We start from the raw sequence: 56,196 nt of genomic DNA on the forward strand, positions 1-56,196 counted from the left end.
AACCCCTTTGAGCATAAAGAGCAGCCAGTCTTCCCATTGGCCGGTTCGGGTCACCTGATTGAGAAGGTCGTAATAATCCTGCTTGTTCTGCACGATATAGCGGCTGAGATAGAGGATCGGCAGTGTCAGGAGTTGTTGTTCTATCAGATAGAGAACGTTCAGGATGCGACCCGTTCGCCCATTACCGTCGTGAAACGGATGAATGGCTTCAAACTGGTAATGACTGATTGCCATTTTGATCAGGGGATCAATATCATCTTTGTCGTGCAGAAACCGTTCCCAGTTGGCCAGAAGGTCGCGGATGACATTGTCACCAACGGGTGGGGTGTAAACGACGTCGCCTGTTGTCTGGTTGCCGATGATGGTTCCCGGAATTTTGCGGATTTCCATCTGGGTGTTTTTCAGGGTGCTGCAGATTCTGACGGTCGTTGCTGAGCATAGTGGCTTGTCGGCCAATTCTGTGAAACCCTGATAGAGTGCGGTGCGATAACGAAGAGCTTCTTTTGTCGCGAGGTCGGCACCGGAATCTTCCCGGGCAAACTGAAATAGCTTGTCTGTCGTTGTGACAATGTTTTCAATTTCCGAGCTGTCCTTTGCTTCGAGTATGGGCAGCAGATTGATCAGAAGGTTCTGGTTGGGAAGCAATCTTCCGGCCTGTTTGAGTTCTGCCAAAGCCGCGCGGGCAGGAGAGCAGGCCTTCAAAACGGATCGTGTTTCGATTTGCCCTGTTGCCGGAGGCAGCGGAGGCAAAGCGTTATAGGGTCTGTCAGCCTGCCAGTTCATGTTTGGCTTCCCCGATAAGAACATCATGATTTGATGCAAACAGTTTATGTCGAGGGGATCGACATAAGCAAGAAATGTGTCGAAATTTTCCAAAAAATCGACACATAACAGTTTGAGTGGAGCTTTATGTCGATGGTATCGACACATCACGCCGACGTGTCGAAATTTTCCGGTTTTATCGACATGACGTGACGTGCGGCTTGAGGTTGCGCGGTGAGATTGGCGTGTGTGGAACGGTTGTCTGGATTCCCGCCTGCGCGGGAATGACGGTTTTTGGGGGTGGGGTTTCCACGCGGTAGGGGGCGGTTTTGGGGGAAGGGCTTTTCCATTGCTTCGTCACTCCCGCGTAGGCGGGAGTCCATGGGGCGGCGGGCATGGTGGCGGGTTTTCTGCTTTGCTGTTCGGGTATTTGCCATTTGGCATAAAAATGCTATATTAATGCCAAATGGAGGTATGTGATGGAATTCGCGATTGTGGCGCCGGTTGGGGCGCGGCCCGAGGTGGGGGCGATTACCGAGGATGAGGCGGCGGCATTGGCGCGCGCCACGGTTAATCTGTTTGGCGTGTGGGATTTAAGCGATCAGGAAGCGCGCGTGTTGCTGGGCGATATGCCGGCGCGTACTTGGGCGCGGTGGAAGAAAAAGGATATCGGGCGGATTGATCGTGATTTGCGCACGCGCATGGCGATGCTGATCGGGATTCACAAAGGGTTGCGATACCTGTTTCGCGATCCGGCGCGTGGTTATGCCTGGGTCCGAAAGCCCAATGCGGCGTTTGGCGGTGCAAGCGCGCTTGAGGTCATGCTGCGCGGCGAGATTATGGATATTGTTGATATTCGTAGTTATCTGGATGCGGAGCGGGGCGGCTGGTGATGGGCGGGGATGAAATTGCGACCCGGCATGTCGCGTGGCCGCAGTGTGTTCGAATGATCCGGTCGATCTATCCGCCGATTGATCTGTTTGAAGACATTGCCGATCCCGCCGACTGGGAAGCGTTGGCATCGGCGGAAGCCAAGATGAACCCGCGCCTGCGTGACAGTATTGGTACTTTGGCCAAGGTGCCGGTTGACCGCCGGGTTTCGGGGCCGGGGGCCAGTTATGTGATGGCGCCGTTTGTCCATTGTTCGCCTTATCGGCCCGGTCGGTTTTCCGATGGCACATACGGGCTGTATTACGCGGGCGACAGCCGGTCGGTGGCGATTGCCGAAACTGTGCATCATCACGCGGCAACCATGCGCGCAACCGATGAAGCACCGGGCTGGACATCGCAGTTTCGCGAGCTGGTCGGCAAGATTGATCATGTGTTTGACGATGTGAGCGGGATGGCGGCATTGCTTGACCCGGATGATTACGCGGCCTCGCAAAAGTTTGGTGCAGCACGGCGCAAAGCCGGATCAGACGGGCTTTACTGGCCCAGTGTGCGCTTTGACGGTGGTGCCTGCATTGCGGTGTTTTGGCCCGATGTGGTGCCGGTTCCTGTGCAGGGCGATCATTTTTCCTATCACTGGAACGGGGAGGCGGTCGATTACGTCCGCAACCTTGCCAGCGGGGAGACGTGGCGGGTGATTTGAGGTCGGGTGCGTGTCTTGAGGGTTGGGAGCGTGCGGCTCGAGGTCCCCGTACCGCGCCTTCGCGGGCACAGGCTCTTCGCGGGGATGACGGAGCACTGAATGACCATAAGGTACAACCGGCCTGCTTGCGCGGGTGGTTATCTTGAGGGTTGGGCACGTGCGGCGCAAGATTCCCGCCTGCGCGGGAATGACGGAATACTAAATTGCTGCAAGGAACACCGTCATCCCCGCGAAGGCGGGGATCCATGGTGCCGTTGGTGCGGTGTGGCAAGATGGGTTCCCGTCCTCGCCTGCGCGGGGACAGGCTCTGCGCGGGAACGACGGAGGGGCGAGGTATATGCCCCTCAGGCGTTGATATGGTCAAACAGATCATGCCAATCGGAATTAAGTTCTTCGATCAGGCGGATTTTCCAGGCGCGGCGCCACTTTTTGAGGCGTTTTTCGCGCAAAATGGCGTCCGCCATCGTGTCATGCATTTCATAGTAAACGAGTTGGGTAACGTTGTATGTGTGGCTGAAACCCGGAACCGCGCCGGTTCGGTGTTGCCAAATGCGTTGCCGTAAATCGCTGGTGACACCGATATAAAGCGTGCCGTTTTTCCGACTGGCAAGGATGTAGACAAAGGGCTGCTGCATGGGGTGAGGGTGGGTAGCACATTCGCGCAGATGGAGACTATGAGCGTGCTGTGCGAGATCCCCGCCTTCGCGGGGATGACGGTGATCCAATGATACATAAGAACCTGTCCGTCATGCCCGCGAAGGCGGGCATCCATGGTGCCTGAGACAACAAATACCGAAAATCCAGAAAAGGAGCGACAGATGCCAATATCGGGCTTTGCCGAATTCGTCTGGATCTGGGACCGGATGCTGGGGCTTGGGGTGCCTGCCCATCATCGCAACATGGCCGACTGGCTGGAGGAATGTTGGACCACCGGGCGGCATGAGCTGTTGTTGATGGCGTTTCGCAGTTCGGGGAAATCAACACTGGTTGGGCTGTTTTGTGCGTGGCTTTTGTACCGTGATGCCAATGTGCGCATTCTGGTTCTGGCGGCTGATCTTGAGCTGGCGAAAAAGATGGTGCGCAACGTTAAACGCATTGTTGAACGCCATCCGCTTTTGGCACGCTTGGTGCCGGGCGGGGTTGCCGATTGGGGGACGGAGCGGTTTACGGTTAAGCGCGATGCGGTGTTGCGGGACCCGTCGATGCAGGCGGTCGGCATTGGCGGCAATATCACCGGATCGCGGGCCGATGTGGTGATTTGCGATGATGTCGAGGTGCCCAAAAACAGCGACACCGCCCATAAACGCGCCGAACTGCGTGAAAAATTGAGTGAGATTGCCTATGTGCTGTCGCCCGGTGGCACGCAGCTTTATGCCGGCACACCGCACAGTTTTTATTCGATCTATGCCGATGAGGTGCGCCCGGAAACCGGGGAAGCCGCACCGTTTTTGAATGGTTTTTCACGGCTTGTGCTGCCCATCGTCAATAAGCACGGGGCGTCAAACTGGCCGGAACGGTTTGATGCAGGTGCCATTGCCGCGATTAAAGCCCGCACGACGGCACGGAAGTTTCAAAGCCAGATGATGCTTGAAATGGTCGCACCTGTGGCCGGGATGCTCGACCCCGCGAAACTGCACTTCTATGATGCGGCGCGTGAGATTGAGCATGCCAACGGGCGGCTTCGGCTGCGCATCGGGGACCGCAATATGGTGGCGTCGGCCTGCCATTTTGATCCCAGTTTTGGATCGGCACATGGCGACGGGGCGGTGGTGGCCTGCGTTTATATCTGTGATCAGGGTGAATACTGGTTGCATGATCTGGCGTGGCTGCGGGCGTCCGTTCTGCCAGAGGATGCTGATAACGCGCGCATGGATGAAGCCAGTCAGCTCTGTGCGCAGGTCGCGGCCTTTATGGCCGGGCATCATTTGCCCTCAGTGCGCGTGGAGACCAATGGCATTGGCCGGTTTTTGCCCAATATCCTGCGCCGCGAACTTAAATCAATCGGATGGGCGGCGAGCGTCGTAGAACATCATGAAAGTACCAATAAGGCGACCCGGATCGAGGATGCCTTTGGCGCGGTGTTGGGGGCGGGGTTGCTGCATGTCCATGAGCCGGTCCGCAAAACGCCGTTTGTCCGCCAGATGCGCGAATGGCATCCCGACGGCAAGGATCATGATGATGGGCTGGATGCGGTGGCGGGCTGTATTTTAAGCGAGCCGGTGCGCCTGCCGCGGGTGGATATGCCGCTTAAACGCGCCGATTGGCGGGCATATGGGGGTATTTTCAATGCCGAAAACGCGTTCAATCCGTGAGCGAAGAAAAAACTTTCTCACAATGCCAAGTGGTTAGCGCCGGTGCGTATCACAAATGTGAGATATTCATGGAATTTTCAGATTTGATGCTTACGTTTATTATATCAAAGAATAGTATTGAGCAAAATTTACTATACTAAAGGTGAATTCAGTTAAGGCAGACAGCGGTCTGTCGCCGTAAGGCGGCCCCAATTCATTTTTTGATCAATTTGTTGATCAATTTAGCAGTGCAGGACACCAAGACGCCCCTTTTGGGCGCACCTGACTGCAAGGAGGCCTGACCATGTGGAAAACACTGAGCTTGATTGCCGTGGTGGCAGGTGCCGTTACGGTTGCATCCCCGGCCAATGCCGGGTCCCCGGTTTGCGGTGACCGTGCCAAAGTCATCGACAGCCTGAGTGCGAAATATTCCGAAGAACCGATTGCCGTGGGCGTCACGTCCAATGGCGGGGTGATCGAGGTGCTTAAAGCGCCCGATGGCCAAACCTGGACCATTTTGTTCACCTATCCGTCCGGCCCGAGTTGCCTTGTCGCATCTGGCGAGGCCTGGCAGGAACTGGAAGAAAAGATTAAAGGCCCGGCTGCCTGAGTGCGCTGTCCTGCTTAGAGTTTACCTCGGACCTCCCTTAAGGATGTTTTCTTGTCAGATGACCTCCTGAACTGACCCGCAAGCCGATTGGTTTGCGGGTCTTTTTTTGTTCTGCGGGTGGTGTGTGGGGTGGAGTATGTGGGGCGAGATCCCCGTACCGCGCCTTCGCGGGCACAGGCTCTGCGCGGGGATGACGGTGCCATCTTCAATATCCATACCTTTGTGCGTCATGCCCGCGAAGGCGGGCATCTCGAGAGTTGGGCGTGTGCGAGGCGAGATTCCCGCCTTCGCGGGAATGACGGAACATTTAATTTTCGCACGCCCCCCTTGCCCCCCTTTGAAAAGGAGAGACCCCCATGACCCAACCGGTTGACGTGATCTGGTGGATCACGGCGGTCGAAATTCCGGCGGTGGCCAGCCTGTTTTGGCTGCACTGGCGCATGCGTTCGGAACTTCTGACCCGGATTGAACGCATGCGCAGCCGCCATGAAGGCGACGTTGGTGACCTGCGCGACGGGTTGGCGGAATTCAAACTCGACGTTGCGCGCAATTACGTTTCGATCCCGTACCTCAAAGACATTGAAAAACGCCTGACTGGCCATCTGTTGCGGATTGAGGCCAAGCTTGAACACAAAGGATATTCCCAATGACGATGGATGTTTTTGCCCCCCGAAATGATGTTGAAACCCTGACGGATGCCGAAATTCTGGCGCGCACATTATACGGCGAAGCACGCGGCGAGGAGCTGGCCGGGATTGAGGCGGTGGCGTGTGTCATCCTGAACCGGGTGGCGTTCGCCAAATCGCGGGGGCGCTATTGGTGGGGCAATGATATTAAGTCGGTGTGCCTTAAACCGGGGCAGTTTTCCTGCTGGAACAAAGCCGATCCCAACCGCAAAAAGTTGCTCGCGGTCAACCCGCGTGATCGTGCGTACCGGCTGTGTAAACGCATTGCCAGCCGCGCAGTGACGGGCAATCTGCCCGACCCGACCGAGGGGGCGACGCATTACCACACCCATGCGGTCGATCCTTATTGGGCGCGCGGCCATGTGCCGGTGGCCGAAATTGGCAACCATTTGTTTTATCGCGGTATTTCGTAAAAAGGAGCCCGCCCATGATCCCCGCATTGCTCGCCCAAATCGGCCTGCCGCTTTTGATCAAAGCGGTGGGGGCCGGACTTGACCATATCGACAATCCGATTGCCAAAACGGCGGCCGATACATTGAAACAGGTCGAAGACGCCGTGACCAAGGGGGATGTTACCCCCACCCAAATCCTTGAGGCCAACCGCCATACCGAACGCATGGCCGAAATTGAACTGGCACGCGATACCAAAACGCTCATATCCATCAACCGCACCATCCGCGCCGAAGTCGCCAGCGAAGATGCCTTTGTGCGGCGCTGGCGGCCGAGCTTTGGCTATGCGGTGGCCCTGACATGGATCATGACCATGGGGGCGATTGCCTACGCCATTATTCTGACGCCATTGCAGGCGCCAGCGATCATTGCGGCCTTGGTTAATACCAGCCCGATTTGGGGGATTGCGCTTGGGGTGCTTGGCGTGAGTGTTGTTAAGCGGAGTGCGGATAAGAGGTTGGGGTAGGGAGTACGTGGCGGCATGGACCCCCGCCTTCGCGGGGGTGACGGATGGGAACGAGACGTGACACTACAATGCCCGTCATGCCCGCGTAGGCGGGCATCCATCACTCAGACAACCCGTTCGCGCCGTACCCAAGTTTTTAGAGGCAGTTTGCTTCGTAGGGATAAGAGAGGAAATATATATTGGAAAAACCTCTTTTATTGATTTGAGAGACATCGTCATTGTTATCTGCAATGCGAATCTTGCCACTGTTATTCAGGCGGTTTGCAATAATTAGAAGGCGTATATCTTTGCCCGCACGTTCAATGTATTTTTCAAGTTTTGTACTTTTTTCGTTGATAGAGGCCTGAATCTTATCTGTCGGCGATTGTAAGACAAATCCGACTTCGTCATTTATGATTATCCAATTCGAGTAGCGATAAATGGTTATTTGGATCTTCCCTCCGCTTGGAAGCCCCAGCATTTTTCCAAATCCCCATTCTTTTTCCTGAAAGTTTTCAATTTGAAGGGCTTCCTCAATTTGGTTTAGTTCGATGTCGGAAATATTGCCTTGTATGTTATTCGTGGGTGATCTGAGAAATCGAAGATATAGCTTTACGCCTGTTTTGTTTTCATAGCTTTGCCTTAACGATTGTAGCTGTGAAAAGCGATGGGCTTCTTGCTGCTTTTGTTTCGCACTTCCTTTGGGGGTTTTCTGGCCATTAAATATCTCTGTGACTTCCAAGCCAAACTTGTTGCCGTTTTGATCTATGATGAAATCAGGTCTTTCCTTCTGATCAATAATTTCCCAATTCAGTCCGAGCAGATTTGCAGTCGTTTCGACAAAGTGACGCTCTGATTGTTTCTGTTTGTCATTGGCCATTTTGCCATTCCGGTCGAGTGGTTGTGTTCGGGGGTAAGACAGGAAAATGGGGGCTGACTTATTCCTCGGTTGTGTCTGTTGCTTCTGCCTGCCAATAATCCCGCCGTCCGTGTCGGACGTGCAGGATTGAGACCTGATCTTTCTCAACGCAATAAAACACCCGCCACGGTATACCGCGCCCATAGAGCATGTGACGGATTTCCATGTCGAATTCCGCACTTTCCGGTGCAATGGCATGGGCAAAGGGCAGGGTTTGCAGACGGATCACAGCTTGACGCAGGCCATCACGCCATTGAGCGGCATAGGACGGGTTTTCATCATAAAGCCAGTCATAGGCAGCGATGATATCGCGGCCTGCCTTCGGCGATATGACAACCCGGTAATGTTTCATCCGTGGCGGTTGGTGAGGTTGTCAAAAAAACTGTCGGCATCTTCGCCTTTTTGATCGGTAATCTGGTGCAGGCCAGTACGAATGCCATCAACCGCATCGGTGTATTCCAGCCGATTTTGCATGTCCTGCCACGCCTTGGCATCCATCACAACTAAGGACGCCTTGCCATTGACGGTGAGGACGGTCGGTTGCTGCGTTTCTTGCAGGCGTTTGGTGAAAGCTGCCGTGTCGCGTTTGAACTCGGTCAGTGGGCGAATATCCTTGGTGATGTCCATTTCGCACCTTTAAAGCATTTAATTAAATGCCAATTTAGCATGATTTTGATGCGTGTGAAAGCGTAGGCATCTGATTTGGAGCCCGTTCGATTCAAAAGGGCAGGAAACACAATATGAAGGCAACATCGCGCTTTATGGCGCTGATGTTGCAATTGGCCTTTTGGGGCAAAGCGCATATTGCGCAAACATGCGGCGCGTCCTACATTCTCCCTCATGACAAATACAACACATACCACGATTTACCGTGTCCTTGGATCGGACGAATGGGCGCAGGCCTTATCGGACGGGCAGTATGACGGTGCGCCGCACGATATTGCCGATGGCTTTATCCATTTTTCGACGGGCGATACGTTGGCGGCAACGCTGGCGCTGCATTATGCCGGGCGCGATCATTTAAAACTGCTGCGCGTGCCGGTCGCCCCGATTGCCGATAAGCTGAAATGGGAACCGGCCCGCGGTGGCACGTTGTTCCCGCATCTTTATGATGTGCTGTCGGTGGAATATGTCACGCGCGTTGATGACGTGCGGCTGGGCGATGACGGGGTGCATGTGCTGCCCGAAGAATTGCGTTAAGCCACCTTATTGCTGATACCGTCAGGGGTGGAACCAAACCGCCCCGCCCGACGTTATCAGGATATGCGTATTTACCCTTTTTATAAATGTGTCGGGCGTTCGCGGCTTGGTGCTGGAGTTGTGGCTGCCGGGTTTTGGCGGGGCTACCCGCATGGATAAGCCCGATATCACATCGGTGCGCGAGATTGTCGCGCGCCTTGGCCAACGCGGCGGTGAGGCCAGCATGGTATCGGTTGGCGATATGGTGTCGGAGTTCGGGCGGCGCAGTCATGGGCCGTCCTTGTTTCTGCCGGCCCTGATCGGGGTGTCGCCATTGTCGGGGATTCCGATGGTGCCAGCGTTTCTGGCGATTATTATCGCGCTTTTTTCCCTGCAAATCCTGTTGGGGCGTGATCACCTTTGGCTGCCTGACGTTATCACCCGACGGCGCATCGCGGGGGAGCGTGTTCAGCACGCCATGGACCGGGTGACGCCAACGGCACAGCGCATGGACCGCTGGTTTGGCGGGCGGTTGGCCCATTTGACCGGGCCGATTGGCATCCGGGTGGCGGCCCTTGTCTGTCTGATGTTGTCTTTTACCGTGCCGTTTTTTGAAATGGTGCCCTTTGCCGGGATTATCCCGATGATGGCGATTGCGGTGTTTGGTTTGGCGATTACGGTGCGTGACGGGGCGTTGATGGTTGGCGGACTTGTCCTGACCACCGGGGCGGCTGTGTTTCTGGGGCCCATGGTGTTGGGGTAGGCCTTGATCCATGCCATCATCCGGCCCAGTGATAGAGGCGTCCGCCATCCTTTTTAGTGCCGGTATCGGTGACGCCGGGCAGTTCGCCCGCCCGCACGGCATCCATGAAGGCATGGCCGAGCTTGACCTTATCGCCGATGTAAAGCTGGTCCCAGTTCGGACCATAAATTTCGGGGAAGTGAAACGGGCCGGGGGTGCGGGTTTGTAGGGCGGATATGAGGGCATTGATATCAAGTTTTGGCATGGGGCCAGCGTACCATATTTTCCTGTATGGTGCAGCCGGGGTCGCGAAACTAAACAGTGTTAACGTTGCCCCATAAAAACAGCCCGCCGGTGAGTGGCGGGCTGTTTTTCTGTGGATGTGGTACGCGCGGTGGTTTTAAACCAGTTCGGCCAATGCGGCGGCGTCGAAATCTTCGAGTTGGTCAAACGCGCCTTTTTGCACCTTGTTGGTCCACTGCGCATCAGAGATCAGCGCACGGCCGACCGCGATCAGGTCAAATTCACCCTTCTCCATACGCTCGGTCAGGGCATCAAGACCGGCCTTTTCCGAGGCTTCGCCGGAAAACGCGCCGATGAAGTCCGATGACAGGCCGACAGAACCCACCGAAATCGTTGCCGCCCCGGTCAGTTTTTTGGCCCAACCGGCAAAGTTCAGACCCTTTTCGCCGTCCAGTTCGGGGAATTCCGGTTCCCAGAAACGGCGCTGCGATGCGTGGATGATATCCACCCCGGCATCGACCAATGGGCCGAGCCAATCGGTCATTTCATCTGGTGTGGTGGCAAGGCGGGCGGCAAAGTCCTGCTGTTTCCATTGGCTCACACGCAGGATGATCGGGAAGTCTTCACCAACGGCCGCACGCATGGCGCTGACCACTTCGCGGGCAAAGGTCGATCGTTCCTTGATGGTTTTGCCACCAAACCGGTCGGTGCGTAAATTTGTCCCCGACCAGAAGAACTGATCAATCAGATAGCCGTGTGCGCCGTGGATTTCAAAGGTATCGAAGCCAGCGTTTTTGGCATCAAGGGCGGCCTTGGCAAAGGCGGCAATGGTGTCGGCAATATCAGACTCAGACATGGTGTTGCCGCGCGGCTCATCCGGGCCAACAAGGCCGGACGGGCTTTCGACCGGGGCATCTGGTTCCCATTCGGTATAGCGGGTGGAGCCAGTATGCCAGATTTGCGGGCCCATCTTTCCGCCAGCGTCATGCACGGCCTTGGCAACATTGGCCCAGCCCGCCATGGCGTCAGCGCCGTGAAAAAACGGAATGGCCGGATCGTTGCGTGATGCCGGACGGTCCACAACCGTGCCTTCCGACAGGATCAGGCCAACGCCGCCTTCGGCGCGTTTGCGGTAATATTCGGCATTAATTGCACCGGGAATACCGTTTTCGGCCTTGGTCCGGGTCATCGGCGCCATGACGATACGGTTGGGCAGGGTCAGGGATTTCAGCGCAAAGGGCTGAAACAGAATGTCTGTGTTGCTCATCGGGAGTCTCCGAAACTATGAAAGTCTATGATGGAGACTAGATATATGATATATACTTGGTGTCAATGAGGCACCTGTACGAAACCAGGTATACTCAAGGAAACCACCGACCCGCTAACGGGTGGGGCATGTGGGACGCAAAGTACGGGGAAGAGGACCGGGAACAGGAAATGTGATGATGAAAGAATGTTCGATTGAGAAATTTAGCGCCGACTGCCCGTCGCGCCTGTTGTTTGATCAGATTGCCGATAAATGGTCGATGATGATTTTGGCGGTGCTGGCCAAGGAGCCGCTTCGGTTTAACGCGATCAAACGCGGGCTTGAGGGCATCACGCAAAAGGCCCTGACGCAAACGCTGCGCAAGCTTGAGCGCAACGGCATCATTGCGCGCCACGTGATCGCGACATCCCCGGTCGCCGTCGAATATGAAATCACCCCGCTTGGCCGCACCCTTATTGAGCCGTTCAAGGCACTTTATGCCTGGACCAATGATAACATGCCCGAGGTCGAAGCCGCGCGTGCGGCGTTTGATGCGCGGATGGGGGAGAAGGTTTAGGAGCCAGTTTCAAGCCCGTTGCCCTCGTGCCAACCCCGATTGATCCTTGCCCAACGCCTCCCACCCGCGTAAGAAAAGGGCAGGTATTGCAAGCAAAGGGAGCTGTCGCGTGGGGTGGTATAAGTCACTGGTTTTGCCGATTGTCCGCTGGATCGATGCGGAGACCGCACATGGTCTTGCCATCTGGGCATTGAAAAACAATCTGGTGCCGCGCGCTGATGACGCAACCGATGCGACGCCCAGTCTTGAGACCGACGTGTTCGGGCGCAAGTTTGCCAATCCGGTTGGGTTGGCGGCGGGCTTTGATAAAAACGGCGAAGTTCCCAATGCCGCGCTTTCACATGGGTTCGGTTTTGTTGAAATCGGATCGGTAACCCCCGAGCCGCAGCCGGGCAATCCCAAGCCACGCCTTTTCCGGCTTTATTCCGACCGCGCGGTGATCAACCGCATGGGGTTTAATAATGACGGGGCCGATGTTGTTGCCGCCCGACTTCGCAAGCGTGCACGGCGTGGTGTGCTGGGGGCGAACCTTGGCAAAAACAAATATTCCGAAGATGCGGCGTCTGATTACGCCAAGGGGGTTGAAGCCCTTGGCCCTTATGCCGATTATCTGGTGATCAATGTTTCATCGCCCAATACGCCGGGCCTGCGCGCGCTTCAGGGCCGTGCGCCACTTGAAAAGCTGCTGCGTGCGGTGCTTAAGGCGCGTGATAGCTTTGCCAAGGGGGTTCCGGTCCTGCTTAAAGTCGCGCCAGATCTGACCGATGAGGATAAATCCGACATCGCGGCGGTGGTGATGAAGCTCAAGCTTGATGGCATGATTGTTTCAAACACGACGATTGATCGTCCTGTCGGGCTGAACAGCTATGATCAGGATGAAAAAGGTGGTTTGTCCGGCCCGCCGTTGATGACAGCCTCGACCAAGGTTCTGGCCGATTTTTACCGTTTGACCGAGGGTAAAATTCCCCTGATCGGGGTCGGCGGGATTGCATCGGGCAAGGATGCCTATGAGAAGATCCTTAATGGTGCGTCGCTGGTACAGCTTTATTCCTCGCTGGTCTATCACGGGATGGATCTTGTGGCCGAGATCAAGGAAGACCTTGTGCGTCGGTTGCGCAAAGACGGCTTTGCCAATGTGAGTGACGCGGTCGGTGCGGCCTTCCCGGAAATTTCGGGCAAGGGTATTCCGGTTGATGAGGCGCTGGCGGCGAAGGAAGCCCACGCAGCCAAGAAAGTACAGGCGGAGACCGGGAGCAAGCCTGCGCAAGCGGCAAAATCAGCACAAACGGCCAGCGAAACAAAGCCGAAGCCAGCTCCTAAAACACGCAAGCCTGCGCAAGAGGCGAAGCCTCGCAAACCGGCGGCCACGACCAAGGCGCGTAAACCGGCAGCTTCCAAGACGGATATGGCGAAAGAATAAGCCTTGCTGTGAGGGGGCCGTCCTCGCCCTTGCTGGGATGCACCACGTCACCATGCCCTTTGACCCTATCGTTGTCATGCCCGCGCAGGCGGGTATCCACCGGAACACCCTACTGTTTTTACTGAACTGGAAAATATGAATGCCGACCACGCCTTATAAAATGATCAATGGCCTTTCGGAAGTGATCGGCAATTATGATGCGGTGATCCTTGATCTTTGGGGCGTGGTGCACGACGGGGTAACACCGTATCCAAGCTCCATCCCGGCGATGGAAGCGCTTAAAAAGGCTGGTGTGCCGGTCGCGTTGTTGTCGAACGCACCGCGCCGGTCCTCGGTCGTGACCGCACGCATGGAAGACATGGGCATTGCGCGGGATTTATATGGTCCTGCGGTGGCCTCGGGCGAGATTGCCTATGCCCAGCTCGTTGCGCGGTCTGATCCCTGGTATGCCGAGCTTGGGCGTAAGGTGCTTATGGTTGGCCCGGTGCGCGATATGTCGATGTTTGAGCAGCAGGATGTCGAGATCGTCAAAACGATTGAGGATGCCGACTGGGTGCTGGTCACCGGCCCGAATGATGATCATGATCCGGTCTCGAAATACGAAGACCTTTTACATGCGCTTAAATCCCGCGATTTGCCCGTACTGTGCCCGAACCCGGACCGCGAAGTGATCCGGGGCGGGGAACGCATCATTTGTGCAGGCGCAATTGCCGGGCGGTACGAGGAACTCGGCGGCAATGTCCGTTGGGAAGGCAAGCCATTTGCCAGTGCCTATGATTTTTGCCTGCAAGCGTTTGATAAGGGCCCGGATGCCAAATTGCTGGTGGTTGGGGACAGCATTTCGACCGACATTGCCGGATCGAACAATGCGGGGTTGGATGTGGTGCTGGTGACCGGCGGCATTCACGCCGAGGAACTCGATGCGCCGCGTGGAACGTTGCCCGATAAAGGCAAGCTGGATGCGCTTCTGGAGGCCACGGGGCGGCATATTACCTATGCGATGGGGGATTTTTGCTGGTAGAGGCGTTTTACAGACCTGAACTAGTGGAAGCCTTGAGATTGCTCTCTGAGGCGTCGGATGTCGTGCAGCAATGCGGTCATAAAAGACCCGTTCTCGTCGGTGGAGCTGCTGTTGAGCTGGCCACTCTTGGAGAACTTGTTTCCGGTGATCTTGATATTGTCACGCCATGGCAGCAGATATTTGAAGAGGCACTTGAGGATGTCGGTTTCGAACGCAGTGTTGGGCCCGGATCTTTTTCACGCGGTTTTCAGCACACGACGTTGAAGGTCGGGGTTGAGGTTGTTGACAGCAAACTGATGGATGGGCGTGGGAGTTATGATCGCGTTTATCTCCTGCGTTTGGATGCGGGGCATAGTGTTTCGGTAATCTGTATTGAAGACCTTATCGCTGATCGCCTGGGCCAATATAATAGTCCTCCTCACTATGATGAGGAAATGCTCCATCAGGCTGTACGCCTGTACCAGCTTGCGTTTGAGCTAGATAAACCTTATCTTGATAAGCGTATCGCTGAGGAAACCTCTGGCGATTTTGGTCTGGTCCTATTGGAAAAACATGCGAATGCGTGAGATCACGATTGAAGAATTAGCTGCACGTATCAGCCGGAAACGAGCCGAGTTAGGTTTGCCCGGCACTGGTGACGTGCAACCAAATTCCGGTCGGCGACGCACCGAAAGCAAGCGTAATTTATTGCGCAATATCGCGCGGACTGCTGCTGAATGTGGCGAAGAACCAACGTTCAAGGCCAATTACTGAGGCTGATTTTCAAGTGATGTCTGTTGTGCCCGCTTTTCGGATGGAAAGCGGGTTTTGTTTTGGGGTGGTGCTTGTGGGGCGAGGTTCCCGCCTTCGCGGGAATGACATTCGTATCCATGCTATCATCACGCGGTATTCGTCACTCCCGCGAAGGCGGGAGTCCATGTGCTGGTTGGGGGCATAGAAGCGCGTTAGCTTTGCGCCTCAACCTTGCTTTCACGGAAGATGATGAAGATGCCGCTTGCGGTGATGATGGCAGCGCCGACAAAGGTCAGGGCATCGGGTGTTTCGCCCCAGAAAAACCAGCCAAGCCCGGTGGCCCAGACGAGGGCGGTGTAATCAAACGGGGCGACCGTCGGTGCCTCGGCAACGCGGAAGGCCTGGGTGATCATGGTCATGCCGCCAGTGCCAAAAAATGCGATGGCGGCAAACAGCCAGAGGTCTTCGGCCCGGATCGGGGTCCAGAAGAATGTGACGATGGAGCCGGTCAGAATGGCGCTGGTGGCACTTAAGTACAAAAGCAGCGTCCACATGCTTTCGCGGGTATCGACAAAGCGGGCACTGAGCATCAAAAGCGCGTAGGTAAAGGCGGTCGCCACCGGCAGGAGCGAGACCGCCTCGAAACTTGCCGCACCGGGACGGACAATCACCAACACCCCGACAAAACCAATGACAACCGCGATCCAGCGTCGCCAGCCAACCGGTGCGATAAACAGGGCGGCAATTGCGGTGATGAACAGCGGGGCGACAAAGGCAATCGCGGTGGCCTCGGCCAATCCCATAAGGTGGATGCTGGTAAAGAAGAGAACCGTTGCGGTAATCCAGATCAAGCCGCGCAGGAAATGCACACCAATACGATGGGATCGAAGGGCACGCCGCCCGCCCATTTTAAGCGCCAGCATCACGGCAAAGGGAAGGGCGATGACATTGCGCAGGAAAATGATCTGGATCGGGGAATAGTGATCCATCAGGCTTTTGGCCAACCCATCATTGATGCACAGGGCGGCCACCCCGGCACACATGAAAAGAATGCCCGTCAGGTTATGCTGGCGCTGATGTGCGTGTGTTTCCAAGGCCCGTTTCCCTGTGGTGCGACCAGTTTTACTGGATTTATTTAGGGTCAGGACCCAATTGAATGTTTAAAATGGCATCAGAACAAGCAAGACATGCAAGGAAATCTCCGCCGCGCGGGGTATTGCCCCGGGCAAGGGGATTGACGCAGCAGGTCGCAGAGTGTCCTGATGTCCTTCGGATCGGAGGAATTTGCACGGGCTATTACGTCGCATCACCTTGCAAGGCAGCGAGCATCGCTACGGTAATGCTCCTGATATCCGCACAAATTCCTCGCGACCATTTCAAGCATTCAATTGGGTTCAGACCCTAAATTAGGGTCAGGACCCTAAACTTGTCTTTCCAGATAGCCTGTTTGCAACTCATGGTCGAGGGATTTCATCACGTCGATAAAGGCGCGCAAGGGCGGCGGTACGCGCCGGTGATCGGGGTAATACAGGAAAAGTCCCGGAATTTCGGGTAGCCAGTCATCCAGTACGGTGACGAGCTCCCCGTCGGCAATGGCGCGTGCGGCATAGATTTCGGAGACATAGGCAATACCAAGTCCCTGCCGGGCCGCATCGACCATCAGGTCATGACGATCCAGGGTAAGGGCGCCTGGCACATCGATCGAGATTTCCTGACCATGCTTTTCAAAATCCCAGTGATAGATCTTGCCACTGGGGAAGCGATGGCGGATGCAGTCATGCGCGCGGAGGTCATCGGGGGTGTTGGGCGGGGTTCTTGATTTGAAATATTCCGGCGCGGCAACCGCGAGAAAGCGAAAGGGTGGACCAAACCGCACAGCAACCATATCAAGCGGTACAGTTTCGCCCAACCGCGCGCCAGCATCAAAGCCCGCTTCGACAATGTCGACCAACCGTCCTTCGGTCACCAGATCAATCGATACATCGGGGTAAAGGTTGCGCATTTCCGGGATAACGTGACGGGTCAATAACCGGGCCGCACCATCCGATGCGTTGATGCGCACTGTGCCCGATGGCCCACCAGTGCGAAAACTTTCAACCGCCGTCATGGCCTCTTCAATGTTCAGAACAGCCGGGCGTAACCGATCCAGAAGGCTTTCGCCCGCCTCGGTCAAAGAGACACTGCGTGTCGTGCGATGAAGCAAGCGAACATTCAGGTTCTTTTCCATGTTGCGCAGGGCGTGGCTGAGGGTCGAGGGCGCAACACCCAATTCATCGGCAGCACGGCGGAAACTGCGATGCTCGGCAACGGCAATGAAAAACCGCATGTCGTTTAAGGACGGCTGGTTCATTGATGGCATATTTTCACTAACCCATCCAAATTAAGCTAGGTTATCACATCAGTCATTGGCTTCTATCTTTCGATCATGTTCAGAGCAAGAAAGAAAGGGTGCTGACATGACAAAGACTTGGCTTATTACCGGCGCGTCATCGGGCTTTGGCCGCGGGATGGCCGAACGGTTGCTTGCCCGGGGCGATCAGGTGATTGCAACTGTGCGCCGTCAGGGATCGCTTGATGATCTGGCTGCGCAGTATCATGACCGGTTGCGGGTTGTGTATCTGGATGTCACCGATACGGACGGGGTGCAGGCAGCGGTCAATCAGGCCTTTGCCGATTTCAAACGTATTGACGTGATTGTCAGCAATGCGGGATATGGCATTTTGGGCACGGTTGAAGAAACCAGCATTGATCAGATGCGCGATATCATCGAGACAAACCTGATGGGATCAATGGTTCTGATCAAGGCGGCCTTGCCGCATCTGCGTGCCCAAGGATCAGGGCGGATTGTTCAGGTGTCGTCCGAAGGCGGGCAGATTGCTTATCCCGGGTTTAGCCTTTATCACGCAAGCAAATGGGGCATTGAGGGCTTTATTGAATCGCTTGCCAAAGAAGTTCAGCCCTTTGACATCGATTTCATGATTGTTGAACCGGGCCCGTCGCGAACGGCCTTTGTCGGGTCCATCGTTCTGCCCGATCCGATCAGCGATTATGACGGAACCCCCGCGCATGACCTTAAAGACGCGGCTTTTGGTGGCGGGTGGGTGATCAAGGGTGATCCGGACCGGATGGTGGATGCGATGATTACGGCTGCTGATGCACCGGTTATGCCGTTTCGACTGTTGCTGGGCAAGGATGCCTATGCCGGTGTACATGCGGCTTTGAACGAACGGTTGGCGGTGCTCGAAGCCGGTCGGGACATTACAGAGGCGGTTGATTTCACTGAGGAAGAGCTTGCAGCGATGTAGCTTTATCATCGCTGTATAGGTTCTGACCCTAAATGCAAACCGCCGCCCGACATGACATCGGGCGGCGGTTTGGCGGTGCGTCGGAAACTTTGGGCGATCAGATCGCGGTGGCGCGGTTGGCGTCGATGTAAATCTCGCGCAGGCGTTTGGCAATCGGGCCGGGGACACCGTCGCCGATTTTCTTGCCATCAATTTCAGCAACCGGGCAGACAAAGGCCGAGGCCGAGGTTGAGAAGGCTTCTTTCGCGTTCTGCGCTTCTTCAAGGGTGAAGTGGCGTTCTTCGACTTTAAGCTGCAGTTCCTCGGCACATTTAAGGACCGATGCGCGCGTGATGCCGTGCAGGATGTCGGTCGAGAGTTCGCGGGTGACGATGGTGTTATCCTTGGTCACGATATAGGCGTTGTTCGACGATCCTTCGGTGATGAAACCATCGAGCAGCATCCATGCATCATCGGCACCCTTGCTTGCGGCTTCGGTTTTGAGAAGCGACGCATAAAGAAGCTGGGTCGTTTTGATGTCGGACCGGCGCCAGCGGATGTCGGGGAAGGTGACGATTTTCTGACCGCGTTCGGCCAAGGCCGATTTGATCAGCGATTTGGACTGGGTGAACATCACAATGGTTGCCGGGGTTTTCGGGTCAATCGCGAAATCACGATCGCCAGCCGAGCCACGCGACACCTGAAGGTAAATCAGGCCTTCGGTGATGTTGTTGAGCTTGACCAACTCGCGGTGGGCTTCAAGAAGCTGATCCATGTCAGGCTTGAATTCGAATTTCAGTTCCGAGAGCGAGCGTTGCAGGCGGGTCATATGGCCCTTGAAATCAATCAACTTGCCATCAAGCACCGAGGTCACTTCATACACGCCATCGGCAAACAGGAAGGATCGGTCAAAGATCGAAATCTTGGCTTCGGTTTCTGGCACGAACTGGCCGTCAACATAAACAGTACGCATGGCAACTTCCCCGATACGATGGCGGACGATTGAAATTCCGCAGGTGATGGATGTAAGCGTCGTTTCCATGGTCAAACCCCGCGTGGTGTTCGCACCACAGGGCGTGACCGTTTGGTCCGACACTATTTAGGGAAACAATTATCACAGTGCGAGGCCGTCTGTCGTGCGAAAGCTTTATATCTTGCGTGTAAAAGGTGGAAAGTTGCTTTGACACGGCGCAGATGACAGGCCGGTGCAATAATATGCGTGGCAATCGGGCTTTATCGTCGCAGATTGTTCAAAATGTAGAATGTTAAATAAATTCCTTTTGACCCTAACATAAGTTGAGGTTCTATCGTCCTGTTCATGAGATGAAAAACATCGTTGGGAAATGGAGCCCTGTAATGAACAATCCCCTGCCAATCGCGAACCAAATGTCGGTGTCCCATGACCGCGACAGCCTGCAAAGCCGGATCAATGCCAGCTGGGCCATGCCGACCCGTCGCCCCAAACAGGATGTTGATCTGGACGCCTATTTCGCGCGGATTGGCTATGACGGGCCACGGGCGGCAACGCTTGAGGTTTTGCAGAGCCTGCATGCCCTGCATCCGGCCAATATTCCGTTTGAGGCGATTGATGTGTTTAACGACAAACCGATCAGTATTGCGCCCGAAAAGATCGACCAAAAACTGATCCATGACGGGCGCGGCGGATATTGTTTTGAGCATAATTCGCTGTTTGGCCGGGTGCTGCGCAGCCTTGGATTTGAGGTCGAAGGTCTGGCCGGGCGAGTTTTGTGGGGCTATGGCGAAGCCGATATGCCGCGTCCACGTTGCCATATGGCCAACCGGGTGATGATCGATGGCGATGCGTGGCTTGCCGATGTCGGGTTGGGGGGATGTGTGCCAACGGCCCCGCTGTTGCTTGATATTGCCACCCCGCAAGTCACCCCGCATGACACATACCGGGTCCTCAAGGGCGCGCATGGTTACCGTGTGGAGATGGAACGGGGCGGGGTCTGGAAAGCGGTGCATGAGATCGACTACGCCCCGGTGGCCGATATCGATTATGAGGTCATGAACTGGTATGCGTCCGATCACCCCGAAAGCGGGTTTTGCAAGACATTGATGGTCGCACGATCCGCGCCGTTTGCGCGGTTTACCTTGCTCAATAACCGCCTGACCATCCGGCTTGTTTCGGGCGAGGAAGAGCAACATACCTTAAGCGTGGGGGATATTTCGCAAACGCTGAGAGACATCTTTGGGATCGAGCCGGACCCGCGGTGGCAGGGCACCTTTGCAAGAATGATCAAACACAGTCACGGATGAACGACTGTGCGGTGTTTATCGCGATTGTGAATGATCAAGGGCGGGGCGTTTATAGCTCCCCGCCCTATTTTTGCGTGGTTTAATCGCGGTGGCTCGGATGGGGTTCGGTGATCGGGGGCAGGCGCAATTCGGATTTGGTGTCAAAGACATGCACTTTTTCCATGTCAAAGCTGACGTGAATGGTGCTGTCGACGGCATAGTCCGGGCGGTCCATGGTGAAAATCTTGATCGGTTTATCTGCCAGTGTGGCATGGACAAGGGTTGAAAGACCCATCGGTTCGATCAGATCGACACGGGCGGCGAGGCCGGAATTGGCATCAGATACGATGGTGATGTGTTCGGGGCGTGCGCCAAGGGTGGCGGCCTGATGGGTTGTTGCTCCTTGGGCGTGCAGAACCGGAACCAATGATCCGTCCGACAGACAAATACCTGCGCCATCAGAACCATTATCGTCCTTGGTTTCATAAGTGCCTTCGAGGAAGTTCATGGCAGGCGAGCCGATGAAGCTGGCGACGAAGATGTTGGCGGGGTGGTCATAGATTTCGACCGGGCTTCCGACCTGCTGGATGATGCCGTCATGCATGGCGACAATCCGGTCGGCCATGGTCATGGCTTCGATCTGATCATGGGTGACATAAACCGACGTCGCACCAAGCCGACGGTGCAGTTTGCGGATTTCGGTGCGCATCTGTTCACGCAGCCGCGCATCAAGGTTTGATAACGGTTCATCAAACAAAAACGCCTGCGGTTTGCGGACAATCGCGCGCCCCATGGCCACACGTTGGCGCTGCCCGCCCGAAAGTGCCTTGGGGCGGCGTTCAAGCAATGCGCTGAGCCCCAGGATGTCGGCGACATTGGTGATGGCATCGGCAATTTTTTCCTTGGCGGTTTTGCGCAATGTCAGCGCGTAGCTCATATTTTCGGCCACCGACATGTGCGGATAAAGGGCATAGGACTGAAACACCATGGCGATGTCGCGGTCTTTCGGTTGCAGGTCATTGACGACATTGCCAGCGATTGAGATATCGCCCGATGTGATGTCTTCCAGCCCGGCGATCATGCGCAAAAGCGTTGATTTGCCACAGCCCGACGGGCCGACAAGGACGATGAATTCGCCGTCGCTGATGTTAAGATCAATGCCGTGCAGCACATCAACTGCACCGTAACTTTTGCGGGCATTTGCAATTTCAATAGAAGCCATAAAAGTTGTCCTCTTATCCTTTGACCGCACCTGCTGTCAGGCCCTGCACCAGATAACGCTGGATCAGCAGGAAGAACAGACAGGCGGGAATAAGTGCCAGCACACCAGCAGCCATCATCTGGCCGAAATCGACGCTGAATTTCGAAACGAATGACAAAAGCCCAACCGGGAAGGTCGATGCAGACTCACTGCTGACCAACATCAGGGCGAATAAAAGTTCGCTCCAGGCGGCAGTGAAGACAAAGCCAAGTGTTGCCGCCACACCGGGAAGGGTCAGTGGCAAAATGATCGCGCGGAAGGCCTCAAACCGGGTGTTGCCATCAATCATCGCGGCTTCTTCTAAGTCCTTGGGGATGCCGTCAAAGAATGACTGCATCAGGAAGGTGGCAAACGGCACGTTAAACGCCGTATAGACAATGATCAGGCCGGTCAGGCTGTCGGTCAGGCCAAGCGGGGCCAGAATTTTAAAGATCGGCGCGATCAGCATGACCAGCGGGAACATCTGCGTGATCAGCATCAGGGCGACAATGATCACCTTGCCGCGAAAGGCAAAGCGCGAAAACGCATAGCCGGTCAGGGCGGCGATTACGGTTGTGACCGCGGCGGTTGTGCCCGCGACAATCACCGAATTCATGAAGTAATGGGGGAAGTTGCTTTGGGTCAGAACGAATGTGTAGTTGTCCCACGTGGTGCGTGACGGCCACATACGCACACCTTCGGTATAGAGGATGTCGTTTGGCGTCACGGACACCTTAAGCAACCAGTAAAGCGGAAACAGCGCAAAGATCACAAAGGCGGCAATCATCAGATAATGGCTGCCCCAATAGAGCATTTTGCGCGTTGATGTGTGTCCGGTCAGGGTCATTTGGGGATTTCCCTAGTTATCTGAGTGCGTCATGGCACGACGCAGCGCAATCACGCTGAGCGCATAGGCCAGCAACAAGACCAGAAGGACTGCGGCAATCGCCGAGGCATAGCCAAAATCAAGGCGGCGGAAGGCCTGTGTGAAGATGTAGGAGGCAACAATCTGGGTGGAATCAGCCGGGCCGCCCTTGGTCATGACGACAATCAGGTCGGCGAAATTGGCAATCCAGATGGTGCGCAGCATCAAGGTGATCGCGATGGTGGGTGCTAAGAAGGGTAAAGTGATGCTGACAAACTGCTGGCGCGTGGTTGCGCCATCAATCGATGCGGCCTCGTACAATTCTTTGGGGATGGATTGCAGGGCGGCCAGCATGGTGATGGCAAAGAACGGAATGCCAAACCAGATGTTGGCAATGATCGGTCCCCACATCGCAAGATCAGGGTCCGACAGGATGTTGTAAGGCTCGGCCATCAGGCCAAGCGAGGTCATCCAGTGGGGCAAGGGACCGACCACCGGGTTAAACATCCATGCCCAGTTTAAGCCAGACAGGAAGGTCGGCACCGCCCACGGCAGAAACACAAGTGCCTGAATGAGACCACGGCCCAAAAAGGCGCGGTTGAGCAGAAGGGCCAGAATAAGGCCAAGGCCGAACTGAAACACCAGCGATCCGAACGTCCACCATGCGGTGTTGGCCAAGGCACCCAAAAACGCCTGATCAGATATCAGGGTTTGGAAATGGGCCATGCCGACAAAGCCGCCGCTAAACGGATTGAGGATACGGATGTCGCGGAAGGCATAGCTTAGGCCCAGGATCAGCGGCATCAACATGACCGCAATAATCAGAACCAGTGCCGGCGAGACATAAAGATAGGGTTCGAGAATACCGGAAAGTTTTTTGGAGAAGCCCCCCCGTCTTTCGACGGGGAGTTTTCCGGTTTGCGTTGCCAAAGTCACTGCTTTGCCTGCATCCATTTTTGCTGTGCAGCGGTCAGGTATTCCGCCCACTGATTGGCGAGTTCTTCAGGTGTAATCCGGCCCAGCATGGCTTCCTGACTGGTGCGGATGACCAGGCTGTCCTTAAAGAAGGCGAATTCTTCAAGGTGGGTCGGCATGACGGTCGGATGGACATCCGGGTCAGACAGTTCGGCAAACCAGCCTTCGAATTGCGGGCTGGCAAAGAACGGGTCGCTTTCGGCACCATCATGGATCGGAAGCGCACCAATGCGTTTGTTCCACGCAAGGTTGCTTTCCTTGGACTCAAGATGGGCAATCAGATCCCATGCTTCGTCCTTGTTTTCGCTGTTGGCAAACATCGACCAACCGGCATAACCAATGGTCGGGAATGCCTTGCCTGATGGGCCTTTGGGCATGGTGGTGACACCAAAGTCCTCTTCCTTCATGCGGCTGGAAATCGCAATCAGGGCGTCGGGGTCCTGATCAAGCATCGCACAGGTGCCTGAATAGAAACCGGCAACGATTTCGTTAAAGCCCCAGTTCAGGCTGTCTTTTGGGGCCAGACCGTCCTTGTAAATATCCACCAGATATTCAAGGCCGTCCTGCCAGCCATCAGAATTAAAGGTGCTTTGTCCGTCTTCGGTAAAGAATTCGTTCGAGCCCGCAGCCGTGGCGCCAAACATCACCCAGCCATTTAAGCCACCGGGACCACCACGCATGCAGTAGCCGGACTTACCGGGCAGGGCGGAAACCTTTTGGGCGGCGTCGCGGAAATCTTCAAGGGTGACCGGAACGTCGGTGACACCGGCTTCCTTGAACAGTTTTTTGTTATAGAACATCGCACGCAGATAGAAGCCATAGGGCAGCATATAAGCGGTGTCGTCGGCCGAGCGGGCAAATTCAAGCGCGCGGTCATTGAGCGTTTTGCCGCCTTCCCAGTCCTTGATATAGGGCTCAAGACTTTCAAGCGCGCCATTGTTGGCATAAAGGGTTAGCCATGTGTCGGGCATTTCAACGATGTCGGGTGTTTGCCCGGCCGAGACCATTGTGGCGAATTTTTCAAACGCCTGTCCCCATGGAAGGGATGTGATTTCAACCGTCACGCCCGGATGGGCTTCTTCGTATTGTGCCACAAGGGTTTTAAGCGTTTCGGTGCGTTCCGGGCTGGTGATGACTTCGACCAGCTTCAATGTTGTGTCGGCATATGCCTGACCTGTCAGTACAATAGAGGTCACACCTGCCAGTAGCGTTGTTTTCCAGTTCATTGTGAAGTTCCCTGTTTTTTTAAACGTTTGGTGTTCTTCTGCCTTGGTATTACTTCAGGCTCGCCTCGATTGCGGTGGCCAGATCAGACCAGAGGTCTTCGGCACTTTCGAGGCCGATGTGAAGGCGGACCAGATTTTCCGGCACGCCAAAGCGCATCGCCGAATTGGGTCCGCCCACTTGCGCCCGCGTTACCAACGCGGGGACAATCAGGCTTTCGTGTCCGCCCCATGACACGCCGATTTTGAAAAAGCGCAGCGCATCAACAAAGGTCGGGATATCGACCTTTGGCGAAAACTCGAATGAGAAAAGTCCGGACGACCCACTTAACCCCGGTGCGGGTGGGGTCATCAGTCCGGGGTAGTGAACTGCGGTGACCTGTGCATGGTCGGCAAGGTTTTGCGCAATGATCAGGGCGGAGCGTTGATGTTCGCGCATACGGGCCGGAAGGGTGCGCAAGCCGCGCAACAACAGCCAGCTGTCAAACGCCGATAATTTCGCGCCGAGATAAGGCAGGATGTTGGACCGGACCCGTCCGATGAATTCGTTTGTGCCGGCAATGACGCCTGCCACCACATCACTGTGCCCACCCAGATATTTTGAGGCCGAATGAATGACCACGTCACAGCCAAGGGTTGCTGGCTGACAAAAGATGGGGGATGCCCAGCTGTTGTCGATCATGGAAACCGCGCCGTGGTCGCGGGCCGCATCACACAGGGCGGCAATGTCATGGGTGTGGAAGGTCCAGCTTGTCGGGCTTTCAAGATACAGGATCTTGGCACCGGGCAGGGCGGCGCGCACCGCATCAATATCGCGACCATCGACATACTCGACGGTGACATTCATGTCGCGCAGGAACATTTCAAAAAACCGATAGGCATCGGGATAGCAATGTTCGACCGATACAATCCGGTCGCCCGGTTTGACGACCGACAGGACGGCGGATGAGATGGCGGCCATGCCGCTGGCAAGGCCAAGGGCGTCTTCGGTTTTTTCCAGGGCGGCGATTTTGTCTTCGAAGGCGCGCACGGTCGGGTTTAGGCCCCGCGAATAGACCGGGCGGATTTTGCGCCCGGCATAGGTTTCGATCATTTCGGCGCAATTTTCGAAGGTAAACAGCGAGTTTTGGAAAATCGGTGGCACGACCGCATTGGCAAAGTGGCTTTCGTCATAGGCGACGACACTTTCCGGGGCGGTGACGGGTGCCATGACGGGGGCTTTGGGCGTGGTGGAATTATTGTTGTTCTTCATCAGACATTCTCACGATATCGCGTTCGACGATTTCAAGGATGGCAAGGGTTTGCTGGCGGGCGTCTTCGGCGTTGCCTGCAACAATCGCGTCAAACAGCATGCGGTGAAATTCAAACGATTCACCGGCGAAATCAGGACGGTTGAACGGCTGGGCAAAGAAGCTTTCGAATGCTTCGCGCATCTGGCCCAGAAGTTGTTCAAACAATGGGTTTCCCGACGCCTTATAGATCGACAGGTGAAAAACCAGGTCGGCCTGACCGGCGGTGCCGAACTCAAGATGTTCGGCCTCCATCGCATCAAGGGCGGTGCGCATTTCGGCGATGTCGTCGGGAGTGGCGCGTTTGGCGGCCAGCATGCTGGCTTCGACCTCCAACCCGCGTCGGACTTCAAGGGTTTGTAAAAGGCCGTCACGCTGGGTGGCGATGGACAGCGGCATATACAGGGTTTTTTCCGAAACCGGGCGTTTGAGATAGGTGCCCGAGCCGCGCTTGATTTCGACAATGCCGAGCGCCTGCATATGGCCGATGGCCTCGCGGATGCTGGACCGGCCGACTTTCAGCCCGGCCATTAATTCACGTTCCGGGGGCAGTTGATCGCCGGGTTTCAAATCTGACTGCACGATGAAGTGCGTCAGGGATTCAAGGATCGCATCGCGACGCCCTGAGGTTTGTATGGGTCGAATAGTGGCACCTGCCGATTGCGACACATCACACCTTTATCTGATTTCCAAATCGTCTGATTGTCCATTTATCTGGTCAGTTATCAGACGTCAGACCAATTTTGGGATTGAATCGGTTCAAGTCAAGAAAGAATTCAATTTCGGGATATATTTTGCAACCGCGAATGGCGAAGGCCCGGCTTTATCCGGGCGTTTGCGGTTTCGGTGACCGGGCATGACTTTGCACTGCATCGTGCGCGGTATGCACCGACAGTTTGGTCAAATGTCAGCGGATGTGGTTGAGAATCGGTTTAGGGATGGGGACAGTTGACTAAGACCGACAGCATTGATTGAGGCTGCCTGCCTTTAAAAGCTTAGCACCAAGCCGTGCCTGTTAATCAGTTCTGCAAAGGTCCCATTGTTCTTGATTTCCGCGAGTGCGGCGTTGAAGCGCACCAGAAGGTTTGCATTGTTGGGATAGTTCTTTGACGCCATGACGTGTAACGATGCCTCGGAAAGCAACGGTTTTTCAAGTGTATAGAAATTCTTGGCGACATCGGGTGGGAACAGTTTGTTGATCAGATACCACCCAATTGGACTGGGCAGCGGGGTGAGATCAATCCGGCCGAGTTGCAGGCGTTTGATGTTCTGTTCTTCTGAATGGACGTAATCAACATCCAACCCCGCCTTGGTAAACATCGGAACGTAATAATATCCCTGAATGCCGCCGATGGTCCAACCGTCAAGGTCGCTTAGATTTCGATAGGAGATCTGTGGTGCTTCGCCCTTGGGGTCATAGGCGAAAAACTTGGCATCGCTAAAATAGATCGGGTCGGAAAAGTCATAGATTTTGTCGCGCTCTTCATTTCGGGTATAGGGTATTGCGCCCCACGCTTCATGGTTCTGAACAGCTTGCGCGCAGCGTTGCCATGGAAGATAGCGAAACTCAAACGTTACACCCATCTGATCACCGATCTCATCAAACAGATCGGGCAGAAAGCTGTGTTTCTGATTCTTCAGGATAAAAGGCGGATAGTCGTCATTGGTTGCGATCACCAGTATTTCTTTGGCGCTCAGTGTGCTGATGGCACAAAAAGTCACCAGTAAAATCGCCAGCAATCGGCAAGCATATGTAAATCTTGGGTGCGATGTCATCTATGACATATGGGCAAGTTTAACGCATTTATTAGGGGGATGCGCCGGGGATGTCCGAAACGTGGTGGTATCAGCAATTGCACCGTCAGCTTCGTGCAAAAAAAACGCGCCGCATCAGGAATGCAGCGCGCAGTGGGGCATCGTTGAGGGAGGCGGGAGGTATTCAAGTAAAGTGTTGCTGATCAGTTGGCGGTTGCGGCCTTAACGATCAGGTCGGCGACGGCTTTGGGGTTTGAGACCATGACGACATGGGACGCGCCGTCAATGACAACGGTTTTTTTCGAATTGGCGCGTTCAGCCATGAATTCCATGGCGGCAGGCGGGATGTTTTTGTCAGCCGTGCCAAAGATGTGAAATGACGGGATGTCTTTCCATGCGGCATCGCCAGACGGTTCGTTGAGCGCAAAGTCAGTAACTGGGCGTTGGGCGACGGCCATCAGGCGGGCCTTGTCGGCCGGGACGTCGGCGGCGAACTGGGCATGAAACTTGGTCGGTTCGATGTACAGATCATTCACACCATTTCCCAGTGGAACCGGGGCTGCCAGGGCTTCGCCCAATGTGCCGCCGGGGAATTTTGCCGCCAGTTCACCAATCGTTTCACCCTTTTCCGGGGCGAAAGAGGCAACATAAACCAGTGATTTGACATTGGTGGCACCCTTTGCGGCATTGGTGATGACCGGGCCGCCATAAGAATGACCAACCAGAACAACATCACCGGCAATGCTATCGACCAAGGAGCGGGTATAGGCGGCATCGCCAGATACACTGCGCAGCGGGTTGGCAAGGCTGATGACCTGATAGCCTTCGTCTTGAAGGATCGGGGTAACGCCGTCCCAGCTGTCGGAGGCGGCAAATGCACCATGGACCAGAACAATGGTTGGTTTGGCGTCTTTGTCGGCGGCGAACGCCGGGGCCTGTGCGACCATCAGGCCCGCACCGATGGCTGCTGCTTTGGCCAGATTTTTCAGATTGAACATTTTATCTCTCCTTATGCCGGGGCGCCGGGGGCCGGCTGCGCTGGCGGTCTGTTGTTGCGATGAATGGTTTGTAGCGATGAAATAATGATCGGGCAATAGTAAATCGTGTACGATTTAATTATGCGCGATCACATCAGCGTGAAGACGCGGAAAAGACGCGTCAACGCCCCGGTTGGCTTGCCCGGGGCGTCATCACCGGTGGGCGTCATCAAGGATAAAAGCCGATTGGGGAGGATTTGGCCGATGACCGATATCGCGACGTCGGTGCCGCTGGACGACCCGGCAGGCTGGTTTACTTGGCGTTGGCCGCGTCGGTCAGGCTTTCGAAGTAAACCAGAAGATCGGCGATGCTTTCAGGGGTGAGGGTAAATTCCGGCATGGTCAGATCGTCATGCGATACGGAAATGCCTTCGGCCAATGCTTCTTCAAGGTTTTCAAGCGGCCAGCGTTGCCCGAAACTGGCAAGGGCCGGGGCGTCGGTGATGGCCGGATCGGGAAGCGGGTCGCCTTCGAACTTGGTGTGGCAGCGCAGACAGGTCTGTTCGGCAATGGATTGACCGCGCACCACATCGCCATGTGCTTCGCCCTTGCGCGACATATAATCGCCAACACCCCAAAGTCCTGCGGCGACAACGCCGGTGGCCAGAATGACAAGGCTGATTTTTTGCAAAGGTGGTGCCCCCGGATGGTTGTTTCTTGTTTGATCAGTCCTTCTATAGCAGAGCATTGTAACCAATTCCCTAAGCTGAGCGTCTCTTTGGTGATGGGGAATTAATAGATATTGATAATCAGTCTCATTTTCGGTAAATCTCGTGTCGCTGCCGGTTCAGGCAGTGATTGCGTCGTCCAAAGGAAGATGCGGCTTGGCCGGAAATTCACCATCCTTAACCCTGTTTATGCGTCAGCGCTCGGCGCTTGTGAGCTATGCCAGTACGATTATCGGCAACCGTGTGCAGGCCGAAGATCTGGTGCAGGAAGCATGGCTGCGCTTTGATGAGGCGTCGAAAGGAAGATTCCTTGAGGATGCAACCGGATATCTGTACCGGATCGTGCGGAACTTGGCACTGGATAGCAAACGCAGTGCGGCGCGCGAACGCAGTGTAACCGGTGGCGCGGACTATGACATCGCGGTGCAGACGTCTGCGGCCGACAGTCCCGATCCGGAAACCATTGCGCTTTACAAGGACGACTATGCCAAGGTGATGCAGGCCATGGCAGAATTGCCCGACCGAACCCGCATTGCCTGCGAAATGCATCGTTTTGGCGGGGCCAAACTGCGTGAAATTGCACTGTTTTTAGATGTCTCGGTTCCCTTGGCCCATAAACTTGTGGCAGAAGGCATTGATCATTGTCGCGAACGACTGGGGGGATGGCCATGACGCGCAACCATGACCATCGCCGGGGTTTCGGCGTAAAAGGCAATTGGCCTTCATCCATTTGGGGATATGGCGTGACAAAGGTGTCGGGGAAAAATGCCGTAATGGGACCGGTTGTGCAGAGCCTAGCAAAGGTAACGTGATGGCAGGAACGCGCGAGCCAGCCAGCAAACGGGTGGCACAAGACGCAACCAATTGGTTGATCCTGTTGCAGGATGCACCCGATGATGCGGACCTGCGCGCGCGGTTTGATGATTGGTATGCGCAAAGTCCAGCCCATCAGAATGCGTGGAACACAACCCAAAAGACGGCCCGATTGATGGGGCAGGTGACCGCGCAGCAGATGACATCTTCGCGCCACGGCACGGCGGATGATCCCGCCGATTGGCAGCGTTTTTTGCATGACACGCGGGCACATGACGTTTTGACCGGACAGGATAGCCACCCAGTTCGTGCGGCCAGTTCGGACGGTCGTTCCGATACAGAAAATACAGTTGCCGGGGCTGAAATACAGGATGCGCCCGTCGAAAATACCGTGCAGGGGACTGCGGCAAAGGTTGTTCAGGCACAGGGACGCTTTGCCCGTCGTGGCAATGGGTCTTGGCGCGGTATTGGTCTTGGCGGGCTGGCGGTGGCGGCATCGTTGTTTGCCGCCCTGTTTGGTCCGAAAATCGCCACCCAGTTACAGGCCGATTACAGTACGGGCACCGGGCAGATCAACACAATCACCCTTGCCGATAACAGCCGGGTGACGCTTGCGCCGGAAAGTGCCCTTCGTGTGATGTTCGAAGATGGCGTGCGGGTGGTTGAATTGCTGGATGGCGAGGCCTTTTTTGAGGTGACGCCAGACCCATCGCGCCCGTTTAAGGTTGCGGCACGTCTTGCCGATGTTACGGTTCTTGGCACTGGATTTGATGTGTCCGAGGGGGCCGGGGTGACGCAGGTTTCCGTCGAACATGGCCGGGTGCGGGTGGATAACGCCGCCCATCTTGTCGCACATTCGGAATTTCTGGAGCCGGGGCAAAGTTTACAGGTGCGCGGCGATGGAAATGTTCTGCGCGGCGATACGCCAACAGGTCAGGTGGCGGCATGGCGCAATCATCAACTGATTGCGCAGGATCAGCCGCTTGGCGATGTGGTTGATCGTCTTCGGGGGTACTTCAAGGGCGCAATCATCATCAGCGATGAAGCCCTTGCCGGGCAGGCCGTCACCGGGGTGTATCGCCTGACCGATCCGGTGTTGGCCTTGCGCGCAATTGCGCGTGCGCAAAACGCGGTGGTGCGTGAAGTAACGCCGTGGGTTTTGGTTGTATCCCCGTCATAAGCAAAAATCATCTGAGCCGTGCTGTCTGTCTCGTGACGGAAAAGGCAATAAAACCGCCTTTCTTACCGGTGGCCCGTGACTGTTTTCCCAAGCTTAAACCGCAGGATTTTGTCGGTTTTCTCAGAAAAGAGTGATTTCCCAAAAGTTTTTTTGAAAAAGCCATATCCCCGGTCGTTTTGTTTTGTATGCGAAATTGAGAAGCGTTTGCATTCTCAATTCAGCTAAGGCATATGATGTGAAACCGGAGACAAAAGAATGACGAATGGGGGAGCAACCGCGATGCGAAATCGTGGTCGCGTGGCGCTTGTCGCGAGTGCATTGATGATGACGACGGCATTGGTGCCTTTCGTGCTGGTAACACCGGCACAGGCACAGCAAGCCGGACATAATCGCATTGACGGACAGTATGAATTTGACATTCCGGCGCAGTCGCTGACCAGCGCGCTGGCGCAGTTTGGCGTGCAGTCGGGGTTGCAGGTGACGGTGGATGGCGCGTTGGTGCGAGGTCTTGAGGGCCGCGCGGTTACCGGGACCATGCGGGCGGATACAGCGCTTGAAGTGCTGCTCGGCGGGACGGGGCTGAATTATGATGTGACCGGCGATGGTACGGTGGTGATCGAAGCGCTTCAGACCGGGGCTGCGGCCGATGGCGAGGTGCTTGACCCGGTGCGGGTTGAGGCAACCGGGGTTGAGCTTTCAGGTCCGAATGATGCAATCACCGACAGTTTCGTTGCCAATCGCAGCCGTACGGCATCCAAAACCGATACGCCGGTTTTAGATGATTCTGCGGCGGTGTCGGTTGTCACGCAGAAGGAACTGGAAACCCGCAATGTTCAGGATGTGCAGCAGGCTGTTGCCTATACAGCAGGCGTGCAGGCGGGTGAATATGGCTCGGACGTGCGGTATGATTATGTCCGCCTGAGAGGGTTCTATTCATCGCTTTCGACGTACCGTGATGGATTGTCATCACGCACCTATAACTTCACGACAGCACGTCAGGAACCTTATGGCCTGCAGCAGGTTGATATCCTGAAAGGGTCAACCTCCAGCCTGTTTGGCATGAATGGGCCCGGTGGTTTGGTCAATCTGGTGACCAAACGTCCAGAAGATGAAGCCAGTGGCGAGGTCTTTACCACGTTTGGCGAAAATCATCTGCGCGGCGGTGGGGATGTTACTGGCCCGGTGGCCGAAGACAGCAACTGGACCTATCGCCTGACCGGGCTTTGGCAGGATGCCGAACGCAGTCAGGATTATTCGCAGGATGATCGTATTTATATAGCACCCGCCTTTACCTATGCGCCCAAGGCCGGGACCGAGCTGACGTTGCTGACCAGCTATAGCAACCGCGAAAGTAACCTTGGGTACGGTTTCCCTACCGGGATTGAAACCAGCCGGGATGCCTTTTTTGGGGAGCCGGATTTCAACAATTTCGATACCGAAGAAACCAACCTTGGCTATGCGCTGTCCCATCAGATTACGGACAAACTCGAATTTCGTCAGAATGCGCGCTACACCCATGTCGATCTGGATTATGAAACGGTTTATCTGAACGATACGACACCGCTTGGCAATCGGTCTGCGTTCGCGATTTATGGCGAGCTTGACCGGTTTGCCGTCGACAACCAGATGGAATATGACACCGCAGTTAACGATAACCTTGATAGCAAGACCTTGGTCGGGATCGACTTTAACCGCGATCAGAACCGCGAAAAGCGCTTTGACGGCACGGCATCGCCAATTGATCCCTACAACCCGGTGTATTGCGGAACGTCATGCATCAATTTCACCAGCAGTTCAGATACGGAAATTACGCAGTCATCCTATGGTCTTTATGCACAGGAACAATTGACCATTGCCGATGACTGGATCGCGACGGTTGGCGGACGGTTTGATTATGTCCAAAGTGATGTTGATACTATTAGCAGCGGCACCGTCGAAGAGCGTGATGACCACAAATTCACATCGCGCCTTGGCTTGACGTACAAGGCAACCGACGAGGTTTCGGTTTACGGGAACTATTCGGAATCTTTCCAGCCGGTGTATTCCAGCACCTCGTCGCTTCCGGGTGGGGCGAAGCCGCAGGAAGGCACGCAGTACGAGGTTGGCCTGAAATATCAGCCTGCCGGGATGGATGCGATGTTCACAGCAGCCCTGTTTGACCTGACGCAGGAAAATGTTTCGCAGTGGAATGCGGATTATTCGGCCCATCGTCAAGTCGGTGAAATCAATTCACGCGGGGTTGAGCTGGAAGGCAAAATGTCACTTGATGACCGCACCAACATGACGCTTGCCTATACCTATCTTGATGCGGAAATCAAAGAGGATGTGATCACGACCAATATTGGCAATCGCCCCGAAATGGTACCGGAACATACCGCATCGGCATGGCTTGATCATACAATTCCCGAGCATGGCGCGTTTGGTGATCTGACATTTGGTGGCGGTTTGCGCTTTGTCGGGTCGCGTTACAACAATAATGCCAATGCGTCGCTTCTAGGATCGCACACGGTGGTTGATGCAATGGTCAACTATATGGTGACCGATAATGTCAGCGTTGCGATTAATGCCACCAACCTGTTTGACCGCGAGTATGTGTCGTCCAACACGTTTGGCAGTCGCTTCTACGGTGACGGCCGCACGGTTCTGGCGACACTGAAATACAGCTGGTAAGTCGACATCCAGTCAAAGTAAACGGCCGCCCCGATCATGCATGCGGGCGGCCGTTTGTCGTATGTGTTTGATGCCTGTGCGAAACCTATTCGCGGAATTTTTCACGGGCCGGGGTGCCACCGGCACCGCGCCCGCGTTTGAGGCTGGGCAGGGCCAGCATGGCCAGAACGAAAAGGCCCGTGGCCAGTTTAAGGTCGGGTGGGGGCATGCCTGCCGCCAGACACAGCGACACCAGCTGATAATAAATGATGGCACCGACAAACGGGGCAAGCAATTGACGCCAAACCGATTGTTTGCCAACAACCGCCTCGCCGATCATCAGGGCGGCAAGGCCATTGATCAGGATGCCAAGGCCCATGTTCACATCGGCAAAGCCCTGTGCCTGCACCATCAGTGCGCCGCTGGTTGCGGAAAATCCGCTGGCCAGGCCGACACCGATAATGGTCGATACCCAGACCGAAATGCCCTGTGCCTCGGCCATGGCCGGGTTGGAGCCGACCGCACGCAATGCTGTGCCTTTTTCGGTTTTAAAGAACCAGTTGAGTGCGAGAAATACGCCCGCCCCAATCAGTCCGGCGATGATGATCTTGCTGACCGGGAAGCCCGGTGTGACAAAGGGTGCCCAGTTGTAAACCGTGTCAGAGCCAAAGATCGACAGGTTGGATTTTCCCATGATGCGCAGATTGATGCTGTAGAGCATCGTCATCATCAAGATCCCGGCAAGCAACGTGTGGATGCGAAACCGCAGATGAATAAGGGCTGTACAGCACCCGGCCAAAAAACCACACGCAAGGGCCGCGACAATCGCCAGTGCCGGATTAACCCCGGCGGCAATCAAAACCCCGCAGACACAACCGCCCAGTGGGTAGGCGCCTTCGCTGGTGAGATCGGGGAATTGCAGGGTGCGGAACGGGATCATGATTCCCATCACGACAAATGCCAAAATGAAGCTTTGCGAGAGCGTTACCGGTACGAGTGCCACATAGCTTGTGAAGGTTGAAGAAATGAATTCCATCATGGTTTAAGCCCCAGCCCCCAGCATCATGGCATCGGTCTTGACCGCGAAATGGTCGACCAGTTTTGCCACGGTGACATTGGCTTTTTCGGCGCCGCCGATTTCCAGTTTGACGCGCCCGGCATCCAGCATGATCACCCGATGGCCGTAATCAACCGCGTGGGCCATATTGTGCGTCACCATCAATGTCGTCAGTTTAAAGGTATCAACGGCGCGCACGGTGGCCTGCATCACAAGATCAGCCGTGCGCGGATCAAGGGCGGCGGTATGTTCATCAAGCAACAATAAATCGGGCGATCCACCGACAGCCATGATCAGGGATAGCGATTGACGCTGCCCGCCCGAAAGCAATTCCACCTTGGTGTCGAGCCGGTTTTCAAGGCCAAGCCCAAGGGCGGCAAGGCGGTCCTTATAATCGGCAAGACGTTTGGCATTCAGCCCGCGCGCAAGGGTCCTGTCGGTGCTGCGCAAATCGGCCAGAAGCATATTTTCAGCAACGGTCATGCTGGCGGCTGTGCCCAGCATCGGGTCCTGAAACACCCGTGCAATCCGTTTGGCGCGTTTGTGCACCGGCGTATCGGTAACGTCATCGCCATTGATGGCGATCTGACCGCTATCAAGGGGGAGTGCGCCCGACACGGCATTGAGCATGGTGCTTTTCCCAGCCCCGTTTGAGCCGATGACAACCCCGAATTCCCCGGTTTGCAGGGTCAGGTCAAGGTTATCAAGTGCGATTTTCTCGTCGGCCTGACCGGCATAAAAGACTTTTCGTGCAGATCGGACTTCAAGCATCCGTCTTCTCCTTGGGGTATTGTGCCGAAAGACGTGCGGCACATGCCCGAATGTCATTGGCGCCCAAGGGGATGGACCCTTGCGGCGCCAATGGGTGTTCACGTCAGGGCGAAATTATTCGACAATGCAGCCGCAATCGTCAAACGATGCCGGGATTTCGATCCCGAAGGCGGCGGCGGCAGATTTTGAAATCATCGGCGCGTGGGTTTCATAGGTCGGGGCGGACGGCGGAATGTTTGCCGGTGATTTGCCGTTCAGGATTTCTGCGGCAATTTTACCGGCATTCAGGCCAACCTGCCCATAATCGACTGAGAAACTGGCCGGAACTGTGCCGTTGGCAACGGCTGAGCTGTCAGAATTGACAATCGGAACACCGATCTGGCGGGCAGCAGCCGACACGGCTGCAATCGCAGGCTGGATCAGGTTGGATGCCGGGGTATAGATGACATCGGCCTTACCGGCGACCGATGTGATGCGCTGCAAGATGTCATTGACGTTATCAATGCCCACCGAAACGACCGAGAAACCGGCAGCAGGTGCGAGTTCTTTGACCTTTTCAAGCAGGGCAACGTCATTGGCCTCACCCGGATTGTAGGGGATGGCGAGACGTTTGGCATCGGGCAGGAGTTTGCGGGTGAATTCGAGAACCGCTGCGATGTCCTGTAGATCCGAAGCACCGGTCATGTTGGTGTCACCAGCGTCCCAAGACGGGACAAGCTTGGCAGCAACCGGATCGGTCACAGCCGAAAACACGATTGGAATGTCTGAACCGGCCAAAATCTGTTTGGCGATCTGGGAAACCGGGGTAGTTACGGTATAGATCAGCTTGGGATTTTCTGACTGCAACTTCGTGATCATCTGGGGCACCAGAGACGCGTCAAAGTTGGTGTGGCTTTCGGAATAGGTGACATCGGTGCCTTCGACAAAGCCGTTTTCGGCCATGGCTTCCTTAAAGCCCGCAATCGCGGCATTGAGCTGGGGATGCTCGCCAAAGTTGGCGATGCCGACCTTGATGGTGTCGGCCGATGCGCTGCTGATTGATGCAAAAAGGCTACCGGCGACGACCAGTCCGGAAAGGAGGCCGGTTTTATTGATCTTCATTCTGAGAAACTCCCTGATTTGCGTGGACCGGCACTTTTGGTGGCCAGTCTCGTCTGCGGATCATGCGAAGTTCCGGTGGGGGCGTCAACAAGATGTATGATTCAAATGCGCTTACACGTTACGCAAACGCCCGGCTTGAGATCGAAACCGAATTGCCAGCCGGGTCTTTCATGTTGGCAAAGCAATAGCCGTCCGCCTGATGGAGTGGTCCGACCTTGATGCCGCGTTCCAGCAAATTCTGACGGGTATGGTCGACGTCGCGAACGTCAAATACGAGCTTGATCAGCGACTGGCCGTTACGCTGTCCCTTACCAGCCTGATGGAGCATCAGGATGAGGCCACCATCAGGTGCGATCAGCTCAAGAATTCGATCCCCGTCTTTTTGGGAGGGCTGATAGCCAAAGTGATCGGCATAGAACTGCGCCATCGCATCAATATTCTTGCAATAGATCACAATGCGGTTGCATGGGCCGGGTGAGAACGGGGGCATGGTGGGCTCTGTCTTAACCACCATTTGGCGCCTGATAGACCGTAACACCATTCACCACAATGCGGCCATCGGCCAGAAGCCGCGTGCCATACTGCGTCGTGCCGCCGGGGCCCGGTTCGCCCGATGCCAGTCCATTGACCGCAAATGGAACAAGCGCGCCCAGAAGGGTCGGGCTTTCCGGCGTACCAATCAAATTTTGCAAAAGGTCCTTGCCCAGAAGGTTGAAGTCCATTTCGCCGGTGAAGCCATATCGGGCGGCATGTTGGGCCAGAAGCTCGCCGGTGCCAAGCGCCTCAAGACCGCGTGATTCAATATAAAATTCATCGATTTTGACCGGGGCACCATTATCGGCGGCCTTTTGCCAAAGGGCATTGCCGATTTGCTTGCGGGCCATACGCGGGGCGGTGCCGGTCAGCATATCAAGGAAGCCCTTTTCAATGATCGGCTTGGCCTCGGTCCAGGGCAGGCCTTCGCTGCTGCTTTTGATGCGCACGGTGCGCGGCTGCAAAAGGCTGGGCAACCATAGGCCATCATGGGCGTAATCAAGGTGGGTTTCACCGTTGTCGCCGGGATAGACAATCAGGCTGGCGGCCTTGGACGAGCCGCGCTTTTCCCGGTTTGCCCCGGTCCATTCGGCACTTTGCCAGGAAACACGGGCTTGTTGGGGCAACCATTGCAGCACAAGGCCGTTCATCAGCCAGTGTTTGCGTGTGACCGGTTCATCACCAATCAAAAAGTCGGCAAACCCGTCAAAGGTTACCGGGGCATTTTTCACCGTGTCCCAGCGAAGATACCCACCGGCATTGCGCATGGTAAGATCGCGTTGGTCCGAAGTTGCCTCGGCATTCATTTTTGCGCGTTCGGGCAGTTTGATGTCGAGATCGACCTGATCGGCCTGATCGGTGTCACGGACAGTGACATGGACGCCATTCATGCGGAGCGTGCGCGGAGTGGAATAGCCGCTGAGGCCCAGCGAGATGTCATCATAGGTCAGTGCTGCGGCGCCATCGGATGTGAGCGTGGCATCCGACAGGGTTGCTGAAATGCCGCTTTGCATCAGGATGGCATCCATGACATCGCGTGCTTTATCTGTGGTGATGGCCTGTGCCTGCACTGTTAAGGCAGGCAGGGAAAGTACCCATAAGCCAATCAATGAAAAAGCCGTACGAATGCGCATGCAGATATCTCCGTTGCGGGCCCGTTACCGGGGTTTGCAGGGCTGGCGTGGCATGAAACTTATCCATACCGGCCCAAAAGCGTTGCCCTAACGTTTACCTCAATTTTGGTAATCATAGGGCAGATATTGCGTAATAGATTCTAACTGACAGGATGCTGTCAGGAGGGGGGCTTTAGGATCGGGGATATCAAGTCGCTGACCAGCAGGGGATGGTCAGTTTTTATCATCCGCTGTTTTGCGGTAATTTTCACTGCCAGCGCCGCATAAGAAGACCTCAACCGCACGTAAAACGCGTTTTTCGATCTCGGCGTTACTATATGTTGGGGGATCAATCATTTTGAGGATCTGTTTTTGCCAATCGCCAATGATCATCGCATTGAACAGTTCGGCATCGTGAACCGGATCATCAACCACAATGTGACCAAGGTCATGTTGGCGTCGCAGATACCGGGACAGGCGTGCCCGCGTGCTATCGGGGCCGACTTTCATAAACTTCTCAACCAAAGGTATAAAATGTTGGCCTTCAGAAAACAGAATCTGCGTGAAGCGAATGGCTTCCTCGGTTAGTATCTTTTTGGCCAGTTTTTTACCGAAGTCTGTCAGGGCATCACGGGGAGGGAGATCGGATTCAAGCGAAATATGAAGCTCTGCGGAAAACTCCATGCATTGCTCTTCCATCACGGCAGCGAGCAAGCCATCTTTTCCGCCAAAAGCTTCGTACACAGTGGTGCGCGAACCGCCAGAACGGGAAATAACGTCATTAAGCGTCACACCAGAGAACCCTTTTTCAAGGAGGAGTTCCCATGCCGCGTCCATCATGGCACGGCGGCGTGCAGACCTTCTAGAGGACTGGTTTTCTTGCTTTTCCGATGTTTCTTTCATCGTTTCCAATTCGTTTGTTATTGGCTCTTGATCGTGCAGTGCACAATGTGTACTGTACCGTACAGTATTTTGAAATGCAACGGCAAAGCGCGTGGTATGCTTTGCTGACGGGACTTAGAAGGAACAGCAATTTGTCCATGCGAACTTGTTTAAAATTTGCGAGCGTCGCAGCGCTTACCCTTATGGTAGCTGCTTGTAGCGAGCAAAATGAAGGTGGTCAGCAACAGGCCAATGCGCAACCGCAGGCAACACCGGTTGGCACCGTAACCCTTGAAGCGCAGACCGTCGGGCTGGTCGAAGAAATGCCGGGCCGTACCGTTGCTTTCCGTAAGGCGGACATCCGTCCGCAGGTTGATGGCATCATCAAGGAGCGCAACTTTACCGAAGGCGGTATCGTTGAAGCCGGCCAGCAACTTTATATGATTGATCAGGATGTTTATCTGGCCCGGGTTGATGCCGCACAGGCTGAACTCTCGCGCCAGCGTGCAAGTCTTGATCAGGCTGTTAAAACCCGTACGCGCTATGACCCGCTGGTGAAATCCCAGGCGGTCAGCCGCCAGACCTATGATGACGCGGTTTCCGCCGAGGCACAGGGCAAGGCCGCAGTTGCATCCGCCCGTGCAGAGCTTGAACAGGCCCGGATTGATCTTGCATATACGACGGTGACCGCACCGATTTCCGGTCAGATCAGTTCATCGGATTATTCCGAAGGCTCGTTGGTGACCGCCAATCAGGCCGCCAAACTGACCACGATTACCCAGCTTGATCCGATTTATGTCGATGTGACGCAGGCCGGTGGCCGTCTGCTTAAAATCAAGCAGGCTGTCAAAAATGGCCGGATCAAGGGTGTCGATGCCGGTAATATCGAAGTGTCACTGATCATTGATGCGACCGGTGCGGAATATCCGCAAAAAGGAACTTTGCAGTTTTCTGACGTAACGGTGAATGAAACCACCGGCACCGTTCGGTTGCGCGCAGTGTTTCCGAACCCGGATGGTACACTTCTGCCGGGCATGTTTGTTCGTGGTCAGGTGCGTCAGGGGCGTCTTGAAGGGGCCTTCCTCGTGCCGCAGAAAGCTGTGATGCGCCGTCCTGATGGCACGGCATATTCTTATGTCGCTGTCGATGGAAAAGTCGTGTCAAAGGACCTTCAGATCGAACAATCGCAGGGTGAAAACTGGCTGGTTTCTGCTGGTCTGGAAGATGGCGATCAACTGATTGTTGACGGTATCCAACGCATTGGACCGGGTGCCGCTGTCGCGCCGCAGCCGGTCGAGACTGCCGCCGACGATGGATCGGTAAAAGCCGCCGATGACACCGCCAAAGCCGCCGAATAGGGACGTATTCAATGGCAAAATTCTTTATTGACCGCCCTGTCTTCGCCTGGGTTATCGCCCTGGTGATTATGCTGGCGGGGGGGCTTTCGTTGTGGCAATTGCCCATCGAGCAGTACCCGTCTATTGCACCGCCATCTGTCGAGATTTCGGCAAGCTATCCGGGTGCGTCCGCCGAGACAGTCGAAAACACGGTCACACAGGTGATCGAACAGCAGATGAACGGCATCGATTATCTGCGCTATATGTCTTCGAACTCATCGGCCAACGGTCAGGCGTCTATTTCACTGACGTTTGAACCCGAAGCAGACCCCGATATCGCACAGGTTCAGGTGCAGAACAAACTGCAAGGGGCGATGTCTTCGCTGCCAAGCGAAGTGCAGCAGCAGGGTGTCACGGTCACCAAATCATCGGGATCGTTCCTGATGGTTGTTGGCTTTGTATCTGGCGACGGGTCGATGTCGGCAGAAGATCTGTCTGACTTTGTGGTCTCCACGGTCGAAGATCCGCTAGCCCGTGTGAACGGTGTTGGCTCGGTTCAGGTGTTTGGCGCACAGCATGCTATGCGCGTCTGGCTCGATCCGAACAAGATGATTTCCTATAACATGACGGTTTCGGACGTCAGTTCGGCAATCCAGTCGCAAAACACCGAAGTCACCGCCGGTCAGATTGGTGGTGCGCCGTCGATCCCCGGTCAGCAGATCAATGCGACCATCACCGCACAAAGCAAACTGCAAACGGTTGATGAATTCGCCAACATCCTGCTGAAGGTCAACACCGATGGATCGCAGGTGCGTCTTGGCGACGTGGCCCGCATTGAAATCGGTGGCGAAAGCTATGAGGTTGTTGCGCGCTACAATGCGCAGTCCGCAACCGGTATCGGGATCAACCTTGCGACCGGTTCGAATGCCCTTGATACCGCCGAGGCCGTCAAAGCCCGTTTGGCAGAACTCAAACCGTTCTTCCCGGCGGGTGTCGAAGTTGTCTATCCGTACGACACCACCCCGTTCGTCGAAGTATCGATCGAGGAGGTGGTTCACACCCTGTTTGAGGCGATTGTTCTCGTCTTCCTGGTGATGTTCCTGTTCTTGCAAAACTGGCGGGCAACCCTGATACCGACGATTGCGGTGCCGGTGGTTTTGCTGGGTACGTTCGGTATTCTTGCTGCCTTTGGCTATTCGATCAACACGCTGACCATGTTTGCCATGGTTCTGGCCATTGGTCTTCTGGTCGATGACGCGATTGTTGTGGTCGAAAACGTCGAACGTGTGATGCACGAAGACGGGCTTCCGCCGCGCGAAGCAACGCGGAAATCCATGAGCCAGATTACCGGTGCGTTGATTGGTATCGCGCTGGTTCTGTCGGCAGTGTTTGTGCCGATGGCATTCTTTGCCGGGTCTACGGGGGCGATTTATCGCCAATTCTCCATCACGATTGTGTCGGCTATGGCACTGTCGGTTGTGGTGGCAATTGTTCTGACACCGGCACTTTGTGCGACCATGCTTAAACCATCGCACGCGGACCCGAGCGCAAAGAAAGGTCCGTTTGGCTGGTTTAACCGTGGCTTTGATAAGACCAACCGGTTCTATCAGGGCAGTGTAGACCATGTCGTGCACCGCAAATGGCGCTATCTGTTTGTCTATGTCATTCTGGTTGGTGGTCTGGCGGCGTTGTTCATGCGCCTGCCCGGATCGTTCCTTCCTGAAGAAGATCAGGGCATCATGTTCTCGATGGTTCAGCTTCCCGCTGGTGCCTCGCAGGAACGTACGGTTGGCGTGCTCAAAAAGCTCGAAACCCACTTCATGGAAGGCGAGAAGGAAAACGTCAACGGTGTCTTCACCGTTGCAGGCTTCTCGTTCGCCGGGAGTGGCCAGAACGCCGGTATCGCCTTTGTCAATATGAAGGACTGGTCGGAACGTACGCGTCCTGATCAGGCTGTTAGTGCGGTGATTGGCCGTGCCTATGGTGCGTTTGCCCAAATCCGTGAAGCAATGGTGTTTGCCTTTGCGCCGCCAGCCATTGTTGAACTTGGCACGGCAAACGGCTTTGACTTGCAGCTTGTTGATCGTGGCGGTATTGGCCATGACGCCCTGATGGCGGCCAGAAACCAGCTTCTGGGGATGGCAGCACAGGATCCGCGCGTTGTGGGTGTTCGTCCGAACGGCCTGAATGACATGCCGGAGTTCAAGATCAATATTGATCAGGAAAAGGCAAGTGCGCTTAACGTTGATCTGGCCGATGTAAACCGTACGCTGGCAGCAGCGTGGGGGTCGAGCTACGTCAATGACTTCATCGAAAATGGCCGGATCAAAAAGGTCTATATGCAGGCAGACGCGAAATACCGCATGATGCCGGAAGACCTTGATTTCTGGTACGTCCGCAACGGCTTGGGCGAAATGGTGCCGATCTCGGCATTCTCATCGACCCAGTGGGATTATGGCTCACCCCGTCTTGAACGCTTTAACGGCTTGTCGTCGCTGAACATTCAGGGATCGGCACCTCCGGGTGTGGCATCGGGTGATGCGATGCTGGCGATGGAAGAAATGGTTGCCAAGCTTCCGGGTGGTATCGGCCTTGAGTGGCAGGGACTGTCGTATGAGGAACGCGAAGCAGGCGAGCAGGGACCGGCATTGTATGCGCTGTCGATGATTGTCGTCTTCCTGTGTTTGGCTGCTTTGTATGAAAGTTGGGCAATCCCGATTTCCGTGATGATGGTCGTGCCTTTGGGCGTCCTTGGTGCCGTGATCGCAGCCTTGCTGCGTGGGTTGCCAGATGACGTTTATTTCCAGGTTGCGATCCTGACCACGATTGGTCTGTCGGCCAAGAACGCCATCCTGATTGTCGAGTTCGCCCGCGAACTTTACGATCAGGGCATGGGGCTTCTTGAGGCAACGGTCGAAGCCGCACGTCAGCGTCTGCGTCCGATCATCATGACTTCGATGGCCTTCACCCTTGGTGTTGTGCCATTGGCGATCAGTACCGGTGCTGGTGCGGCTGCGCGTGTCGCAGTTGGCACCGGGGTGCTGGGCGGGATGATTGCGGCGACGTTGCTTGCGATCTTCTTCGTGCCGTTGTTCTTCGTGCTGATTGTCGGAACCTTTGCCAAAAGCCGTTCGAAACGCGGTGATGTCAAAGCCGCCCACGAACATCCGGCTGAATAAAATTCAGGGCCGGTCTTATTAAGACCGGCCCTGAAAGGCATCGCGCCGTGACGGTGCAGATATTTAAATCTGCATGATCCCCCGACCCCGCCGTTGCGCGTGCGAAAGAAAGGGCCGATGCAAACGCATCGGCCCTTTTGTTTTGACCCTATCCAAAAGAGCCGTCAAGCAGCTTTTGGATAGGCCGGAGGATCAATGAGCAGCCCATGGGGCCTAATACCCCGGATTTACTTTAGTTTTTACTGATTTCGTCAAGTGCCTGACGCTGGGCGTGCATCATGTGGAAAATGGCGTATCGACGGTCATGATCGGCCTTGGCCGTTGGGTCGGGGGCGTAGGATGTTTCCTTGCCCGCCATTTTGCGCGCCGCCTTTGCAAGGCCGTCGATGCCATCGGCATCATCAAGCGCACCCGCCGCCAGCATGGCCGATCCCAGCAATACAGGTTCCTGACAATCAGACATCACAACCGTGCATCCGGTGACATCGGCATAAAGTTTGACCAAAACAGCACTTGCCGTATGCCCGCCGCTTAGATGGATGTGGGTAATGTCATATCCGGTGTCATTTAGCGCATCGATGATGTGGCGTGTGCCATAGGCAATCGCACAGGCGGTTGCCCAATACAGCTTTAAGAAGCTTTCTTCACTTTGATCAAGTGTCAGCCCGGAAATCACGCCAAGTGCTTCGGGGTCGGCCAACGGTGACCTGTTGCCATGAAAATCAGGCAAAACATGAAGACGCGGCGCCAGATCGGTTTGATGCCCCATCATCGGCAACAGCTTTTCACCGGCCAGTTTATGGGCATCACGGCCCATGTCACGGGAAAACGGATGCATTGCCACGATGTGGTCAAGCAACGCACCGGTGGCCGACTGCCCGCCTTCGTTCAGCCAAAGCCCCGGTGCAATCGCCCCGAAATAAGGACCCCAGACGCCTTTGATAAAGCGCGGTTCGGATGACAGTGCCATGTGGCAAGTCGATGTGCCGGCAATCATCGCAAAATGCTGATCAAGGTTGCCATCAAGATACTCACCAAGCGTACCAAGCGCACCGGCATGGGCATCAATCAATCCGGCTCCAACCACGCAATTTGTCGTCAGGCCAAGATCGTCAGCGCCTTCCTGCGACAGCGTACCGATCCGGTCGCCAACCGCAAGCGCCTTGGCATCGATCCCGGTTTTAGTGTTGAAATCATCAAGGCCAATCTGCGACAGAAAGTCACGATCCCATGGGTCATCCTGATGGGCGAGGTGGGTCCATTTACACGTTACTGTGCAACATGACCGCGCGGTGTTGCCGGTTGCGCGAAATGACAGGAAATCGGCCAGATCATAGGCCGCCCCCATCTTGTTCCAGTGATCGGGGTGGTGGCGTTTAAGCCACATCAGTTTGGGCACTTCCATCTCCGGGGACATGGTGCCACCGATATATTCAAGGACCCGTGATCCGGTGGCGGTGCATTCCTCGGCCTCGCGCACCGCACGGTGATCCATCCAGACAATGACATCCCAGTTATCGGGTCCATTCGGGGTCACGCCAAGCGGGCGGTTGTCCTGATCGCGGACGACCAGTGAACAGGTCGCATCAAACCCGATGGCGGCAATCTGGTCGGCGGAGGAGGCCGATTGGGCCATGGCATCACGAACCGACTGGCAGACCGACTGCCAGATATTTTCCGAATCCTGTTCGACAAAATCGGGCTTTGGACGGTTCATGGCAATCGGGTGAGCCGCACTTCCAAGCAGCTTTCCATTGGCATCAAAGACACCTGCGCGCGCACTTCCGGTGCCAACATCCACACCAATAAAACGGGTTTCGTTGTGGCTCATGTGGGTCTTTTTCCTCCGCTTTTCCCGGCTGGTAGCCGTTTTGACGGCCGCCGGTTATTCTTTTGGTTTGGCATTTGGTGGCTGATTTGATCAAAAGTTCAGTTAATGGTCAAATGTTCATTTTTGTTGACGGTCAATCGGATCATTCGATAGGCTCATGGCTATCATATAAATGTAACAAGCCAGGTTTAACATGGCCCCAGAAAATGAGACTGGAAACGGTACTGGAAACGAGACTGTAAACGATCACGTAAATGGATCTGCTCCTTCGGGGGCGGCGATCCGAAAGCTGTTTGCCGATTGTGATGCCGTTCTGTTTGATTGCGACGGCGTTCTTGTCAACAGCGAGCCGATCTCGCTTGCGACACTTGTCGATGTGCTCGCCCATTTTGGCGCGCCATTGACATTGGCGGAAGTCGCCGCCCGCTTTACCGGGCGGTCAAGTTCAGCCCCGATTGATCATATTCGCGATGAAACCGGTAAGGACATTCGCGATCAGTTCAAACCGTTTTATTATGACCTGCTGTTTGCCCGCTATGATCATGAACTTGTTAAAATCGACGGGATTGATAGCGTTCTGGCGGCGTTAAAGAAACGCCAGCTTGGGTTTTGCATTTCATCAAGCAGTTCCATCGAACGGCTGGGCAAAACCATGGATGTCACCGGACTTGGTCCGTGGTTTGACGGGCGGATTTACAGTGCCGACTTTGTTGCCAACGGCAAACCGGCACCGGACCTGTTTTTATATGCCGCCGATGACATGGGGTATGCCTCCAATCAGGCGATTGTTGTTGAAGATTCCGTTGCTGGTGTGACCGCAGCGGTTGCTGCGGGCATGAAATGCATCGGCTTTGTCGGCGGAGGCCATTATGCCGATGATCGGGCAGGGGCGGCCAACCGGCTTTATGACGCCGGGGCGGATATTGTGCTGTCGGATATGATGGAACTTTCCAATGCCCTTGGTGAAGCTTAGCCGCACCATCTGAAGCTTATACCCCATTCCCGATCACGTGGATTTGGGAGCGCCGCCTTATCGCTGGGTCAGAAGTTTCTGATAGCGGGTTTGGCTTTGGCTAAGATGGGCGCGCATTGCTTTGCGCGCACTGTCATCATCACGGGTTGCAATGGCATCATAGATGCAACGATGCTCCCCCAATATCATCTGCATATAGTTTTTCTGATCTTCGACTTCGGGCGGGCGACGGCGCAGCTGCGCGCGCGGGATGGTTTTGTCGCCCAGATGTTCAAGAAACTCGGCATAGCGGCGATTGTTGGTGGCTGCGGCAATCGCACGGTGGAATTCAAAATCGGCCAGTTCCGTCGGTTCGCCCCGGGTGGCGGCATCTTCCATTTTTTGCATGGCTTCGTAGATTTTCGCCTGCTGTGCGACCGAGCTTCGGGTGCAGGCAAGGCCCGCAGCCTCAATCTCGACCGCCATGCGCAGTTCGAGGACTTCGAGAACGTCAGATACCTGTGCGTAGTCGACGGCAAAAATCGATTTATCATTACCGCGCGGTTCGGGAGAGAGGACAAACACACCGGCCCCTTGGCGCGGTTCAAGCAATCCATCAGCCTTTAACGCCGCGATGGCTTCGCGGACAACGGTTCGGCTGACGCCAAATGTCTGGGTCAGGACCGGTTCGGTCGGCAATTTGCTGCCCGGTTCGCGCTGACCGCTTTCAATTTCATGGCGCAGGCTTGCAATGACCTTTTCGGTCAGCGAAACTTTGCGGGGCGTGTTTGACGCACGGGTCTTGTTCATTTTGCGTGTCCGGTAAATCCGGTGTAAAGACAACCGGATGTAAAATGACGGTCTGACGTTAATCTTTGCTTGGCGCGATTTGTTTTACCATCTTCAAATAGTCGAACGTCATCGGTGATGTAAAGTCATCATATGATTTTAAACAGAATAAAGGCATCTGCCATGTCCAAAAAGGACGCGCCGGAATATCGTTGGAACAGTGGACCTTTTCAGATCGGGATCGTTCCCAATGGCGGTGCGATATCGCGGATTGACTGGGTGCGTCCTGACGGGAATGGCACGATCAATCTTTTGCGTCCGGTGACAGAACAAGCCCTTAAGTCTGGCAACCCGTCGTCTTTGGGCTGTTTCCCGATGGTGCCATTTGCCAATCGGCTGGCATTTTCGCAGTTTGAATTTGATGGCCGGATTGTCAATGTTCCGGCCAACCGTCCGCCCAGCCCGCATGCCATTCATGGGTTTGGCCGTGGATCAGAGTGGAAAATCGAACGCCCGACCGTCGATACCTTGCGGCTCAATCACAAGCATGACGATCCCAACAGTGGGTTTGTCTATGTTGCCTGGCAGGAGTTCAAAGTCACGCAGGACGATGTGACGATTGAAATCGGTGTGCGTCATCTTGGCCGAACGCCCATGCCCTATGGCATCGGATTGCACCCTTGGTTCCCGGGCGGCGAGGACGCATCGGTCGCATTTGTCGCGGCTGATTGTTTTTCCACTGACGACGACATGTTACCGACCACACGCACCGTGATCGATCTTGGTCGGGATTTCTCCGACGGTAAAATGATCCGCCATCATATGGGGCTGGATGTGCATTATTCCGGCTGGGAGGGCGTGGCCGAAATGATGTGGGATAATGCGGGGTATCGTTTGCATCTGTCGGCCAGTGACAGTTTATCTAACCTGCAATTTTATATCCCCGAAGACGGCAAGACATTCTGTGTCGAGCCGGTATCACATGTGCCCAATGTCCATAATCATCCGGAATTCAAGGAACTTGGCGATGTGATGGTTCTTGATAAAAATGAAACATTGATTGGTACCATGACGCTGACCCCAAGCCTGATTGAACGTCCCGACAGTGGTCTTGTTGATGACGATGATATCGGTGTTGCGCCAAACCGTGATTATTCACTGGTGGATTGATCGGTGCGAACGGCCCTTTACCCGCCTGTCATTTGCCGATAAAACTTACAAGTGAAAATGACAAGATAACAAGTTCAATAGGGGTGGTTCGGGGGATGAACGGTTTGCAACTCAAACTTCAAAAGCGTGAAAAACTTGCAGACCAGCTTTATGGTCAGATCTTGGAACAGATCGTCTCTGGCAATCTGGGCGAGGGGACCAAGCTTCCGTCCGAGAACGAGATTTGCGCATCCTTTGGCGTGTCGCGCCCGGTTGTGCGCGAAGCCTTGCGCAAGCTCCAGTCGGACGGGTTGGTGTATGCCCGCCAAGGGGTTGGGTCCTTTGTCAAACGCCGCCCCCCGCAAGGGTTGATCGACTTTGGTGGCGTCAGTGATGTTGCAGGGTTGTTGCGCTGTTTTGAAGCCCGCATTGCGATTGAAGGTGCCACGGCGCGCATGGCGGCCAACCGTGCCAGCCTGCGCCATCATCGTGACATTCAGAACGCCTTGAAAATGCTTGAAGATGGCATTGCTGCGGGCGATATCGCCGATAAGGCCGATCTGGATTTTCACATGACGATTGCACGCGCCAGCGGCAATGAAATCTTTGTCACCATCCTCACATCCCTGCATGACGTCATGAGCAAAAGCATGATGGTGGCGTTAAACATCACGCGCGGTGGATCGAAAGAACGTGCGCAAAAAGTGCTCAATGAACATCGCCAGATTTATGATGCGATTGTCGGTGGGGATGGCGATAGTGCCGAGCTTTTGATGCGCTATCATTTGCATCAGGCCCGCCAGCGCGTCACCGATCACGCCCGCGATATTTAGGCGACATTTCGCTGCACACGTCGGTTCATTATCTCAAAAATCAGATATTATATACTGTTCCCGGGCATCAACAGTGCCGTGCGCGACGGCAAAATGGCGTCTGTTTTTCCTGTGTCAGATAGATGTCTTTACAGCCAGACTTGTCAGCTTTCCTGTAAATAAAAATTGCTAATTTTGTTGACAAGTTCGGGGTGCCCCGGCAAACCGGATGGCGTCAATGTGATATGATGAATTTCCGGGGAGGGAACAGATGTCAGGTGTAACTGGCGGGCTCAACGAGCCGCGCATTCTGCTTGATGAGACATTTACACTGGGCGAATGCCCGAACTGGGACGCTGCGAACAACCGGTTGTATTGGGCCGATATCCTTAATGGTGCGCTTCATACGCTTGATGTCGAAACTGGTGCGCGCAAAACATGGAAATTCGAAAGTGAACTGGGCTGTTTTGGTCTGACCGATCAGGGCCGCATCATCGTCGCACTGCGCAAGGATATCATTTTCCTTGATCCGCAGACGGATGTGCGCATGCCACTGGCGCGGATCGAAGACGGCATTCACAGCCGCACCAACGATGGCAAGATCGGCCCGGACGGGGCGTTCTGGGTTGGGACGATGGATGACAATGCTGACAAGCAGGCGATTGCATCGCTCTATCGCATCACCGCCGATGGCGCCGTTGACGAGAAAATCACAGGTTTCAAGATTTCCAACGGGTTGGCTTGGTCGCCGGATGGCGCAAAAATGTACCATTCGGACTCCCGTGGTCCATGGGTCAATCGCTGGGACTTTGATGCCAAGACCGGCGCGATTGGCAACTGTGAGCGGTATCTTGATCTTGACGATACGCTTGGTCGCCCGGACGGTGGTGCTGTTGATATGGAAGGTTGCTATTGGTCGGCGGGTGTGTCGGCCGGTAACCTGAACCGGTTTGCGCCGGATGGCACATTGCTGCTGTCAATCGCGATGCCGATGCCCAACCCGACCATGCCGTGCTTTGGCGGGCCGGATATGAAAACGCTCTATGTCACCAGCCATCAGGAAAATTACAGTGCGGAAAAGCGCGCCGAGTTCCCTGATGCGGGCAAGATCGTGACATTGCGTGTTGATGTGCCGGGTGTGCCGGTGCATCGCTTTGTTGAGGCAGGCTAAAACGCCAGCGCGCACTACGTGCGAAGGTATCAAAATCAAAAGGCCATGCAGGCAATGCTGCATGGCCTTTGTCGGTTCTGTGTGTGGTTCTGCAATAATCAGACTTTTGCAATCTCGGCTGTGACCGTTCCCAACCCGTCAAAGATGGCTTCGATTTTGCCATGCGGGCTGATGGTTGGAGTGGCGCAGGCGCCGGTCGTGATGACGTCGCCGGGTTTCAGCACTTTGTCGCGTTTGGCAAGGAAGTTCACAAGATATGCCAAGCCATTAAATATTTCCGGCCAGGCAGCGGGATCGCTGTTGGTCGCAAGGATTTCGCCGTTGCTTTTGGTGGTGACGGTGCCGCCGATAAAGTGCATATCGCGCCAGTTTTCAATTTCCGCACCCAGCACGAAATAGCCGGTTGAGTTCAAATCAGCCAGAGTTTGCGTTGGGTTTTGTTTTTCATGAAAGCGCCGGTCGGCGATCTCAATCGCCAGATGCACGCTTTTGATTTGATCGAGGATGCTGTCGGGCGTGGTGCCTGCTGCGGGGCTACTTGCCATGATCACGGCAATTTCCGCTTCGATGTTGGGAAAATGCAGGTCGTTGGTGGTCAGATGTGCACCGTCGCCAAGGATGCGCCCATCGAGCAGCGGACCAATCAGCGGGCCGTCACTTCCGATTTTTTCCTGTGCCGCGCGGGTGGCGACGGCAATTTTCCAGCCAGCCTGTTTGGCGCCGGTCTGTTTCAGGGTTTCATTCTGAATGTCATAGGCCGCGTAAAAACTGTCGGGGGCAAGGTCGGCTGGCAACGGATCAATCAGTTGGTGCGCGGTAAAGGCGGTGGCAAGGATGCGGCTTGCCTCGGTGATGTTGGTCATTCCAGTTGTTCTCGCTGTTTTCGCTGTTTCTTCAGGGCGTTGCGGGGTGACGGAGCTTAAAGGGAATTGGCCTCAAAGTCATCATACCAATTTTGTCGATTCGTGCGATTGATGGTAAAATTCCAGTCATCATACCAAAGTCGAATGGTCCTGAACCCGCTGAAAATACCGCAAATTTCAAGGTATTCTGCGTTGGAATAGATATCTTGGTAATATGTTTGACAAAGTAATATGATGAATTTATAGATTCGTCATAGATATTACGCCGTATTAAAGAATTGAAGGACCGTTGATGCATTATCTTGAGATGAAAAAGGCGATTGGCGCCGGGTTATTATCCTTTCCGGTAACGCCTTTTGACGCGCAGGGCGCGCTTGATCTTGCGACCTATCGCGAGCATGTCGGCTGGTTGTCGCAATTCCCGGCAACGGCATTGTTTGCCGCAGGCGGCACCGGGGAATTCTTTTCCCTGACCCCGGCCGAGGTTGTTGAAACTGTCCGTGCGGCCAAGGAAGTTGCCGGCGATACACCGATCATTGCCGGGTGCGGTTATGGCACGGCGATGGCGGTTGAACTGGCACAGGCATGTGAAAAGGCCGGTGCGGACGGATTGCTGTTGTTGCCGCAATATCTGATCGGAGCCGAACAGACCGGCATGTATGAACGGGTCAAGGCGGTCTGTGATGCGGTCGATATCGGGGTGATTGTCTATAACCGCGATAATTCGATCCTTTCGGCTGAGACGCTTTCGAAGTTGTGCGATGTCTGTCCGAACCTTGTCGGGTTCAAGGACGGTCACGGCAATATCGAAATGGTCACCAAGGTTTGCACCACGATGGGCGATCGCCTGTCTTATATCGGTGGGATGCCGACCGCAGAAGTCTTTGCCAAGGCTTATAAGGCCGCGGGCATGACGACCTATTCATCGGCAATTTTCAATTTCCTGCCGCAACAGGCGCTGGAATTCTATGACGCATTGACGCGCGACGATCATGCCACAATGGACCGGATCACGATGGATTTCTTCTATCCGTATCTTGATATCCGCAACCGTGGACGGGGCTATGCCGTTTCAATCGTCAAGGCGGGCATGCGCGTCATCGGACGCGATACCGGTCCGGTGCGCAGTCCATTAACGGATCTGAGCGCCGAAGAACACGACATGCTGGCAGAGGTCATCCGCAAGGCGTTCGGCGATGGGGTTTTGCGCGCGGCCTAGACCAGAAGGCGGGTCCGTTGGTTTAACGGACCCTTCCTGTTATCCCGGCAGGTGGTTCTGTCGGGGTGGCATTTGCGACACCACAATAACAATCGGTGCGCAGCAAGCGACGGCGGGACTATTAGACTAGTTGTTAATTAACCTTGGACTTGTCGTTACAAGTGACAAATTGTAAGGTTCGCTAACAACAAAAAGTTCCTTTTAGGGAAAACAAGGCTTTAACGTACCACGACAAAAAGTCACGGGAGGACTCCAATGAACACCTTTTTGAAAACCACGACCCTTACGATTGCCGCAGCAGCGGTGTCGGTTGCGCTTGCATCCGGTGCGCAGGCCAAAGAATGGCGCGGCTGGAACATTCATCCGCCAGAATATCCGGTTTCGACCGGCATGGAAGAATTTGCCAAGATCATCAACGAGAAGTCCGGTGGCGACCTTGAAGCCAAGGTTTACCATGGCGGCGTTCTTGGCAATCAGCCTGATGCGATCCAGCAGGTGCGTCTTGGTGGTCTGGACTGGGCTGTATTCAATCTCGGCCCGCTCGGTGAAGTGGCTCCCGAAGCAAACGTTGTTTCGCTGCCTTTCATCTTTAAAAACGTCGATGCCATGCACAAAGTCATGGACGGTCCGGCTGGTCAGCAGATTGCCGATGGCCTGATCGAAGCTGGCTTGCAGCCGCTTGGCTGGTATGATTCCGGTGCGCGTTCGTTCTATAACACCAAGCACCCGATCAACACGCCAGAAGACCTTAAGGGCCTTAAATTCCGCGTGATGAGCAACGATCTGTATGTTCAGATGGTCGCAGCCCTTGGCGGTAACGCAACCCCGATGGCATACGGCGAAGTTTACCAGTCGCTGAAAACCGGTGTGATTGATGGTGCGGAAAATAACTATCCGTCCTATGACAGCTCGGGCCATTTCGAAGCTGCGAAATTCTACTCGGTCACCCAGCACCTGATCCTGCCGGAATGCCTGTGCATCAATAAGGCGCTTTATGACAGCCTGTCAGACGATGAAAAGAAAATCGTTCAAGAAGCAGCTGATGCATCGGTAACGGTACAGCGTGCTGCCTGGGCAGAACGTGCTGAACAGTCCAAGCAGAAAGTCATTGATGCCGGTATCGAAGTCAACGAAATCGCTGACAAAGCGGCTTTCCAGGATGCAATGCAGCCTGTCTATGACGACTTTGCCAAAGCAAATCCGGATCTAGCCGATCTGGTCAAAGCCATCCAGGATGCGCAGAAATAAACCATATGTTTAAAAGCGGGGCGGCGATAATATCGCCGCCCTTCTTTGTTATTCTTTGGGCCTGACCTTGGGCTTTCAATCACATTCTGGCGGCGCATATATGTTTTCCAGTTTTACCAATTTAATGGACCGTCTGGGCGGTGGCATCGCCGGGGTTTTAAACCTGATCGGCGGTTTGGCGCTTGTTGCGTTGATCCCAAGTTTTGCCTGGCTTGTTTTTGGGCGCTACGTTCTGAATGAGACGCCGACCTGGGTCGAACAGATATCGCTTATTCTGATTGTTCTAATCACTTTTCCGGTGGCCGCCGCAGGCATGCGTGACAACAGCCACCTGTCGGTATCGTTCTTTCGCGATTCCTTGCCGTCAAAAGCTGCCGCCATTGTCGCAGCCGTCAGCTATGCCGCGATGGCGTGGTTTGGCTACTGGATGTTGATGGGCGGGATCGATCTGGTGGCCTTTAACTGGTCCAAGAAAATGCCGATCATTCATATTTCCGATGGCTGGCGTTCTATTCCCATGGCGGTTTGCGGGGCGGGGATCGCCTTTTACAGTGTGGTCCATATCTTCAAAATCATCACCCGTTGGAAAGCCATTTCCCACGCCGAATATTACCACGACGATTTGCTCAATAAGGACGTTGAATAAATGGGCATGACCATTCTTCTGGGCCTGTTTGCCATTGGTATTATCATTGGCATGCCCGTTGCCATCGCACTTGGCATCGCCGCCCTTGGGGCGTTTTTCTTTGAAGGGCTTCCGGCCCTGATCGCTTTTCAGCGGATCGGGTCGGGGATCAGTGCCTTTTCGCTTTTGGCGATCCCGTTCTTTATCTTTGCCGGGGAGCTGATGCTTCACGGTGGGATTGCCAACCGGCTGGTGCAGTTTGCCACAGCATTGGTCGGCAGCCGCCGGGGCGGGCTTGGCATTGTGAACGTGTTTTCATCCATGCTGTTTGGCGGTATTTCCGGATCAGCCGTTGCCGATACCTCCGCGCTTGGGTCGATCCTTATTCCGGTGATGAAAAAGGAAGGCTACCGGGCTGATTACGCGGTCAACGTGACGGTCACATCCTCCATCGCGGGGATCATGATCCCGCCCAGCCACAATATGATCCTTTATGCGGTGGCCGCTGGTGGCGGCATTTCAATTTCCAAGCTGTTCATGGCCGGCGTGGTACCGGGCATTATCATGTGTGTGTTGCTGGGCTTGGCGACGTGGCTTGTCGCGATCAAGCATGGTTATCCGTCACAACCATTCCCCGGCTGGTCGGTGGTTTGGCGCACAGCGGTGCGTGCCATTCCGGGCTTCTTTACCGCCGTGATCATTGTCGGGGGTGTCTTAAGCGGTGTGTTCACCGTGACGGAATCGGGGGCCATCGGGGTTGCCTATGCACTGATTATCACCGGCTTTGTCTACCGTGAGCTGAGTTGGGACGGGTTTATTGCCGCAGTCAAACAATCGGCCAAGACAACATCGCTTGTGATGTTGCTGGTCGGCTGTGCCTCGGCCTATGGCTATATGCTGGCATTTTACCGTGTTCCTGATGAGTTGGCCTATGCCATCACGGCGATCACGGACAATCCGATCATGGTCCTGTTGATGATCAATGTCATGTTGCTGGTGGCGGGCATGATCATGGATATGGCAGCCCTGATCCTGATCTGTACGCCGATCTTCCTGCCACTTGCGATGCAGTTTGGCATGGACCCGATTCAGTTTGGCATGGTGCTGATGATGAACTTGGGCCTTGGCCTGTGCACCCCGCCTGTGGGATCGTGCCTGTTTGTTGGCTGTGCCATTGGCGGGGTGAAAATCGAACACGCGGTGCGCTCGATCTGGCCATTTTATCTGGCGATCCTGACGGCGCTGATCCTGACAACCTATGTTCCAGCGATTTCAATGACCTTGCCCAACCTTGTGTTTGGCAGCAATTGATCGCGGATCAAGACGCATATCAAAGAGGAATACGATGAAACGTTTGCTGATTACCGGTGCCGCCGGCAACCTTGGTAAAATCTGCCGCGAAGGGCTTAAAGG

General features: G+C 55.0%; 57 protein-coding genes and 1 pseudogene (2 of these 58 only partly in view). 30 read left to right on the top strand and 28 right to left on the bottom strand.

Annotated features, from left to right (window positions below; translation table 11 throughout):
- Window positions 1–783: the 5' portion of a protein adenylyltransferase Fic gene (fic, locus tag K355_RS0110445; RefSeq protein WP_022732086.1), read on the bottom strand. The gene continues 324 nt to the left of window position 1, outside the view; only the first 783 of its 1,107 coding nucleotides appear in the window; it begins with the start codon at window positions 781–783; its stop codon lies beyond the left edge, outside the window.
- 458 nt (window positions 784–1,241) lie between these two features.
- Between fic and K355_RS0110450 the strand changes: the two genes are divergently transcribed.
- Together K355_RS0110450 and K355_RS0110455 are read left to right on the top strand one after the other, a co-directional pair.
- On the top strand, window positions 1,242–1,655 hold the full coding sequence (locus K355_RS0110450) for an MbcA/ParS/Xre antitoxin family protein (protein ID WP_022732087.1): 414 nt from the start codon (window positions 1,242–1,244) through the stop codon (window positions 1,653–1,655).
- On the top strand, window positions 1,655–2,353 hold the full coding sequence (locus K355_RS0110455) for an RES family NAD+ phosphorylase (protein ID WP_022732088.1): 699 nt from the start codon (window positions 1,655–1,657) through the stop codon (window positions 2,351–2,353). The genes K355_RS0110450 and K355_RS0110455 overlap by 1 nt, the downstream gene beginning before the upstream one ends.
- Window positions 2,354–2,697: 344 nt before the next feature.
- Here the strand turns inward: K355_RS0110455 and K355_RS0110460 are convergent, their stop codons facing one another.
- A complete protein-coding gene (locus K355_RS0110460) occupies window positions 2,698–2,988 on the bottom strand; it encodes a GIY-YIG nuclease family protein (protein ID WP_022732089.1) in 291 nt (96 codons plus the stop codon).
- Window positions 2,989–3,171: 183 nt separating this feature from the next.
- Between K355_RS0110460 and terL the strand changes: the two genes are divergently transcribed.
- The 5 genes from terL to K355_RS0110485 all read left to right on the top strand — a co-directional run bounded on the left by terL (window position 3,172) and on the right by K355_RS0110485 (window position 6,856).
- Complete coding sequence (gene terL, locus K355_RS23775) at window positions 3,172–4,665, top strand: phage terminase large subunit (protein ID WP_022732090.1); 1,494 nt, start codon at window positions 3,172–3,174, stop codon at window positions 4,663–4,665.
- A gap of 283 nt (window positions 4,666–4,948) precedes the next feature.
- Window positions 4,949–5,254: a hypothetical protein gene (locus K355_RS0110470; RefSeq protein WP_022732091.1), complete on the top strand. Its 306-nt coding sequence runs from the start codon at window positions 4,949–4,951 to the stop codon at window positions 5,252–5,254.
- A 356-nt stretch (window positions 5,255–5,610) separates the two neighbouring features.
- Window positions 5,611–5,904: a hypothetical protein gene (locus K355_RS23780; protein ID WP_022732092.1), complete on the top strand. Its 294-nt coding sequence runs from the start codon at window positions 5,611–5,613 to the stop codon at window positions 5,902–5,904.
- The gene (locus K355_RS0110480) at window positions 5,901–6,353 is read left to right on the top strand and encodes a cell wall hydrolase (RefSeq protein WP_022732093.1); all 453 of its coding nucleotides are present in this window, start codon (window positions 5,901–5,903) and stop codon (window positions 6,351–6,353) included. Before K355_RS23780 ends, K355_RS0110480 begins: the two co-directional genes overlap by 4 nt.
- A 14-nt stretch (window positions 6,354–6,367) precedes the next feature.
- On the top strand, window positions 6,368–6,856 hold the full coding sequence (locus tag K355_RS0110485) for a 3TM-type holin (RefSeq protein ID WP_022732094.1): 489 nt from the start codon (window positions 6,368–6,370) through the stop codon (window positions 6,854–6,856).
- Window positions 6,857–6,992: 136 nt separating this feature from the next.
- Here the strand turns inward: K355_RS0110485 and K355_RS0110490 are convergent, their stop codons facing one another.
- From K355_RS0110490 to K355_RS0110500, 3 genes are read right to left on the bottom strand one after another with little or no spacing between them, the layout of a single operon-like run.
- On the bottom strand, window positions 6,993–7,715 hold the full coding sequence (locus K355_RS0110490; protein WP_022732095.1) for a hypothetical protein: 723 nt from the start codon (window positions 7,713–7,715) through the stop codon (window positions 6,993–6,995).
- 58 nt (window positions 7,716–7,773) lie between these two features.
- Window positions 7,774–8,106, bottom strand: a complete 333-nt coding sequence (locus K355_RS0110495; RefSeq protein ID WP_022732096.1) for a type II toxin-antitoxin system RelE/ParE family toxin — start codon at window positions 8,104–8,106, stop codon at window positions 7,774–7,776.
- Complete coding sequence (locus tag K355_RS0110500; RefSeq protein WP_022732097.1) at window positions 8,103–8,381, bottom strand: type II toxin-antitoxin system Phd/YefM family antitoxin; 279 nt, start codon at window positions 8,379–8,381, stop codon at window positions 8,103–8,105. The genes K355_RS0110495 and K355_RS0110500 overlap by 4 nt, the downstream gene beginning before the upstream one ends.
- 213 nt (window positions 8,382–8,594) lie before the next feature.
- On the opposite strand from K355_RS0110500, the gene K355_RS0110505 reads away from it, so the two are divergent.
- Both K355_RS0110505 and K355_RS0110510 read left to right on the top strand, forming a co-directional pair.
- On the top strand, window positions 8,595–8,954 hold the full coding sequence (locus K355_RS0110505) for a DUF952 domain-containing protein (RefSeq protein ID WP_022732098.1): 360 nt from the start codon (window positions 8,595–8,597) through the stop codon (window positions 8,952–8,954).
- A gap of 151 nt (window positions 8,955–9,105) precedes the next feature.
- Window positions 9,106–9,696: an exopolysaccharide biosynthesis protein gene (locus tag K355_RS0110510; RefSeq protein WP_028791513.1), complete on the top strand. Its 591-nt coding sequence runs from the start codon at window positions 9,106–9,108 to the stop codon at window positions 9,694–9,696.
- A gap of 16 nt (window positions 9,697–9,712) precedes the next feature.
- Here K355_RS0110510 and K355_RS0110515 read toward each other — a convergent pair whose 3' ends face one another.
- The gene (locus K355_RS0110515; protein ID WP_022732100.1) at window positions 9,713–9,940 is read right to left on the bottom strand and encodes a DUF1413 domain-containing protein; all 228 of its coding nucleotides are present in this window, start codon (window positions 9,938–9,940) and stop codon (window positions 9,713–9,715) included.
- Between the two features lie 135 nt (window positions 9,941–10,075).
- A complete protein-coding gene (locus K355_RS0110520; protein WP_022732101.1) occupies window positions 10,076–11,185 on the bottom strand; it encodes an NADH:flavin oxidoreductase in 1,110 nt (369 codons plus the stop codon).
- Window positions 11,186–11,360: 175 nt separating this feature from the next.
- Between K355_RS0110520 and K355_RS0110530 the strand changes: the two genes are divergently transcribed.
- From K355_RS0110530 to K355_RS0110550, 5 genes and pseudogenes are all read left to right on the top strand, one after another.
- Entirely contained in the window at window positions 11,361–11,741 is a 381-nt protein-coding gene (locus tag K355_RS0110530; protein ID WP_245562935.1) for a winged helix-turn-helix transcriptional regulator, read from the top strand.
- A gap of 109 nt (window positions 11,742–11,850) precedes the next feature.
- A pseudogene (locus K355_RS23785) lies at window positions 11,851–12,897 on the top strand (quinone-dependent dihydroorotate dehydrogenase); the annotation flags it as partial.
- A gap of 403 nt (window positions 12,898–13,300) precedes the next feature.
- A complete protein-coding gene (locus K355_RS0110540) occupies window positions 13,301–14,182 on the top strand; it encodes a TIGR01459 family HAD-type hydrolase (protein WP_022732105.1) in 882 nt (293 codons plus the stop codon).
- Window positions 14,173–14,748 carry a hypothetical protein gene (locus K355_RS0110545; protein ID WP_022732106.1) on the top strand — a complete coding sequence of 192 codons (576 nt, stop codon included), beginning with the start codon at window positions 14,173–14,175 and terminating at the stop codon, window positions 14,746–14,748. The genes K355_RS0110540 and K355_RS0110545 overlap by 10 nt, the downstream gene beginning before the upstream one ends.
- Window positions 14,741–14,935 carry a hypothetical protein gene (locus K355_RS0110550; RefSeq protein WP_022732107.1) on the top strand — a complete coding sequence of 65 codons (195 nt, stop codon included), beginning with the start codon at window positions 14,741–14,743 and terminating at the stop codon, window positions 14,933–14,935. Before K355_RS0110545 ends, K355_RS0110550 begins: the two co-directional genes overlap by 8 nt.
- A gap of 191 nt (window positions 14,936–15,126) precedes the next feature.
- Here the strand turns inward: K355_RS0110550 and K355_RS0110555 are convergent, their stop codons facing one another.
- Window positions 15,127–16,008, bottom strand: a complete 882-nt coding sequence (locus K355_RS0110555; protein ID WP_022732108.1) for a DMT family transporter — start codon at window positions 16,006–16,008, stop codon at window positions 15,127–15,129.
- 326 nt (window positions 16,009–16,334) lie between these two features.
- Window positions 16,335–17,264, bottom strand: a complete 930-nt coding sequence (locus K355_RS23790) for a LysR family transcriptional regulator (RefSeq protein WP_033368817.1) — start codon at window positions 17,262–17,264, stop codon at window positions 16,335–16,337.
- Between the two features lie 106 nt (window positions 17,265–17,370).
- Between K355_RS23790 and K355_RS0110565 the strand changes: the two genes are divergently transcribed.
- On the top strand, window positions 17,371–18,219 hold the full coding sequence (locus K355_RS0110565) for an SDR family oxidoreductase (RefSeq protein WP_022732110.1): 849 nt from the start codon (window positions 17,371–17,373) through the stop codon (window positions 18,217–18,219).
- A 97-nt stretch (window positions 18,220–18,316) separates the two neighbouring features.
- Here K355_RS0110565 and K355_RS0110570 read toward each other — a convergent pair whose 3' ends face one another.
- Window positions 18,317–19,240: a D-amino-acid transaminase gene (locus K355_RS0110570; RefSeq protein ID WP_022732111.1), complete on the bottom strand. Its 924-nt coding sequence runs from the start codon at window positions 19,238–19,240 to the stop codon at window positions 18,317–18,319.
- A gap of 314 nt (window positions 19,241–19,554) precedes the next feature.
- Between K355_RS0110570 and K355_RS23795 the strand changes: the two genes are divergently transcribed.
- Window positions 19,555–20,478: an arylamine N-acetyltransferase family protein gene (locus tag K355_RS23795; protein WP_022732112.1), complete on the top strand. Its 924-nt coding sequence runs from the start codon at window positions 19,555–19,557 to the stop codon at window positions 20,476–20,478.
- Window positions 20,479–20,557: 79 nt separating this feature from the next.
- On the opposite strand, the gene K355_RS0110580 is transcribed toward K355_RS23795, so the two are convergent.
- The 9 genes from K355_RS0110580 to K355_RS0110625 all read right to left on the bottom strand — a co-directional run bounded on the left by K355_RS0110580 (window position 20,558) and on the right by K355_RS0110625 (window position 29,472).
- Window positions 20,558–21,679 carry an ABC transporter ATP-binding protein gene (locus K355_RS0110580; RefSeq protein ID WP_022732113.1) on the bottom strand — a complete coding sequence of 374 codons (1,122 nt, stop codon included), beginning with the start codon at window positions 21,677–21,679 and terminating at the stop codon, window positions 20,558–20,560.
- A 13-nt stretch (window positions 21,680–21,692) separates the two neighbouring features.
- Complete coding sequence (locus tag K355_RS0110585) at window positions 21,693–22,544, bottom strand: carbohydrate ABC transporter permease (protein WP_022732114.1); 852 nt, start codon at window positions 22,542–22,544, stop codon at window positions 21,693–21,695.
- Between the two features lie 12 nt (window positions 22,545–22,556).
- Window positions 22,557–23,516 (bottom strand): carbohydrate ABC transporter permease, encoded by a 960-nt coding sequence (locus tag K355_RS0110590; RefSeq protein WP_022732115.1) that lies wholly within the window; start codon window positions 23,514–23,516, stop codon window positions 22,557–22,559.
- Complete coding sequence (locus K355_RS0110595; protein ID WP_022732116.1) at window positions 23,495–24,763, bottom strand: ABC transporter substrate-binding protein; 1,269 nt, start codon at window positions 24,761–24,763, stop codon at window positions 23,495–23,497. The genes K355_RS0110590 and K355_RS0110595 overlap by 22 nt, the downstream gene beginning before the upstream one ends.
- A 49-nt stretch (window positions 24,764–24,812) precedes the next feature.
- Window positions 24,813–26,012 carry a PLP-dependent transferase gene (locus tag K355_RS0110600; RefSeq protein WP_022732117.1) on the bottom strand — a complete coding sequence of 400 codons (1,200 nt, stop codon included), beginning with the start codon at window positions 26,010–26,012 and terminating at the stop codon, window positions 24,813–24,815.
- On the bottom strand, window positions 25,996–26,718 hold the full coding sequence (locus K355_RS0110605) for a FadR/GntR family transcriptional regulator (RefSeq protein ID WP_022732118.1): 723 nt from the start codon (window positions 26,716–26,718) through the stop codon (window positions 25,996–25,998). Before K355_RS0110605 ends, K355_RS0110600 begins: the two co-directional genes overlap by 17 nt.
- 318 nt (window positions 26,719–27,036) lie before the next feature.
- On the bottom strand, window positions 27,037–27,771 hold the full coding sequence (locus K355_RS0110615) for a substrate-binding periplasmic protein (RefSeq protein ID WP_245562936.1): 735 nt from the start codon (window positions 27,769–27,771) through the stop codon (window positions 27,037–27,039).
- 236 nt (window positions 27,772–28,007) lie between these two features.
- Window positions 28,008–28,802: an alpha/beta fold hydrolase gene (locus tag K355_RS0110620; protein ID WP_022732121.1), complete on the bottom strand. Its 795-nt coding sequence runs from the start codon at window positions 28,800–28,802 to the stop codon at window positions 28,008–28,010.
- A gap of 292 nt (window positions 28,803–29,094) precedes the next feature.
- A complete protein-coding gene (locus K355_RS0110625) occupies window positions 29,095–29,472 on the bottom strand; it encodes a c-type cytochrome (RefSeq protein WP_022732122.1) in 378 nt (125 codons plus the stop codon).
- Window positions 29,473–29,665: 193 nt separating this feature from the next.
- Here K355_RS0110625 and K355_RS0110630 point away from each other — a divergent pair, with 193 nt between their 5' ends.
- The 3 genes from K355_RS0110630 (at window position 29,666) to K355_RS0110640 (ending at window position 34,172) form a co-directional block, all read left to right on the top strand.
- A complete protein-coding gene (locus K355_RS0110630; RefSeq protein WP_028791521.1) occupies window positions 29,666–30,181 on the top strand; it encodes a sigma-70 family RNA polymerase sigma factor in 516 nt (171 codons plus the stop codon).
- Window positions 30,182–30,320: 139 nt separating this feature from the next.
- A complete protein-coding gene (locus K355_RS25105; RefSeq protein ID WP_022732124.1) occupies window positions 30,321–31,502 on the top strand; it encodes a FecR family protein in 1,182 nt (393 codons plus the stop codon).
- 255 nt (window positions 31,503–31,757) lie between these two features.
- Window positions 31,758–34,172 (top strand): TonB-dependent siderophore receptor, encoded by a 2,415-nt coding sequence (locus K355_RS0110640; protein WP_022732125.1) that lies wholly within the window; start codon window positions 31,758–31,760, stop codon window positions 34,170–34,172.
- Window positions 34,173–34,257: 85 nt separating this feature from the next.
- Here K355_RS0110640 and K355_RS0110645 read toward each other — a convergent pair whose 3' ends face one another.
- From K355_RS0110645 to K355_RS0110670, 6 genes are all read right to left on the bottom strand, one after another.
- Window positions 34,258–35,190: an ABC transporter permease gene (locus K355_RS0110645; protein WP_022732126.1), complete on the bottom strand. Its 933-nt coding sequence runs from the start codon at window positions 35,188–35,190 to the stop codon at window positions 34,258–34,260.
- A 3-nt stretch (window positions 35,191–35,193) separates the two neighbouring features.
- Window positions 35,194–35,979, bottom strand: coding sequence for an ABC transporter ATP-binding protein (locus K355_RS0110650; RefSeq protein WP_022732127.1), 786 nt, complete (start codon window positions 35,977–35,979; stop codon window positions 35,194–35,196).
- 114 nt (window positions 35,980–36,093) lie between these two features.
- On the bottom strand, window positions 36,094–37,080 hold the full coding sequence (locus K355_RS0110655; RefSeq protein WP_022732128.1) for an ABC transporter substrate-binding protein: 987 nt from the start codon (window positions 37,078–37,080) through the stop codon (window positions 36,094–36,096).
- Window positions 37,081–37,198: 118 nt separating this feature from the next.
- On the bottom strand, window positions 37,199–37,570 hold the full coding sequence (locus K355_RS0110660; protein WP_022732129.1) for a VOC family protein: 372 nt from the start codon (window positions 37,568–37,570) through the stop codon (window positions 37,199–37,201).
- 13 nt (window positions 37,571–37,583) lie between these two features.
- Window positions 37,584–38,747, bottom strand: coding sequence for a hypothetical protein (locus tag K355_RS0110665; RefSeq protein ID WP_022732130.1), 1,164 nt, complete (start codon window positions 38,745–38,747; stop codon window positions 37,584–37,586).
- Window positions 38,748–38,960: 213 nt separating this feature from the next.
- Window positions 38,961–39,629: a TetR/AcrR family transcriptional regulator gene (locus tag K355_RS0110670; protein WP_022732131.1), complete on the bottom strand. Its 669-nt coding sequence runs from the start codon at window positions 39,627–39,629 to the stop codon at window positions 38,961–38,963.
- 182 nt (window positions 39,630–39,811) lie between these two features.
- On the opposite strand from K355_RS0110670, the gene K355_RS0110675 reads away from it, so the two are divergent.
- Both K355_RS0110675 and K355_RS0110680 read left to right on the top strand, forming a co-directional pair.
- Window positions 39,812–40,966, top strand: a complete 1,155-nt coding sequence (locus K355_RS0110675; RefSeq protein WP_245562937.1) for an efflux RND transporter periplasmic adaptor subunit — start codon at window positions 39,812–39,814, stop codon at window positions 40,964–40,966.
- Window positions 40,967–40,977: 11 nt separating this feature from the next.
- Complete coding sequence (locus K355_RS0110680; RefSeq protein ID WP_022732133.1) at window positions 40,978–44,124, top strand: efflux RND transporter permease subunit; 3,147 nt, start codon at window positions 40,978–40,980, stop codon at window positions 44,122–44,124.
- 232 nt (window positions 44,125–44,356) lie between these two features.
- Here the strand turns inward: K355_RS0110680 and K355_RS0110685 are convergent, their stop codons facing one another.
- Window positions 44,357–45,955, bottom strand: coding sequence for an FGGY-family carbohydrate kinase (locus tag K355_RS0110685; RefSeq protein WP_022732134.1), 1,599 nt, complete (start codon window positions 45,953–45,955; stop codon window positions 44,357–44,359).
- A gap of 193 nt (window positions 45,956–46,148) precedes the next feature.
- Between K355_RS0110685 and K355_RS0110690 the strand changes: the two genes are divergently transcribed.
- Window positions 46,149–46,928 carry an HAD family hydrolase gene (locus K355_RS0110690; protein WP_022732135.1) on the top strand — a complete coding sequence of 260 codons (780 nt, stop codon included), beginning with the start codon at window positions 46,149–46,151 and terminating at the stop codon, window positions 46,926–46,928.
- Window positions 46,929–46,985: 57 nt separating this feature from the next.
- On the opposite strand, the gene K355_RS0110695 is transcribed toward K355_RS0110690, so the two are convergent.
- Entirely contained in the window at window positions 46,986–47,717 is a 732-nt protein-coding gene (locus K355_RS0110695; RefSeq protein ID WP_022732136.1) for a FadR/GntR family transcriptional regulator, read from the bottom strand.
- A gap of 162 nt (window positions 47,718–47,879) precedes the next feature.
- Between K355_RS0110695 and K355_RS0110700 the strand changes: the two genes are divergently transcribed.
- The 3 genes from K355_RS0110700 (at window position 47,880) to K355_RS0110710 (ending at window position 50,828) form a co-directional block, all read left to right on the top strand.
- Window positions 47,880–48,866 (top strand): aldose 1-epimerase, encoded by a 987-nt coding sequence (locus K355_RS0110700; RefSeq protein WP_022732137.1) that lies wholly within the window; start codon window positions 47,880–47,882, stop codon window positions 48,864–48,866.
- Between the two features lie 95 nt (window positions 48,867–48,961).
- Complete coding sequence (locus K355_RS0110705; RefSeq protein ID WP_022732138.1) at window positions 48,962–49,678, top strand: FadR/GntR family transcriptional regulator; 717 nt, start codon at window positions 48,962–48,964, stop codon at window positions 49,676–49,678.
- A gap of 250 nt (window positions 49,679–49,928) precedes the next feature.
- Window positions 49,929–50,828: an SMP-30/gluconolactonase/LRE family protein gene (locus tag K355_RS0110710; protein WP_022732139.1), complete on the top strand. Its 900-nt coding sequence runs from the start codon at window positions 49,929–49,931 to the stop codon at window positions 50,826–50,828.
- Window positions 50,829–50,926: 98 nt separating this feature from the next.
- Here the strand turns inward: K355_RS0110710 and K355_RS0110715 are convergent, their stop codons facing one another.
- The gene (locus K355_RS0110715) at window positions 50,927–51,691 is read right to left on the bottom strand and encodes a 2-keto-4-pentenoate hydratase (protein WP_022732140.1); all 765 of its coding nucleotides are present in this window, start codon (window positions 51,689–51,691) and stop codon (window positions 50,927–50,929) included.
- Window positions 51,692–51,983: 292 nt separating this feature from the next.
- Between K355_RS0110715 and kdgD the strand changes: the two genes are divergently transcribed.
- The 5 genes from kdgD to K355_RS0110740 all read left to right on the top strand — a co-directional run.
- Entirely contained in the window at window positions 51,984–52,910 is a 927-nt protein-coding gene (kdgD, locus tag K355_RS0110720; RefSeq protein WP_022732141.1) for a 5-dehydro-4-deoxyglucarate dehydratase, read from the top strand.
- 255 nt (window positions 52,911–53,165) lie between these two features.
- Window positions 53,166–54,158, top strand: coding sequence for a TRAP transporter substrate-binding protein (locus tag K355_RS0110725; protein ID WP_022732142.1), 993 nt, complete (start codon window positions 53,166–53,168; stop codon window positions 54,156–54,158).
- A 100-nt stretch (window positions 54,159–54,258) separates the two neighbouring features.
- The gene (locus K355_RS23805) at window positions 54,259–54,804 is read left to right on the top strand and encodes a TRAP transporter small permease (protein ID WP_033368782.1); all 546 of its coding nucleotides are present in this window, start codon (window positions 54,259–54,261) and stop codon (window positions 54,802–54,804) included.
- The gene (locus K355_RS0110735; RefSeq protein WP_022732144.1) at window positions 54,805–56,094 is read left to right on the top strand and encodes a TRAP transporter large permease; all 1,290 of its coding nucleotides are present in this window, start codon (window positions 54,805–54,807) and stop codon (window positions 56,092–56,094) included.
- A gap of 34 nt (window positions 56,095–56,128) precedes the next feature.
- A protein-coding gene (locus tag K355_RS0110740; RefSeq protein WP_022732145.1) for an NAD-dependent epimerase/dehydratase family protein crosses the window boundary here: on the top strand, window positions 56,129–56,196 show its beginning. 727 nt of this gene lie beyond the right edge of the window; only the first 68 of its 795 coding nucleotides appear in the window; its start codon is at window positions 56,129–56,131; the stop codon falls past the right edge of the window.

Origin of the sequence: Thalassospira lucentensis MCCC 1A00383 = DSM 14000 (assembly GCF_000421265.1) — a bacterium.
In the GTDB taxonomy this organism is placed as follows: domain Bacteria; phylum Pseudomonadota; class Alphaproteobacteria; order Rhodospirillales; family Thalassospiraceae; genus Thalassospira; species Thalassospira lucentensis.

Excerpts from the sequence above, each read along its gene's own strand:
- K355_RS0110450 (WP_022732087.1), top strand. The coding sequence starts at position 1,242 with ATGGAATTCGCGATTGTGGCGCCGGTTGGGGCGCGGCCCGAGGTGGGG.
- K355_RS0110455 (WP_022732088.1), top strand. The coding sequence starts at position 1,655 with ATGGGCGGGGATGAAATTGCGACCCGGCATGTCGCGTGGCCGCAGTGT.
- K355_RS0110460 (WP_022732089.1), bottom strand. The coding sequence starts at position 2,988 with ATGCAGCAGCCCTTTGTCTACATCCTTGCCAGTCGGAAAAACGGCACG.
- terL (WP_022732090.1), top strand. The coding sequence starts at position 3,172 with ATGCCAATATCGGGCTTTGCCGAATTCGTCTGGATCTGGGACCGGATG.
- K355_RS0110470 (WP_022732091.1), top strand. The coding sequence starts at position 4,949 with ATGTGGAAAACACTGAGCTTGATTGCCGTGGTGGCAGGTGCCGTTACG.
- K355_RS23780 (WP_022732092.1), top strand. The coding sequence starts at position 5,611 with ATGACCCAACCGGTTGACGTGATCTGGTGGATCACGGCGGTCGAAATT.
- K355_RS0110480 (WP_022732093.1), top strand. The coding sequence starts at position 5,901 with ATGACGATGGATGTTTTTGCCCCCCGAAATGATGTTGAAACCCTGACG.
- K355_RS0110485 (WP_022732094.1), top strand. The coding sequence starts at position 6,368 with ATGATCCCCGCATTGCTCGCCCAAATCGGCCTGCCGCTTTTGATCAAA.
- K355_RS0110490 (WP_022732095.1), bottom strand. The coding sequence starts at position 7,715 with ATGGCCAATGACAAACAGAAACAATCAGAGCGTCACTTTGTCGAAACG.
- K355_RS0110495 (WP_022732096.1), bottom strand. The coding sequence starts at position 8,106 with ATGAAACATTACCGGGTTGTCATATCGCCGAAGGCAGGCCGCGATATC.
- K355_RS0110500 (WP_022732097.1), bottom strand. The coding sequence starts at position 8,381 with ATGGACATCACCAAGGATATTCGCCCACTGACCGAGTTCAAACGCGAC.
- K355_RS0110505 (WP_022732098.1), top strand. The coding sequence starts at position 8,595 with ATGACAAATACAACACATACCACGATTTACCGTGTCCTTGGATCGGAC.
- K355_RS0110510 (WP_028791513.1), top strand. The coding sequence starts at position 9,106 with ATGGATAAGCCCGATATCACATCGGTGCGCGAGATTGTCGCGCGCCTT.
- K355_RS0110515 (WP_022732100.1), bottom strand. The coding sequence starts at position 9,940 with ATGCCAAAACTTGATATCAATGCCCTCATATCCGCCCTACAAACCCGC.
- K355_RS0110520 (WP_022732101.1), bottom strand. The coding sequence starts at position 11,185 with ATGAGCAACACAGACATTCTGTTTCAGCCCTTTGCGCTGAAATCCCTG.
- K355_RS0110530 (WP_245562935.1), top strand. The coding sequence starts at position 11,361 with ATGATGAAAGAATGTTCGATTGAGAAATTTAGCGCCGACTGCCCGTCG.
- K355_RS0110540 (WP_022732105.1), top strand. The coding sequence starts at position 13,301 with ATGCCGACCACGCCTTATAAAATGATCAATGGCCTTTCGGAAGTGATC.
- K355_RS0110550 (WP_022732107.1), top strand. The coding sequence starts at position 14,741 with ATGCGTGAGATCACGATTGAAGAATTAGCTGCACGTATCAGCCGGAAA.
- K355_RS23790 (WP_033368817.1), bottom strand. The coding sequence starts at position 17,264 with ATGAACCAGCCGTCCTTAAACGACATGCGGTTTTTCATTGCCGTTGCC.
- K355_RS0110565 (WP_022732110.1), top strand. The coding sequence starts at position 17,371 with ATGACAAAGACTTGGCTTATTACCGGCGCGTCATCGGGCTTTGGCCGC.
- K355_RS0110570 (WP_022732111.1), bottom strand. The coding sequence starts at position 19,240 with ATGGAAACGACGCTTACATCCATCACCTGCGGAATTTCAATCGTCCGC.
- K355_RS23795 (WP_022732112.1), top strand. The coding sequence starts at position 19,555 with ATGAACAATCCCCTGCCAATCGCGAACCAAATGTCGGTGTCCCATGAC.
- K355_RS0110580 (WP_022732113.1), bottom strand. The coding sequence starts at position 21,679 with ATGGCTTCTATTGAAATTGCAAATGCCCGCAAAAGTTACGGTGCAGTT.
- K355_RS0110585 (WP_022732114.1), bottom strand. The coding sequence starts at position 22,544 with ATGACCCTGACCGGACACACATCAACGCGCAAAATGCTCTATTGGGGC.
- K355_RS0110590 (WP_022732115.1), bottom strand. The coding sequence starts at position 23,516 with ATGGATGCAGGCAAAGCAGTGACTTTGGCAACGCAAACCGGAAAACTC.
- K355_RS0110595 (WP_022732116.1), bottom strand. The coding sequence starts at position 24,763 with ATGAACTGGAAAACAACGCTACTGGCAGGTGTGACCTCTATTGTACTG.
- K355_RS0110600 (WP_022732117.1), bottom strand. The coding sequence starts at position 26,012 with ATGAAGAACAACAATAATTCCACCACGCCCAAAGCCCCCGTCATGGCA.
- K355_RS0110620 (WP_022732121.1), bottom strand. The coding sequence starts at position 28,802 with ATGTTCAATCTGAAAAATCTGGCCAAAGCAGCAGCCATCGGTGCGGGC.
- K355_RS25105 (WP_022732124.1), top strand. The coding sequence starts at position 30,321 with ATGGCAGGAACGCGCGAGCCAGCCAGCAAACGGGTGGCACAAGACGCA.
- K355_RS0110640 (WP_022732125.1), top strand. The coding sequence starts at position 31,758 with ATGACGAATGGGGGAGCAACCGCGATGCGAAATCGTGGTCGCGTGGCG.
- K355_RS0110645 (WP_022732126.1), bottom strand. The coding sequence starts at position 35,190 with ATGATGGAATTCATTTCTTCAACCTTCACAAGCTATGTGGCACTCGTA.
- K355_RS0110650 (WP_022732127.1), bottom strand. The coding sequence starts at position 35,979 with ATGCTTGAAGTCCGATCTGCACGAAAAGTCTTTTATGCCGGTCAGGCC.
- K355_RS0110655 (WP_022732128.1), bottom strand. The coding sequence starts at position 37,080 with ATGAAGATCAATAAAACCGGCCTCCTTTCCGGACTGGTCGTCGCCGGT.
- K355_RS0110660 (WP_022732129.1), bottom strand. The coding sequence starts at position 37,570 with ATGCCCCCGTTCTCACCCGGCCCATGCAACCGCATTGTGATCTATTGC.
- K355_RS0110665 (WP_022732130.1), bottom strand. The coding sequence starts at position 38,747 with ATGCGCATTCGTACGGCTTTTTCATTGATTGGCTTATGGGTACTTTCC.
- K355_RS0110670 (WP_022732131.1), bottom strand. The coding sequence starts at position 39,629 with ATGAAAGAAACATCGGAAAAGCAAGAAAACCAGTCCTCTAGAAGGTCT.
- K355_RS0110675 (WP_245562937.1), top strand. The coding sequence starts at position 39,812 with ATGGTAGCTGCTTGTAGCGAGCAAAATGAAGGTGGTCAGCAACAGGCC.
- K355_RS0110680 (WP_022732133.1), top strand. The coding sequence starts at position 40,978 with ATGGCAAAATTCTTTATTGACCGCCCTGTCTTCGCCTGGGTTATCGCC.
- K355_RS0110685 (WP_022732134.1), bottom strand. The coding sequence starts at position 45,955 with ATGAGCCACAACGAAACCCGTTTTATTGGTGTGGATGTTGGCACCGGA.
- K355_RS0110690 (WP_022732135.1), top strand. The coding sequence starts at position 46,149 with ATGGCCCCAGAAAATGAGACTGGAAACGGTACTGGAAACGAGACTGTA.
- K355_RS0110695 (WP_022732136.1), bottom strand. The coding sequence starts at position 47,717 with ATGAACAAGACCCGTGCGTCAAACACGCCCCGCAAAGTTTCGCTGACC.
- K355_RS0110700 (WP_022732137.1), top strand. The coding sequence starts at position 47,880 with ATGTCCAAAAAGGACGCGCCGGAATATCGTTGGAACAGTGGACCTTTT.
- K355_RS0110705 (WP_022732138.1), top strand. The coding sequence starts at position 48,962 with ATGAACGGTTTGCAACTCAAACTTCAAAAGCGTGAAAAACTTGCAGAC.
- K355_RS0110710 (WP_022732139.1), top strand. The coding sequence starts at position 49,929 with ATGTCAGGTGTAACTGGCGGGCTCAACGAGCCGCGCATTCTGCTTGAT.
- K355_RS0110715 (WP_022732140.1), bottom strand. The coding sequence starts at position 51,691 with ATGACCAACATCACCGAGGCAAGCCGCATCCTTGCCACCGCCTTTACC.
- kdgD (WP_022732141.1), top strand. The coding sequence starts at position 51,984 with ATGCATTATCTTGAGATGAAAAAGGCGATTGGCGCCGGGTTATTATCC.
- K355_RS0110725 (WP_022732142.1), top strand. The coding sequence starts at position 53,166 with ATGAACACCTTTTTGAAAACCACGACCCTTACGATTGCCGCAGCAGCG.
- K355_RS23805 (WP_033368782.1), top strand. The coding sequence starts at position 54,259 with ATGTTTTCCAGTTTTACCAATTTAATGGACCGTCTGGGCGGTGGCATC.
- K355_RS0110735 (WP_022732144.1), top strand. The coding sequence starts at position 54,805 with ATGGGCATGACCATTCTTCTGGGCCTGTTTGCCATTGGTATTATCATT.